The 57671-nt window shown below is 71.8% G+C and carries 46 protein-coding genes (2 of these 46 running past the window's edge); 34 read left to right on the top strand and 12 right to left on the bottom strand.

What is annotated here, in order from left to right:
* From ACIG36_RS09040 to ACIG36_RS09125, 18 genes are all read left to right on the top strand, one after another.
* Positions 1–104, top strand: the final stretch of a protein-coding gene (locus tag ACIG36_RS09040; protein ID WP_399924391.1) for an NAD(P)/FAD-dependent oxidoreductase. It extends 1231 nt beyond the left edge of the window; 104 of the gene's 1335 nt are visible here — the last part of the coding sequence; its start codon lies beyond the left edge, outside the window; its stop codon occupies positions 102–104.
* Positions 101–1162, top strand: coding sequence for an ester cyclase (locus tag ACIG36_RS09045; protein ID WP_399924394.1), 1062 nt, complete (start codon positions 101–103; stop codon positions 1160–1162). The genes ACIG36_RS09040 and ACIG36_RS09045 overlap by 4 nt, the downstream gene beginning before the upstream one ends.
* Before the next feature lie 105 nt (positions 1163–1267).
* Positions 1268–7465: a type I polyketide synthase gene (locus ACIG36_RS09050; protein ID WP_399925383.1), complete on the top strand. Its 6198-nt coding sequence runs from the start codon at positions 1268–1270 to the stop codon at positions 7463–7465.
* Complete coding sequence (locus tag ACIG36_RS09055; RefSeq protein ID WP_399924396.1) at positions 7462–8415, top strand: 3-oxoacyl-[acyl-carrier-protein] synthase III C-terminal domain-containing protein; 954 nt, start codon at positions 7462–7464, stop codon at positions 8413–8415. The genes ACIG36_RS09050 and ACIG36_RS09055 overlap by 4 nt, the downstream gene beginning before the upstream one ends.
* 49 nt (positions 8416–8464) lie before the next feature.
* Positions 8465–9424, top strand: a complete 960-nt coding sequence (locus ACIG36_RS09060; protein ID WP_399924399.1) for a 3-oxoacyl-ACP synthase III family protein — start codon at positions 8465–8467, stop codon at positions 9422–9424.
* Positions 9421–10692 carry a type III PLP-dependent enzyme gene (locus tag ACIG36_RS09065; RefSeq protein WP_399924401.1) on the top strand — a complete coding sequence of 424 codons (1272 nt, stop codon included), beginning with the start codon at positions 9421–9423 and terminating at the stop codon, positions 10690–10692. The genes ACIG36_RS09060 and ACIG36_RS09065 overlap by 4 nt, the downstream gene beginning before the upstream one ends.
* Before the next feature lie 28 nt (positions 10693–10720).
* Positions 10721–11017, top strand: coding sequence for an acyl carrier protein (locus tag ACIG36_RS09070; RefSeq protein WP_399924404.1), 297 nt, complete (start codon positions 10721–10723; stop codon positions 11015–11017).
* Between the two features lie 2 nt (positions 11018–11019).
* Positions 11020–11856, top strand: coding sequence for a hypothetical protein (locus tag ACIG36_RS09075; protein WP_399924406.1), 837 nt, complete (start codon positions 11020–11022; stop codon positions 11854–11856).
* Between the two features lie 22 nt (positions 11857–11878).
* Entirely contained in the window at positions 11879–12394 is a 516-nt protein-coding gene (locus tag ACIG36_RS09080) for a holo-ACP synthase (RefSeq protein WP_399924409.1), read from the top strand.
* The gene (locus tag ACIG36_RS09085) at positions 12387–12827 is read left to right on the top strand and encodes a 3-aminobutyryl-CoA ammonia lyase (RefSeq protein ID WP_399924412.1); all 441 of its coding nucleotides are present in this window, start codon (positions 12387–12389) and stop codon (positions 12825–12827) included. Before ACIG36_RS09080 ends, ACIG36_RS09085 begins: the two co-directional genes overlap by 8 nt.
* Positions 12828–12835: 8 nt before the next feature.
* A complete protein-coding gene (locus ACIG36_RS09090) occupies positions 12836–14074 on the top strand; it encodes an MFS transporter (protein WP_399924415.1) in 1239 nt (412 codons plus the stop codon).
* A 16-nt stretch (positions 14075–14090) separates the two neighbouring features.
* Positions 14091–14567, top strand: a complete 477-nt coding sequence (locus ACIG36_RS09095; RefSeq protein WP_399924417.1) for an ester cyclase — start codon at positions 14091–14093, stop codon at positions 14565–14567.
* A gap of 205 nt (positions 14568–14772) precedes the next feature.
* Entirely contained in the window at positions 14773–16293 is a 1521-nt protein-coding gene (locus ACIG36_RS09100) for a class I adenylate-forming enzyme family protein (RefSeq protein ID WP_399924420.1), read from the top strand.
* Between the two features lie 131 nt (positions 16294–16424).
* Positions 16425–17831 carry a dihydrolipoyl dehydrogenase gene (lpdA, locus tag ACIG36_RS09105; protein ID WP_399924423.1) on the top strand — a complete coding sequence of 469 codons (1407 nt, stop codon included), beginning with the start codon at positions 16425–16427 and terminating at the stop codon, positions 17829–17831.
* A 126-nt stretch (positions 17832–17957) separates the two neighbouring features.
* Complete coding sequence (locus ACIG36_RS09110) at positions 17958–18365, top strand: cell division protein SepF (protein ID WP_399924426.1); 408 nt, start codon at positions 17958–17960, stop codon at positions 18363–18365.
* 24 nt (positions 18366–18389) lie between these two features.
* A complete protein-coding gene (locus ACIG36_RS09115) occupies positions 18390–19538 on the top strand; it encodes an AAA family ATPase (protein ID WP_399924429.1) in 1149 nt (382 codons plus the stop codon).
* Between the two features lie 47 nt (positions 19539–19585).
* Positions 19586–19972 (top strand): nucleotide pyrophosphohydrolase, encoded by a 387-nt coding sequence (locus ACIG36_RS09120; protein WP_399925385.1) that lies wholly within the window; start codon positions 19586–19588, stop codon positions 19970–19972.
* 118 nt (positions 19973–20090) lie between these two features.
* On the top strand, positions 20091–20558 hold the full coding sequence (locus ACIG36_RS09125; RefSeq protein WP_399924432.1) for a DUF6099 family protein: 468 nt from the start codon (positions 20091–20093) through the stop codon (positions 20556–20558).
* A gap of 26 nt (positions 20559–20584) precedes the next feature.
* Here the strand turns inward: ACIG36_RS09125 and ACIG36_RS09130 are convergent, their stop codons facing one another.
* The gene (locus ACIG36_RS09130; protein ID WP_399924435.1) at positions 20585–20791 is read right to left on the bottom strand and encodes a hypothetical protein; all 207 of its coding nucleotides are present in this window, start codon (positions 20789–20791) and stop codon (positions 20585–20587) included.
* 283 nt (positions 20792–21074) lie between these two features.
* Between ACIG36_RS09130 and mmuM the strand changes: the two genes are divergently transcribed.
* A complete protein-coding gene (gene mmuM / locus ACIG36_RS09135) occupies positions 21075–21977 on the top strand; it encodes a homocysteine S-methyltransferase (RefSeq protein WP_399924438.1) in 903 nt (300 codons plus the stop codon).
* Positions 21978–22003: 26 nt separating this feature from the next.
* Here mmuM and ACIG36_RS09140 read toward each other — a convergent pair whose 3' ends face one another.
* Complete coding sequence (locus ACIG36_RS09140; protein WP_399924441.1) at positions 22004–22282, bottom strand: hypothetical protein; 279 nt, start codon at positions 22280–22282, stop codon at positions 22004–22006.
* Between the two features lie 620 nt (positions 22283–22902).
* Between ACIG36_RS09140 and ACIG36_RS09145 the strand changes: the two genes are divergently transcribed.
* From ACIG36_RS09145 to ACIG36_RS09170, 6 genes are all read left to right on the top strand, one after another.
* Positions 22903–24420, top strand: coding sequence for a 3' terminal RNA ribose 2'-O-methyltransferase Hen1 (locus ACIG36_RS09145; RefSeq protein ID WP_399924445.1), 1518 nt, complete (start codon positions 22903–22905; stop codon positions 24418–24420).
* Positions 24417–27044 (top strand): polynucleotide kinase-phosphatase, encoded by a 2628-nt coding sequence (locus ACIG36_RS09150; RefSeq protein WP_399924448.1) that lies wholly within the window; start codon positions 24417–24419, stop codon positions 27042–27044. The genes ACIG36_RS09145 and ACIG36_RS09150 overlap by 4 nt, the downstream gene beginning before the upstream one ends.
* Before the next feature lie 101 nt (positions 27045–27145).
* Positions 27146–28384, top strand: a complete 1239-nt coding sequence (locus tag ACIG36_RS09155; protein WP_399924451.1) for an arginine deiminase — start codon at positions 27146–27148, stop codon at positions 28382–28384.
* 94 nt (positions 28385–28478) lie between these two features.
* Positions 28479–29489 carry an ornithine carbamoyltransferase gene (gene argF, locus ACIG36_RS09160; RefSeq protein ID WP_399924454.1) on the top strand — a complete coding sequence of 337 codons (1011 nt, stop codon included), beginning with the start codon at positions 28479–28481 and terminating at the stop codon, positions 29487–29489.
* Between the two features lie 184 nt (positions 29490–29673).
* On the top strand, positions 29674–30501 hold the full coding sequence (locus tag ACIG36_RS09165) for an enoyl-CoA hydratase family protein (protein WP_399924457.1): 828 nt from the start codon (positions 29674–29676) through the stop codon (positions 30499–30501).
* The gene (locus ACIG36_RS09170; RefSeq protein WP_399925387.1) at positions 30498–32762 is read left to right on the top strand and encodes a bifunctional salicylyl-CoA 5-hydroxylase/oxidoreductase; all 2265 of its coding nucleotides are present in this window, start codon (positions 30498–30500) and stop codon (positions 32760–32762) included. Before ACIG36_RS09165 ends, ACIG36_RS09170 begins: the two co-directional genes overlap by 4 nt.
* Before the next feature lie 92 nt (positions 32763–32854).
* Here the strand turns inward: ACIG36_RS09170 and ACIG36_RS09175 are convergent, their stop codons facing one another.
* On the bottom strand, positions 32855–33694 hold the full coding sequence (locus tag ACIG36_RS09175) for a PaaX family transcriptional regulator C-terminal domain-containing protein (protein ID WP_399924460.1): 840 nt from the start codon (positions 33692–33694) through the stop codon (positions 32855–32857).
* Positions 33687–35327 (bottom strand): AMP-binding protein, encoded by a 1641-nt coding sequence (locus ACIG36_RS09180; RefSeq protein ID WP_399924463.1) that lies wholly within the window; start codon positions 35325–35327, stop codon positions 33687–33689. The genes ACIG36_RS09175 and ACIG36_RS09180 overlap by 8 nt, the downstream gene beginning before the upstream one ends.
* Before the next feature lie 181 nt (positions 35328–35508).
* Between ACIG36_RS09180 and ACIG36_RS09185 the strand changes: the two genes are divergently transcribed.
* From ACIG36_RS09185 to ACIG36_RS09195, 3 genes are read left to right on the top strand one after another with little or no spacing between them, the layout of a single operon-like run.
* The gene (locus tag ACIG36_RS09185; RefSeq protein WP_399924466.1) at positions 35509–36636 is read left to right on the top strand and encodes an acyl-CoA dehydrogenase family protein; all 1128 of its coding nucleotides are present in this window, start codon (positions 35509–35511) and stop codon (positions 36634–36636) included.
* Positions 36633–37043, top strand: coding sequence for a RidA family protein (locus tag ACIG36_RS09190; RefSeq protein ID WP_399924469.1), 411 nt, complete (start codon positions 36633–36635; stop codon positions 37041–37043). Before ACIG36_RS09185 ends, ACIG36_RS09190 begins: the two co-directional genes overlap by 4 nt.
* 59 nt (positions 37044–37102) lie before the next feature.
* Positions 37103–37726 carry a TetR/AcrR family transcriptional regulator gene (locus ACIG36_RS09195; RefSeq protein WP_399924472.1) on the top strand — a complete coding sequence of 208 codons (624 nt, stop codon included), beginning with the start codon at positions 37103–37105 and terminating at the stop codon, positions 37724–37726.
* 25 nt (positions 37727–37751) lie between these two features.
* On the opposite strand, the gene ACIG36_RS09200 is transcribed toward ACIG36_RS09195, so the two are convergent.
* Together ACIG36_RS09200 and ACIG36_RS09205 are read right to left on the bottom strand one after the other, a co-directional pair.
* Positions 37752–38978, bottom strand: a complete 1227-nt coding sequence (locus tag ACIG36_RS09200) for an FAD-dependent oxidoreductase (protein ID WP_399924475.1) — start codon at positions 38976–38978, stop codon at positions 37752–37754.
* Positions 38979–39130: 152 nt separating this feature from the next.
* Positions 39131–40660 (bottom strand): helix-turn-helix domain-containing protein, encoded by a 1530-nt coding sequence (locus ACIG36_RS09205; RefSeq protein WP_399924477.1) that lies wholly within the window; start codon positions 40658–40660, stop codon positions 39131–39133.
* Positions 40661–40885: 225 nt separating this feature from the next.
* Here ACIG36_RS09205 and ACIG36_RS09210 point away from each other — a divergent pair, with 225 nt between their 5' ends.
* On the top strand, positions 40886–41785 hold the full coding sequence (locus ACIG36_RS09210; RefSeq protein ID WP_399924480.1) for an alpha/beta fold hydrolase: 900 nt from the start codon (positions 40886–40888) through the stop codon (positions 41783–41785).
* Positions 41786–41793: 8 nt separating this feature from the next.
* Here the strand turns inward: ACIG36_RS09210 and ACIG36_RS09215 are convergent, their stop codons facing one another.
* Positions 41794–42909, bottom strand: coding sequence for a PP2C family protein-serine/threonine phosphatase (locus ACIG36_RS09215; RefSeq protein ID WP_399924483.1), 1116 nt, complete (start codon positions 42907–42909; stop codon positions 41794–41796).
* A gap of 330 nt (positions 42910–43239) precedes the next feature.
* On the opposite strand from ACIG36_RS09215, the gene acnA reads away from it, so the two are divergent.
* A complete protein-coding gene (acnA, locus tag ACIG36_RS09220) occupies positions 43240–45954 on the top strand; it encodes an aconitate hydratase AcnA (protein ID WP_399924486.1) in 2715 nt (904 codons plus the stop codon).
* An 80-nt stretch (positions 45955–46034) separates the two neighbouring features.
* On the opposite strand, the gene ACIG36_RS09225 is transcribed toward acnA, so the two are convergent.
* A complete protein-coding gene (locus ACIG36_RS09225) occupies positions 46035–46499 on the bottom strand; it encodes a hypothetical protein (protein WP_399924488.1) in 465 nt (154 codons plus the stop codon).
* A gap of 631 nt (positions 46500–47130) precedes the next feature.
* On the opposite strand from ACIG36_RS09225, the gene ACIG36_RS09230 reads away from it, so the two are divergent.
* Together ACIG36_RS09230 and ACIG36_RS09235 are read left to right on the top strand one after the other, a co-directional pair.
* Positions 47131–47472 carry a hypothetical protein gene (locus ACIG36_RS09230; protein WP_399924490.1) on the top strand — a complete coding sequence of 114 codons (342 nt, stop codon included), beginning with the start codon at positions 47131–47133 and terminating at the stop codon, positions 47470–47472.
* Between the two features lie 87 nt (positions 47473–47559).
* Complete coding sequence (locus tag ACIG36_RS09235) at positions 47560–48828, top strand: hypothetical protein (RefSeq protein ID WP_399924493.1); 1269 nt, start codon at positions 47560–47562, stop codon at positions 48826–48828.
* Here ACIG36_RS09235 and ACIG36_RS09240 read toward each other — a convergent pair.
* Together ACIG36_RS09240 and ACIG36_RS09245 are read right to left on the bottom strand one after the other, a co-directional pair.
* Complete coding sequence (locus ACIG36_RS09240) at positions 48794–49018, bottom strand: DUF397 domain-containing protein (RefSeq protein ID WP_399924496.1); 225 nt, start codon at positions 49016–49018, stop codon at positions 48794–48796. The genes ACIG36_RS09235 and ACIG36_RS09240 overlap by 35 nt on opposite strands.
* Positions 49002–49847 (bottom strand): Scr1 family TA system antitoxin-like transcriptional regulator, encoded by an 846-nt coding sequence (locus tag ACIG36_RS09245; protein WP_399924499.1) that lies wholly within the window; start codon positions 49845–49847, stop codon positions 49002–49004. The genes ACIG36_RS09240 and ACIG36_RS09245 overlap by 17 nt, the downstream gene beginning before the upstream one ends.
* Before the next feature lie 81 nt (positions 49848–49928).
* Between ACIG36_RS09245 and ACIG36_RS09250 the strand changes: the two genes are divergently transcribed.
* Positions 49929–51101 carry a serine hydrolase domain-containing protein gene (locus tag ACIG36_RS09250; RefSeq protein WP_399924502.1) on the top strand — a complete coding sequence of 391 codons (1173 nt, stop codon included), beginning with the start codon at positions 49929–49931 and terminating at the stop codon, positions 51099–51101.
* 64 nt (positions 51102–51165) lie between these two features.
* Here ACIG36_RS09250 and ACIG36_RS09255 read toward each other — a convergent pair whose 3' ends face one another.
* Positions 51166–52173 (bottom strand): FG-GAP repeat domain-containing protein, encoded by a 1008-nt coding sequence (locus tag ACIG36_RS09255; protein ID WP_399924505.1) that lies wholly within the window; start codon positions 52171–52173, stop codon positions 51166–51168.
* Positions 52174–52296: 123 nt separating this feature from the next.
* The gene (locus ACIG36_RS09260; RefSeq protein ID WP_399924508.1) at positions 52297–56190 is read right to left on the bottom strand and encodes a GH92 family glycosyl hydrolase; all 3894 of its coding nucleotides are present in this window, start codon (positions 56188–56190) and stop codon (positions 52297–52299) included.
* 487 nt (positions 56191–56677) lie between these two features.
* Here ACIG36_RS09260 and ngcE point away from each other — a divergent pair, with 487 nt between their 5' ends.
* Positions 56678–57671: the 5' portion of an N-acetylglucosamine/diacetylchitobiose ABC transporter substrate-binding protein gene (gene ngcE / locus ACIG36_RS09265; protein ID WP_399924511.1), read on the top strand. Its footprint extends 440 nt past the window's final position; 994 of the gene's 1434 nt are visible here — the first part of the coding sequence; its start codon is at positions 56678–56680; the stop codon falls past the right edge of the window.

Raw genomic sequence — 57671 nt, forward strand, 5'->3', positions numbered from 1 at the left:
GGAGCCTGTCCGAAGAGGCCCTGCGGACCCTGGCCGAGGGAGCGCCCGGAACACCGGCGCAACAGCACGGCCACGACGACCTCCTCGAGGGAGCCGCCCGATGAACGCCTCTCCCTCCCCCCTCTCCCACCAGCAGCTCTGGGACGCCTGGTCGCGGCTGTGGAACGGCGATTACGCCATCGCCGACGACATCGTCTCCCGCACCATGCGGGTCAACATCCCCCGGCACGGCATGCCCGGCGCCGAGACCCTGACCGACGGGCCGCAGATCGCCGCATGGATCGCCGCGTTCCGGTCCTCCTTCGACGACAACGCCGCCATCACCGGCGAACTCGGCCCGTTCATCGTGGGCGACTACGCCATCGGCCGCTGGGTCTTCCGCGGCACCTGGCAGGGCGGCCGCCCCGCCACGGCCACCGCGCCGCCCGGCACCGAGGTCACCTTCCGGGGCGTGGACATCCTGCGCTTCGAGGACGGGCGCGTCGCCGAGTACTGGCTCTCCGACGACCAGCTCGACCTCTACGCCCAGCTCGGCGCCCTGGGCGCCACCCACGACGCGGCGACCGGAGGCGAAGGCCCGAACGAAGGGCCACAGGGCGCACTGCGCCTACAGCTCGCCGAACTTCCCGCCGACGCCGGCCGCAAGCTGCTCCTCGAGCGGGTGCTGGAACTGGCCGCCGAGGCGACGGAGTCCACCGACCTGCTCGCCGCCTCCGGCGACGAGAGCTTCCTGACGCTCGGCGTCGACTCGCTGGCCGCCGTGGCGCTCAGCGACCTCATCGGTGAGCTGACCGGGCTGACCCTGCCCTCCACCATGGTCTTCGACCAGCCGACGCCCCGGGCGCTCGCCGACCACCTGTGGACGAGCCTGTCCGCCGGCACCGCCGCTTCCGACGGCCCCGACGGTGCCTCCGTGTCCGTACGCGGCGCGCTGAGCCGCCTCGAGGAGGCCACCGCCGAGGTCACAAGCAGCGAGGGGGACGAAGCCGACGGCGAACTCCGCACCGAACTCGTCCAGCGGCTGACCACCATGCTCGACCTGCTCACCGCCGTCCCCGGGGCCCCGGCTGCCGGCAAGCCGCTCGACGCGGCGTCCCCGGACGAGTTGTTCGCCTATCTGGACACCAGGCTCCGGCCCCTCGACACCGACGGCCGACCGTAACCCCCACGACGGACGACCCCTCCACCCACCGCGCCTAGCGAAGAGAAGCCGAGCATGCCCAACTCCAGCCCTGGCCCCACCCACACCCCGTCCAACGAAGAGAAACTGCTCCAGTACCTCAAGCGCACCACCGCCGAGCTCGACCGCGCCGAGGCCCGTCTGAGGGAAGCGACCGAACGGGACACCGAACCCCTCGCGATCGTCGGCATGAGCTGCCGCTTCCCCGGCGGCGTGACCACTCCCGACGAACTGTGGCAGCTGGTGGACGAGGGCCGGGATGCCATCACCGGCTTCCCCACCGACCGCGGCTGGGACCTGGAGAACCTCTACGACCCCGACCCGGAGAGCGTGGGCAAGAGCTACGTCCGCGAGGGCGGCTTCCTGCACGACGCCGCCGACTTCGACCCCGCCTTCTTCGGCATCTCGCCCCGCGAGGCCATCACGGTCGACCCGCAGCAGCGACTGCTCCTGGAGACCACCTGGGAGGCGTTCGAGCAGGCCGGGATCGTCCCCGACACGCTGCGCGGCAGCGACACCGGCGTCTTCGTCGGCATCATGTTCGACGAGTACGGGCTGCGCTTCCTCAAGACGCCCATCGAGGGCTTCGACGGCTACCTCGGCGTCGGCAGCGCCGGAAGCGTCGCCTCCGGCCGGATCTCCTACTCGTTCGGCTTCGACGGGCCCGCCGTCACCGTCAACACGGCGTGCTCCTCCTCGCTGGTCGCCCTGCACCTGGCCGGGCAGTCGCTGCGCCGCGGCGAGTGCTCGCTCGCCGTCGTGGGCGGCGTGATGCTGATGGCCACCTCCTTCTCGTTCACCGAGTTCAGCCGGCAGCGGGGCCTGGCGCCGGACGGGCGGGCCAAGTCGTACGCCGAGGGCGCCGACGGCACCTCGTGGGCGGAGGGCGTGGGTTCCCTCGTCGTCGAGCGGCTCTCGGACGCGCGGCGCAACGGCCACCGCGTCCTCGCCGTGGTGCGCGGCTCTGCCGTCAACCAGGACGGGGCGAGCAACGGGCTGACCGCCCCGCACGGCCCGTCCCAGGAGAAGCTGATCCGCGAGGCCCTGGCCAGTGCCGGGCTCAAGGCGGGCGACGTGGACGCCGTCGAGGGCCACGGCACCGGCACCAAGCTCGGCGACCCGATCGAGGCGCGGGCCCTGCTGGCCACCTACGGACAGGGGCGCGGCGGGCGGCCGCTGTGGCTGGGCTCGCTGAAGTCCAACGTGGGCCACACCCAGTCCGCAGCCGGCATCGGCGGCATCATCAAGATGATCAAGGCGATGGAGCACGGCCGCCTGCCCAAGACCCTGCACGTCGACGCCCCGAGCTCGCACGTGGACTGGTCGAGCGGGGACGTGCGGCTGCTCACCGAGCCGGTGGACTGGCCCGCCCCCGGGCGGCCGCGCCGCGCCGGGATCTCCAGCTTCGGCATCAGCGGCACCAACGCCCACGTCATCCTCGAGGAACCGGCGGCCGACGACGTCGCGCCCCACGGCCGCGCGGCGGACACGGAGCCGCACCTTCCGGAGGGCTTCCCGATCCCCTGGACGCTGTCGGGCCGCAGCGCCGAGGCGCTGCGCGACCAGGCCGCCGGGCTCCTGGCCGCCCTGACCGACGAGCACCCCCTCGACGTCGGCTACTCCCTGGCCACCACCCGCACCGCGATGGAGCACCGCGCCGTGCTCCAGGGCAGCGACCGGGACGAACTGCTGCGCGCCCTCGAGGCCGTGGCCACCGGCGCCCCGGCGGGCGGGACGGTCGTCCAGGGCCGCACCCGCAACGCCGGGAAGACCGCGTTCCTCTTCACCGGCCAGGGCAGCCAGCGTCTCGGCATGGGACGCCGCCTGCACGCCACCCACCCCGCGTTCGCGGCCGCCTTCGACGCGGTGTGCGAGGCGCTGGACGAGCACCTCGCGCGGCCGCTGCGCGAGCTGGTCTTCGCCGACGAGGACCCCGAAGGCCTGCTCGACCGCACCGAGTTCACCCAGCCGGCCCTGTTCGCGATCGAGGTGGCGCTGTTCCGGCTGCTCGAGGGCTGGGGCCTGCGCCCCGACTTCGTCACCGGCCACTCCATCGGCGAGATCGCCGCCGCGCACGTCGCCGGAGTGCTCTCGCTGCCGGACGCCGCCCAGCTCGTCGCGGCCCGCGGCCGGCTGATGCAGAACCTGCCCGGCGGCGGCGCGATGATCGCGGTGCAGGCCACCGAGGAGGAGGCCCGCGCCGCCCTCGCCGGCCACGAGGACCGCGCCTCGATCGCCGCGATCAACGGCCCGTCCTCCCTGGTCCTGTCCGGCGACGACACGATCGTCTCCGACGCGGCCGCGCACTTCGAGCGCCAGGGCCGCAAGACCAAACGGCTCACCGTCAGCCACGCCTTCCACTCGCCCCACATGGACGGCATGCTGCGGGAGTTCGCCACGGTCGTGGAGAGCCTGTCGTTCGCCGCCCCCCGCATCCCCGTCGTCTCCGACGTCACCGGCCGGGTGGCCGGCGCCGACGAGCTCCGCCGCCCCGAGTACTGGGTCCGGCACGTGCGCGAGGCCGTCCGCTTCAGCGACGCCGTCGCCACGCTGCGCGCCGAGCGCGTCGGCACGTTCGTCGAACTCGGCCCCGACGGCACCCTCTCGGCCATGACCCGCGAGTGCCTGGGCGACGACCACGACGCCCTGGTCGTCCCGCTGCTGCGCCGCGACCGGCCCGAGCCGGCCACCCTCCTCGCCGCCCTCGCCGAGCTGCACGTGCGCGGCGTCCCCGCCGACTGGGAGGCGTACTTCGCGGGCCTGGGCGCACGCCGCGTCGACCTGCCCACCTACGCCTTCCAGCGGCAGCGCTACTGGCTCGACGAGCCCGCCGCCACCGGCGACGTCACCTCCGTCGGCCTCACCCCGGCCGGGCACCCGCTGCTCGGTGCCGTCGCCACTCTCGCCGCCGGTGACACGGCCGTCCTCACCGGCCGCCTCTCCCGGCAGACCCACCCCTGGCTCGCCGACCACGTCGTCTACGACACGGTGCTGGTGCCCGGCACCGCGCTGCTGGAACTGGCGACCAGGGCCGGCGCCCACCTCGGCTGCGAGACCGTGGAGGAACTGACCCTGCAGGAGCCGATGGTGCTCCCCGAACAGGGCGGCATCCAGGTCCAGGTCATCGTCGGCGCTCCCGAGCCGGACGGCCGCCGCCCGCTGAGCCTGCACTCGCGGGCCGACGGCAGCGGCGACGGCAGCGGCGACAGCGCCGACGAGGACGTCCCGTGGACCCTGCACGCCGCGGGCCGCCTCGCCCCCGCCGACGCGACGGCGCCGGAGACCGGACTGGCCGTCTGGCCGCCGCGGGGCGCGACCGAGGTCGACCTCGACGGCCTCTACGACCGGCTGGCCGACACCGGCTTCGCCTACGGCCCCGCCTTCCAGGCGCTCACCGCCGTGTGGCGCCTCGGCGACGAGCTCTACGCCCAGGTGGACCTCCCCGCCGAACAGCAGGCGGAGGCAGTGGAGTTCGGGCTGCACCCGGCCCTCCTCGACGCCGCCCTGCACGCCCTGGCATGGGAGGAGGTGCGCACCGGAACCGCCTCGGGGCGGCTGCCGTTCTCCTGGAACGGGGTGCGGCTGCACGCCGTCGGAGCCTCCTCGCTGCGGGTGCGCTTCACCTGGCAGGACGCCGGTTCGATCACGGTGACCGCCGCCGACCCGGACGGCAACGCCGTCGCCTCCGTGGAGTCGTTCGTCTCCCGCCCCACCTCCGGCGGCCAACTGGACGCGGCCCGCCGGACCGGCGACGACGCCCTGTTCCAGGTGGACTGGACGGCGCTCCCGTCCGCCACCGGCACCACGCCCCCGGCCCGCACCGCACGGCACTTCGCCTCCCCGGCCGCCGCGCTGGAGGCACTCGCCGCCGGAGAGGCCATGACCGGTGACACCGTCGTGCACTGCGCGTCCGACACCGCCGACTCCGCCGGCGGCGAGCTCACCTCCGCCGTACGACGGGCCACCGGACCGGTACTGGAGCTGCTGCGCACCTGGCTGGCCGACGGGCCCGAGGCCCCGGCCCGGCTCGTGCTGGCGACCCGCCGGGCGATCGCCGCCGGCCCGGACGAGGACGTCCTGGACCTGGCCACCGCGCCCGTCTGGGGCCTCGTCCGCTCCGCCCAGTCCGAGGCACCGGAGCGCTTCGTCCTCATCGACACCGACACCGACACCGACAGCGACACCGAAACCAAAACCGACACCGAAACCGACACGGACCTCGTCGCGGCCGCCCTGGCCTCCGGCGAGCCCCAACTCGCCCTGCGGGACGGCACGGTCCTCACCCCCCGGCTCGTCCGGGCCACGGCCCCCGACGGGTCCGCCGCCGACCCCGCCGCCTGGCAGGGCACCGTGCTGATCACCGGCGGCACCGGAGAGCTCGGCGCGCTGCTCGCCCGTCACCTGGTGACCGAGCACGGCACCCGCCGGCTGCTGCTCACCAGCCGCTCCGGGCACGCCGCCACCGGCGCGGCCGGGCTGGTGGCCGAGCTGGCGGAGCTGGGCGCCGACGCGACCGTCGCCGCCTGCGACGTCAGCGACCGCGACGCCCTGGCCGCGCTGCTCGAGTCGATTCCCGCCGACCGTCCGCTGACCGCCGTCGTCCACACCGCCGGCGTCCTCGACGACGGCATCATCACCTCCCTCACCCCGCAGCGGCTCGAGACCGTGCTGCGCCCCAAGGTGGACGCCGCCGTTCACCTGCACGAGCTCACGCGGGACGCCGGCATCAAGGCGTTCGTGCTGTTCTCGTCGGTCGCCGGCACGCTCGGCAGCCCGGGACAGGGCAGCTACGCGGCCGGCAACACCTTCCTGGACGCCCTCGCCCAGCACCGCGCCGCCCTCGGGCTTCCCGCGACCTCGCTGGCGTGGGGCATGTGGCAGCCCAGCGGCGGCATGGCCGGCACGCTGGGGAGCGCCGACCTCAAGCGGATGGAGCGCTACGGCGTCCTGCCGATCACCCCCGAGCGCGGCACCGCCCTCTTCGACGCGGCCCGCGCGAACGGACGGCCCGTCATGGTGCCGGTCCGCCTGGACCGCAAGGCCCTGCGCACCTCGGGACAGCCCCTGCCGCCGCTGCTGCGCGGCCTCGTACGGCCCGTCGCGCGGCGCGCCGGCGCCCCGGCCGCCGTCACGGGCGCCCCGGCCGCCACGACCCTGCGCGACCGGCTCGCCGGGCTCACCGGCGAGGACCGGATCAAGGCCGTCACCGAGGCGGTGTCGGCCACCGTCGCGGGCGTGCTCGGCCACGGCAGCTCCGACGCGATCGATCCCTCGACGCCCTTCCGGGACCTGGGCTTCGACTCGCTGACCTCGCTCGAGCTGCGCAACGCGGTGAACGGGGCCACCGGTCTGCGCATGCCCGCCACGGTCATCTTCGACCACCCGACCCCCGCCGAACTGGCCGCCTACGTGGACGGACAGCTGGGCGACATCGCCGCCGGCGCGGCGGGACCGGCGCAGGGGGACGCGGGCGACACCCTCGTCACCCTGTTCCGCGAAGCCCACGAGCGAGACCGGCTGGGCCACGCGGTCGAGCTGCTGGTCACGGCGGCGCGCCTGCGCCCCACGTTCGACGAGGACGTGCCGGCGGCCCCCTTCCCGAAGGCCGCCGGGCCCGAGGACGGTCCCCTGGTCGTCTGCTTCCCCTCGATGATCGCGATCTCGGGGCCGCAGGAGTACGCCGCGTTCACCTCGGCCCTGCCGGGCCACGCCGTCTCCGTCCCGCCGCTGCCCGGATTCGCCCGGGGCGAGTCGCTGCCCGAATCGCTGACGGCCCTGGTCGACACCCAGGCGCAGGCCGCGCTGGACCTCGCCGGCGGCCGGCCGCTGGTGCTGCTGGGCCGGTCCACCGGCGGCTGGATCGCGCACGCCGTCGCCCGGCGGCTGCTGGAGCGCGGCACGGCACCGGCCGCGGTGGTGCTGCTGGACACGCTGGCCAGTCCGCTGGACCTGGACGACCTGTCCATGGTGGCCGACCAGATGCTCGCCCCCGAGAGCAGCGTCTGGCTCGACGACCACCGGCTGATCGCCATGGGCGGCTACCTGCGCGTGTTCGACGGCTGGGAGCCGGAGCCCGTGGGCGTGCCCACGGTCGTGCTGCGCGCCCAGGAGCGTTCCGGTACGCACGACCGGCCGCGCTGGCCGCTGGCCGACAGCGTCGTGGACGTCCCCGGCGACCACTTCACGATGCTCACCGAGCACGTCGCGACGACGGCCGGCGCGGTCGCCGAATGGCTGCGCGGCCACGTCGCCGACGCGCCCGCGCGGGACGGGGACGGCGCATGAGCCGGCCCCTGGCGACGCTGGAGAGGGTCGAGTCCGCCCTGCCCGACCGCACGGTCGTCGTCGAGGCGACCGCGCAGCGGTTGGGCCTGAGCCGGGCGAAGCTCTCCCTCTTCCGCAAGGTGCACGGCCTGCACACGCTGCGGCTCGACCCCGCCCTGCCGCTGACCGACCTGGTGCTGTCGGCGGCCCGGCCGGTGGTCTCGGAGCTCGCCGACCCGCGGCGGGTGCGGTACGTGATCCACGCCCGTGCCATCCACCAGGTCGCCCCGGCGGCGGTCGACGTCGCCCGGGAGATCCGGGACGCGCTCGGCCTCGGCCACGCCGAGGCGCTGGCCCTGACCCAGCAGAACTGCGCGACCGGGATCGGCGCCCTCGAGGTCGCCGGCGCGCTGCTGCGCGGCGGCGATCCCGGGGACCGCGCGCTCGTGGTGACGGGGGAGAAGCCGTTCTCCCCGCTGGTGCAGCTGGTACCCAACACCGCGATCATGGGCGAGGCCGCCACGGCCTGCCTGGTCGCGGCCGACGGCGTCGGCGACCCCGTTCTGTCGCACGTCAGCCGCACGCTGGGCGAGTACGCGGACCTGATCTCGCTGCCGCCCGAGGCGGTCGCCCAGCTGGGCAAGGACTACGCGGCCACCTTCGCCGGAGTCATCCGGCGGGCGGCCGCCGAGGCCGGCCTCGAGCTGTCCGACATCGACCTGGTCATCCCGCACAACGTCAACCTCATGTCCTGGCGGCAGACCATCGCGGAGCTGGGCATCCCGGCCGAGCGCGTCTTCCTGGACAACATCGCCCGCTACAGCCACTGCTTCACCTCCGACGTCTTCGTCAACTACACGACGCTGCGCGACGCCGGACGGCTGACCGAGGGCCGCCACTACCTGATGGCCGGGTTCGGCGCCGGGGCCACCTTCGCCGCCGCGGTGTTCACCCACAGGAGGCCGCGATGACCGCCACCCGACAAGACCCGAAGGGTTCAACGATGAGCGGGGTTCAACGATGAGCACAGGCGTCACGACTCTGGAGGCGATCGAGTCCTTCGTCCCCGAACGCCGGGTAGCCGTCGAGGACCTGGCGGACCGCCTGGAGCTGCGCCCCACCAAGGTCCGGCTCTTCCGGCGGATGCACGGCCTCAAGGAGATCCGCTTCGACCCGGAACTGAGCCTGTTCGACGTGGTGCTGCCGGCCGCCCGCCGCATCGTCGCCGACCCGCGCACGGCCGACCGGATCCGCTACGTCCTCTACGCCCACACCACCCAGGCACTCACCCCGGCGCACCTGGAACCGGCGCGCGAGATCCGCGACCGGCTCGGCCTGCACCGGGCCGAGGCATTCGGGGTGAGCCACCAGAACTGCGCCAGCGGCATGGCCGCCGTCGACATCGCCGCCGAACTGCTGCGGGCGGAGGGCCGGCCGGGCGAGTGCGCCCTGGTGGTGACGGGCGAGCAGGCCTTCTCCCCGAAGGTCCAGCTCATCGAGGACGTCGCCATCATGGGCGACGCCGCCGCGGCGTGCCTGGTCACCCTGGACGGCGCGGGGGACGCGGTCCGCTCGTACGCCACCAGCACCCTGGGCGAGTTCTCGGCCGCCATGCTGCTCGACGAGGAGCGGTCGCTGCGCTTCACCAAGGTGTACGCGCCCGAGCTCGCCGCGGTCATGCGCCGCGCGGTCGACGAGGCCGGCCTGACCTTCGCCGACATCGACCTGGTCGTCCCGCACAACGTCAACCTGCAGTCCTGGCGCCAGACGATCAGCGAGCTGGGCATCCCGCGCGAGCAGGTGTTCCTGGAGAACGTCGAGCGCTTCAGCCACTGCTTCGCCTCGGACGTCTTCCTCAACTACACCACCTTGCGCGACGCGGACCGGCTGGCCCCGGGACGCCACTACCTGTTCGCCACGGTCGGCCTGGGCGCCACCTTCGCGGCGATGGTCGTCACGCACCGGAAGGGAGCGGCATGACCGCCAACGAATTTGCTGTACAGGGAATCCCGATTTCCGAGATCGCCGGTGAATTCGGCACCCCCTTGTACGTCTACGACGCGGAGGTCCTGCGGAACACCTACCGGGAACTGCGCGACCTGACGCATCCCGCCGTCGACATCTACCTCTCGCTCAAGGCCAATCCGAACATCAGCGTCTGCGGATATCTCGGCTCCCTCGGCGCGGGCGCGGAGGTCTCGTCGCTCGTCGAGCTGGAGACCGTGCGCCGGGCCGGCATCGCACCGGAGAACACCATTTTCCTCGGGCCCGGCAAGACGCGCGCCGAACTCGAGGCGTGCGTCGCGGCGGGGCTGCGTGCCGTCGTCTGCGAATCGCTGGAGGAACTGGAGGCGCTGGACGCGATCGCGGTCGAGAGCGGCCGCGCCGACCTGCCGGTGATGCTCCGCGTCAACCCGGACTTCCACACCAAGGGCTCGGGCCTGGCGATGGGCGGCAAGCCGCGGCAGTTCGGCATCGACGTCGCCGTGCTGCGGGAGGGCCGGGCGGTCGTCAAAGGGCTGCGCCGGGCCCGGGTCATCGGTTTCCATGCCTATATGGGAACGCGGTTCCTCAACCACGAGGATCTGATTCACAATACGCGCGAGATCCTGACCACGGCGGCCTCCCTCGCCACCGACCTGGGAATCGACCTGCGCGTGGTTGATTTCGGCGGAGGATTCGGGATACCGTACTTCAGCAACGAAACGGCCCTGAATACCGGGGAGTTGACCGCCGGAATCAACGATGCGGTCACCGGTTTCCTCGAGGATTACCCGGACTGCCGGCTCATCAATGAGCTCGGCCGTTACCTCACCGCCATGTGCGGCACGTATGTGACGAGGGCGCTGTACGTCAAGGAATCCATGGGCGAGCAGTTCGTGGTGGCCGACGGCGGCACCAACCACCACATGGCGGCCGTGGGCGTGGGCAGCTTCGTCAAGCGCAACTTCCCCATCCGTTCGCTGAGCCACTACGACGCCGAACCGGTACGGGAGTACACGCTCACCGGCCCGCTGTGCACCCCCAACGACGTCATCGGCAAGCGCGTCGCCCTCCCCGAGGTGCGCCCCGGGGACCTCATCGGCGTCGAGCGCTCGGGGGCGTACGGCCCCTCGGCCTCACCGGGGCTCTTCCTCAGCCACGGCTTCCCCGCCGAGGTCATGGTCCACGGCGGGAGGGCCCATCTGGTGCGGCGCCGCGACGCCGTCGAGGACCTGCTGGGCAAGCAGCGCCTCATCAGTTTCTGAACCTCAGGACCCTCAGGAGGGAATCCCCATGGAGAACACGGCAGTCGTGGCGTCGGTGGAGTCGGCGCTCACCGAGGTGCTCGAGCGCGAGGTCGGCGGACTGACCGCCGACGTCCGGCTCTTCGAGGACCTGCACCTGGACTCGACCTCGGTGATGGAGATGCTGATGGCCCTCGAGGACAGCATGGCCATCGTCATCGACCCCGAGACCCTGGACATGGACGACTTCAAGACCGTGGGCACGCTCACCGCCTATCTGCTGCGTGTGCGCGGCGAGTCGTCCGGCGCCGGGCAGATTCCGGTCGCGGCCGGCGCCGGGGAGTGACGATGCCCGTTCTGAGCGCGGCCGCCTCGGTCGCCGCCCCGCCGCCCGGGCAGTACCACGACGATCCGTCCATCGTCGGCTTCTTCCGGGACCTGGTGGAGCCCTTCGGCTCCACCGTCGACGAACGCCGCCTGCGCGGGGGGCCCAACGTCTCGCACCGCGACCTCGTGGACCGCATGGTCGGGCACGGCGACGGGGAAGGGGGCGTCGGCGGGACGGCCGACCTGGTCGTCGTCAGCCACGCGCTGCCCGACGTGCACCCGTTCACCGCGGTCGCCTCGCACCTGAACATGCTCCTGGGCGGCGACGCCAAGAGCTTCTGCGTCTCCGAGCAGGGGCTGGCGGCACCGTTCACGGCGCTGCGGATCATCTCCGCCTTCCAGAGCGCCGGCCGGGCGGGGCGCGCCGTGCTCGCGGTGCTCGAGCAGACCACCCTGCCCACCCCGCATCCGCTGGTGGACTCGGGGGAGTTGACGGACTCGGGCGTCCTGCTCGTCCTCGACGAGGGGGAGGGGCTGGGCGTGTCGTCCGTGGAGTCCTTCCCGTCGCCGGAGGCGACCACGGCCCGGATCGCCGAGCTCGCCACCGCCGACCCGGCGGGAACGCTGTTCGTGCTCGGGCCCCGGTCCGGTGTCGGAGCCTCCGCGCCGGCCGGGGCGCGGGTCCACCAGGCCGGCGCCGGGAGCTACTGCACCAGCGTGTGGCTCGAGCTGGCCCGCCACTGGCAGCAGTGGCAGCGGGAGTTCACCACCGTGGTGCTCTGCGACGTCGACCCGCTGGACCACCAGGGACAGCTGGCCGTCTTCCGTGCGGCCGCGGCGCCCCGGCCGGCGCGGTAGCGGGCCGGGGGCGGGGCGGCGGATGCGGATCGGGATCGACGTACTGGGACTGGGGGAGCTGGACCGCCTGCTGACCCGCCCCTGGTTCCGGCGGTACGTCTACGCCGAGGACGAGCTGGCCCTCGCGGACTCCTTCGGTCCGGACAGGGCCAGGGAGTTCCTGGCCGGCCGGTTCGCCGCCAAGGAGGCGGTGCTCAAGGCGCTGGGCACCGGGTGCGGCGGCAGCAGCGGGCTGACTCCCCGGCAGATCCGGGTGGTCCGCGACGCCGCCTCCGCGCCCTTGGTGCGACTCGAGGGCGCGGCCGCGTGGCGCGCGGCCGGCATCGGGGTGTCGAAGGTGGCGGTCTCCATCGCGCACAAGGGGGAGTTGGTGATCGCCGTCGCCCTCGGACACGAGGGTGACGGCCCGGCGGCGAGCGGGACGGAAGTCACAGCAGACGCGGAAGACGCGGACGCCGACAGGGTCGCGCAAACGGTCCTGGCGGAACTCACCGCGATACGAGTCGGAACGGGCAAAGCGAGGAACAGGGATGACTGAGACGGTCACCGCGACGCTGCGTGTACGCATCGGGCAGAAAGATGCCCATTATGGCGGAAATCTGGTGGACGGTGCGTGCATTCTGCGGCTGTTCGGGGATGTCGTGACCGAGATCACCATCCAAACGGATGGGGACGAGGGCCTGCTCACCGGATACAGTGAGGTCGAATTCACGGCACCCGTATACGCAGGCGATTACATCGAGGTCACCGGGCGTCTGGTGGGCCGGAGCCGACTCCGCCGCACTGTGGAATTCACGGCGCGGAAATGCATCGCTGCCCGGTACGACCTCGGCGCCACGCGCGCCGAGGTGCTCGACGAACCGGTGCTGGTCTGCCGGGCGGTGGGCACCGCCGTGATCCCGCGAGCGGCGGCCCGACGCCGGTCCGCGGGCTCCGGGGCCCCGCATGTGGGTCTGCCCGGAGAAGAATGAGAAGAGATATGACCTCGCCCACCCCCAGCACATTACGTCCCAACCGGGTGCTGCTGGTCGCGGTATGCAGTGCCTTTCTTGTCGGTCTTGACTCGATGATTACCGTTCCGCTTGTCCCCGCTATTGCCGAGGACACCGGTACCGCGCCCCGGCTCGGTGGTCTGTTCGTCAGTGCGTATGCGCTGCTGTTCGCCCTTTCTGCACCCCTGTGCGGCGCCATGTCCGACCGTGTCGGGCGCCGAAGAATTCTCACCACCGGCCTTATCGCTTTCGCTCTGGGCAATTTTCTGACCGGCGTCACGTCGGAATTCTCGCTGCTGCTCGTCTGCCGCGCGGTGGCCGGCCTGGGCGCCGCGATGATCATGCCGAGCGTCTACGCGATGATCGCGGAGACCTTCCCGTTCGAGCGCCGCGGCAAGGTCATGGGCATCGTGGTGGCGGGCCTGCTCAGCTCCACCGTGCTCGGTGTGCCGCTGGGCTCCTACCTCGCCTATCTGGCGGGCTGGCGGGCCGCGTTCTTCGCCGTCGGCGCGGTGTCCGTCCTCGTCCACCTGCTGGTGCTCGCGATGATTCCGGTGACGCCGCCGCCCGCGGTGGAACAGCGCAACAGCAGCAGCCCGCTGGCGCTCTACCTGGGCATGGTCCGCCGGGCCGTCAGCACTCCGGCCGTGCTCTGCGTGCTGGGCTGCACCCTGCTGTGGGCCTTCGCGCTGTACGGCATGTTCTCCAACATCGGCGTCTTCTACGCCGAGCGCTTCGACTTCAACGAGGCGCAGACCGGCCTGGCCATCATGGGCTCGGGCGCCGGCAGCATGACCGGTGCCCTGGTGGGCGGCCGGATCGCCGACCGGCTCGGCAAGCGCAAGGTGCTGGTGGTGGCCGCCCTGGTCGCGGCCTGCGGCGTGACCGCTGTGCCCCTCATCGGGGATCACCTCGTCGCCGTCCTGGTCGTCTTCATCACCTGGGGCACGGCCGTGGGCGTCGGCCAGCCGGCGCTGAACGCCCTGGTGAGCGAGTTGCGACCGGAGATGCGCGGCACCGCGCTGGCCCTCAACGGCTCCGCCCAGTACGGCGGAATGATGCTGGCCACCAGCATCGCCGCCGTTCTGCTGGACAACGGCGTCTCGTTCAACGTGATCGGCGCGATCTGCGGCGTGTGCGCGCTCGCGGTCCTGCCCCTGCTCGTCGGAGTGCGCGTGGCCGGCCAGGCCGCCGCTCCTGCGGCGGAAATGGAGGCCAAGGCATGACGAAGGGAGACCGGGCATGACGGACGTCCGCCCCGGGGCACCGGGTACCGAGCACGGCAAGGTGCTCTTCGAACGGTTCGTCGATCTGTGGAACGGGGAGGTGGACTTCGCCGACACCCCGGAGTTCATCGCCGACGACTTCACCGTGCACAGCGCCGAACTCGCCCGCTACCTCGGCTTCCCCGACTCGCGGCAGATCACCACGAGGGAGGGCCTGCTGGGCTGGGTGACCTCCGTGCGCACCCTCCTGCACGACGTGCGCTTCACCACCGACCCCGGCCCCATCGGGGAGGGCGACCTCGTCGCCGGGGGATACATCGTGACCGGCACCTACGCGGGCGGCGCCCCCACCGCGACGGTCGCGCCGGGCACGAAGGTCCGTTACGCGGGCATGTCCATCGTCCGCATCGAGAACGACAGGATCGCCGAGTACTGGGTGCTGTCCGACGCCCTCGGACTGCTGTCCCAGCTAGGGGCCGTGGCCAGGCCCTGACCGACACCCGGTCGCGCACCCCCCTCGCCGGGAGCGCGCCGGCGGGGCGCCGGGACGGCCGTACGCCGTCCCGGCGCCCCGCCACCGGGTCACCGGCCACTGGGCCGCGGGTCACCGGGTCACCGGCCCTGGGCCGCCGGCCACCGGGCGATCGAGCCATTCGACATGGCGACGGGGGAACGTCGCCTGAAGGGAACCGAGCAAGTTGTCCGAGATCACGCTCCTGCACCAACTGCTGGACACCGCCGCCGAGTCATGGCCGGACCGTCCCGCCGTCACCCGGCAGCAGTCGACCACGACCTTCGCGGGGCTCCGCGACGCCGCGCACCGCCTGGCCCACTGGCTGCACGACCAGGGCATCGGACGCGGCCGCCGCGTGGTCGTCGCCGTGCCCTCCGGCCCCCTCGTCCCCGCCCTCGTCTTCGCCGCCTCGCGCGTCGGCGCCCCGTTCTCCCTCCTGCACGAGCAGGTCCGCGGCGTACCGCTGGAGCATGTGCTGGACGACTGCGAACCGAGCCTGCTGATCGCCGAGGACCCCGCCTCGCGGGCCGCGGCCCGGCAGCGCGGCATCCCCGCCGTGGACCCGGCCGAACTGCTCGCCGTGGCCTTCCCCGCGCCCGGCACGGCGGCCCCCGCGGGCCCCGTCCCGGCACCCGAGCCGCTGGCCGTCGACCCGGTCTGCCTCATCTACACCTCCGGCACCACCTCGCTGCCCAAGGCCGTGGTGAGCACCCACCAGCAGGCCGTCTTCGCCGTCCACGCCATCCAGCAGGTCCTGAAGTACCGGCCGGACGACGTCGTCTACTGCCCGCTGCCGCTCTCCTTCGACTACGGCCTCTACCAGGTCTTCCTCGGCGCGCTGAGCGGCGCGCACACCGTCCTGGGCAGCGCCGCCGAGGCCGGTCCCGCCCTGCTGCGCAACCTGCTGGAGAGCGGGGCCACCGTCCTGCCCGCCGTGCCGTCCGTCGCCGAGTCGCTGGTGTGGCTGCTCAAGCGGGCCACCGCCCGGCGCCCCGCCCTGCGGCTCGTCACCAACACCGGCGCCGCGCTGTCGACCGAGACCGTGGGCGCCCTGCGCGAGGCGATACCCGGGCTGCGGGCCCAGGTGATGTACGGCCTGACGGAGTGCAAGCGCGCCGTCATCATGCCGCCGGACGGCGACCTCGACCGGCCGGGCTCCTGCGGCCTGCCGCTGCCGGGCACGGAGATCGTCATCCTGGACGACGAGGGCGAGCCGGTGCCGCCCGGCACCATCGGCGAGATCGCGGTCCGGGGCCCCAACGTGATGGCCGGCTACTGGCGGCGGCCCGAGCTGAACGCCCAGCGCTTCCCGCTGCGCGACGGACTCTTCCCCGAGCTGCGCACCGGTGACTACGGCCGGCTGGACGAGGACGGCTACCTCTACTTCTCCGGCCGCCGCGACGACCTCTACAAGGAGCGCGGCTTCCGGGTGTCCGGCACCGAGGTGGAGGCCGCCGCCCACCGCGTACCCGGGGTCGTCTCCGCGGCCGTCCTGCCGCCGGCCGGCCGCAGGCCCGCGATCCTCGCGGTCGTCGCGGAAGCCGGCGCCGAGCAGGTCCTCGAGCTGATGCGCGAGCAGATCGAGGAGTTCAAGGTCCCCCGGCGCTGTGTGGTCCTGGAGGAACTGCCGCTCAGCCGCAACGGCAAGGTCGACCGCACGGCGCTCGCCGCCCTGCTCGAGGACCGCGCCCGCGTCGCCGGCTGAGCACGCGCGCGTGGCGGGCACGCGCGGGGCGGCGGCCGCCGCGAACGACCGGACCCGGCCGTCCCCGGCCCGCCTGGTGTTCTAAGGTCGCGGTAGCAGCACGTAGATCACTTCCACGGGAGAACCGGATCATGAGCACACACTTCGACGTTGTCGTCCTCGGTGCGGGCCCTGGTGGCTACACCGCGGCGGTACGCTCCGCCCAACTGGGCCTGCGCACGGCCGTCATCGAGGAGAAGTACTGGGGCGGGGTGTGCCTCAACGTCGGATGCATCCCCTCCAAGGCGCTGTTGCGCAACGCCGAACTGGCGCACACGGTCCTCCGCGAGGCCAAGACCTACGGCATCAAGGTCGAGGGCAGCATCAGCTTCGACTACGCCGAGGCGTTCAAGCGCAGCCGCAAGGTCGCCGACGGCCGCGTCAACGGCGTGCACTACCTGATGAAGAAGAACGGCATCACCGAGTACGACGGCCGGGGCACCTTCACCGACGACCGCACGCTCCAGGTGGCGCTGACGGCCGGCGGCACGGAGACGGTGACCTTCGACCACTGTGTCATCGCGGTCGGCGCGACGACCCGCCTGCTGCCGGGCACGTCGCTCAGCGAGCGCGTGGTCACCTACGAGGAGCAGATCCTCACCGACCAGCTGCCCGAGAGCATCATCATCGCCGGTGCCGGCGCGATCGGCGTCGAGTTCGCCTACGTCCTGCACAACTACGGCGTGAAGGTGACGATCGTCGAGTTCCTCGACCGGCTCGTGCCGCTGGAGGACGCCGACGTCTCGGCCGAACTGGCCAAGCAGTACCGCAAGCTGGGCATCGAGGTCCTCACCTCCACCCGGGTGGACGCGATCGACGACAGCGACCCGGCGGCGAAGGTCCGCGTCACCGTCACCCGTCAGGGCCGCCAGGAGGTGCTGGAGGCCGACAAGGTCCTCCAGGCCATCGGCTTCGCGCCCCGCGTGACCGGCTACGGGCTCGAGAACACCGGAGTGCGGCTGACCGAGCGCGGCGCGATCGACGTGGACGCGCGCGGCCGCACGAGCGTTCCGCACATCTTCGCCATCGGCGATGTGACGGCGAAGCTGATGCTGGCGCACGCCGCCGAGGCGATGGCGATGGTGGCCGCGGAGACCATCGCGGACGCGGAGACGATGGAGCTCGACTTCACCATGATCCCGCGCGCCACCTACTGCCAGCCGCAGATCGCCAGCTTCGGCTGGACCGAGGCGCAGGCGCGGGAGCAGGGCTTCGACGTGCAGGTCGTGAAGTTCCCCTTCACGGCCAACGGCAAGGCGCACGGCATGGGCCACCCCACCGGCTTCGTGAAGGTGATCAGCGACGGCCGGCACGGCGAGCTGCTGGGCGCGCACCTGATCGGCCCGGAGGTCACCGAGCTGTTGCCCGAGCTGACGCTCGCCCAGCAGTGGGACCTGACGGTGCACGAGGTCGGCCGCAACGTCCACGCGCACCCCACGCTGGGCGAGGCGGTCAAGGAGGCCGTGCACGGCCTCGCCGGACACATGATCAATATGTGACGCCCCTCCCGGCCGCCCGTCCGCGGCGTTGGGCCGGATGGCGCGTGTCATTCGGCCCGGCGGGGGTGTTTGTCCCTAGAATCGTGGGATGTACATAGCCAGCGCGTTCCCCGGAGGGGTGATCCGGTGAACAGGTCCGAGGCCACCGACGAGCAGTGGCAGGGACTGGCCGAGGTCGTCCCGCTGCGGGGTCACCAGTCATGGCCGTCCTGGCCCGATCACCGGGCCCTGCCCGAGGAGGAGCCCAAGGAGAGCCAGCGACGGATGGTCGTGCTGCGCGTGCAGGTCTTCGCCGACGCGCGTGAGGTCGCCGAGTACCTGATCGCGCGGGTGCCGGTGCTGCTGGACCTCACCAGTGCCGACACCGACGTCGCCAAGCGGATCCTGGACTTCTCCAGCGGTGTCGTCTTCGGGCTGGGCAGCGGTATGCACCGAGTCGACACCAATGTCTTCCTGCTCGCGCCCGAAGGGACGGAGGTGGCCGCCGGGTACCCCGATCGTAGGAAGAGCGATCAGCTGAAACGGTTCGGTTGAGCGGGTGCCGCATACGGTCCCGCCATGGACGCCGCCAACGCACTCCAGCGCCCCGCCGTGACCGAACTGCGGCTCTCCGCCTTCAAATCCCACCGGAACGCCGTCTTCCCGCTCGGCCCCCTGACCCTCTTCCGGGGCGCGAGCGGCAGCGGCAAGTCCAGCGCCCTCCAGGCGTACGAAGCCCTCGCCCGGCTCGCGGGCGGCGACAGCCTCGACGAGGCCCTCGCCCCCGTGGCCGGCGGGGCCGGTGCCTGCGTACCGCACAACGCCAGACCCGACGCTCAGGGGCGGCGCGGCTTCCGGATCGGCTGCACCGTCGAGGGGCCGGTGGGCCCGGTCCGGCTGGACGTCGCCGTGCAGGCCGAGCCCGAACTGCGGGTCGTCGGCGAGCGCCTGACGGGCTCCGGGCGCACCCTCCTGTCCACCGCGCTGCGCGACCCGGGACTGCCCAGGGTCGAGGCGTCCTGGCACACGGCCGGTTCCGTACCCGTCACCCGTGCGCCGCTGCCCGACGACCGGCTGGGCACCGCGCTGCTGCCGCTGCGGGTCGCGGGCAAGACGGCGGGGCAGCGCCTGGTCCTCGACGCCGCCGAACAGGTCGTCGTCGCGCTGCGTTCGGTCTTCGCGTGCGACCCGCGCCCGGAACTGATGCGCACTCCGGTGGCCGCGCGCGACGGGCGGCTGCGCGGCGCGTGTGACAACGTTGCCGCGGTCCTGGGCCGTACCGGCAGCGAGTGCGTCACCCGGCACGCGCTGCTGGTCACGGCGGCGGAGGCCGGGTGCCGCGCCGAGGTCGAGGGGCTGGCGGTGCAGGGCCTGGAAGGGGGCCTGGTGCGGGCCGTGCTGGCCGGGAAGGCGGGCACGACGACGCCGCTGGAGCGGCTGGGCGACGGGGAACTGCGGTATCTGGCGCTGTGCCTGGTGCTGCTGACGGGGCCGGGGGTGCTCGCGGTGGACCCGGCGGCCGAGGTGCTGCCGGCCCGGCAGGTGCTGACGGTCCTGGCGGACGGGTTCGACCGCTGCCTCGACCCCCGGCAGGCGCGGGAACTGCTGGGGCTGGCGGCGCGGATGTGCGAACGGGGGCACATCAGACTGGTGGGAACGGTGCGGGGCGAGGTGGGGGAGACGGCGCACGAGGTGGCGGGGGCGTCGATGGTAGACCTGGGGGCGTGAGCGATCATTCCGAACCCCTGCGTTCCGAACCTCTGCGTTCCGAACCCCTGCCGGATGCCGAGGGCGGGCCCGGCCTCGAGGACCTGCGGCGCCGGCTGGCGGCCTTCGCGGCGGCGCGCGACTGGCAGCCCTTCCACACGCCGAAGAACCTGGCCTCCGCGCTCAGCGTGGAGGCGTCCGAACTGGTCGAGATCTTCCAGTGGCTGACGCCCGAGCAGTCGGCGCGGGTGATGGACGAACCGGAGACGGCCGGACGGGTCGAGGACGAGGTCGCGGACGTCCTGGCGTACCTGCTGCAGTTCTGCGACGTGCTGGGGATCGACGTGCTGGCGGCGCTGTCGGCGAAGATCGACCGGAATGAGCGGCGATTCCCGGTACCGGGGGAGACGGGGCGCGGAGTCGTGGAGCAGGATGATCGTCACTCTCCGGAGTGATTGAGTTATCCACACCGCATCTGGTATCCACAGATTTCTGAATTCCCCTGGCGTTTCCGGCGGTTAGTCATCACTCTGGGTAGTGAGAGTGGGCGGACGGAAAACATGGGGGACGGTCATGGACGCAGCGGGGCTGATCGCGGCCACGAGGCACGCGCTGGCGCGGGCCAGAGAGATGCCCGACATCGTCGCCGAGGCGCGTCAGGCGCAGGCGCTCGCGGAGGCGGTCGGCAGCCGGCTCGCGCTGCAGGGGCCCTTCGAGGCGCGGGCGGCGGCGCGGGTGCTGAGCGAGTCGGGTGGACGGGCCTCCGGCGCGCTGCGCCGGATCGCGCTGTGCGCCGGAGGCTCCGGAGACTTACGGGCGGGGCGGCTGACCGAGCTGCGCGACCCCTGGATGGTGCTGACGGACCTCGGCGAACTCCTCGGCGAGGTCGGCATAGCCCTGGTGGGCGTCGCCTGCGCCTGCGAGGAGGACGCCGTGTACTGGATGTGCATAGAGGCGATCGACGCCGCCGACGAGACGAGCGACCGGATCGGCGGGCTCCTCAGACGGCTCGCCCTGCGGGAGCGGGGCGGTGCCGCGTGAGGGCCCCGGGTGTGTCGGTGCCTGCGTCAGTCCGTGCCGGTGCCGCCCTGGGCCGGGGGCCGCTCGGCGGGCTGCCGGCCCGGCGACTGAAGGTCGGCGTCGAGCTGGGTCAGGTCGGCGTTGAGCGCCGCCATCAGCTCCTCCATCTGCTGCAGCAGGCCCTTGGGTGGGCTCTGCTGCTGGGAAGCGGCCTGGCTGGGCACTGCCTCTTCGGGCGCGGCTTCCTGAGTCATGGTGGCCTCCTCGGCCCTCGCCCTCCCGATGCGGGCGGGCGGCTATGCGATCGTCGCCTCCGGCAGCGAACACCGGTGCGCGGGCCGGGCGGTCCGGCTCCGCCCGAGCCAACGATCACCGGGCGCGCCGGACACTGCCATCTACTGCGCCGGCCCGGCGGGCCGGGGGAATTTCACCCGGCCGGAGTGAGTCGGGGTGGGCGGAGGGCCATGGGTTGACGTGTGTTCGACGAGGCAGGATGGGGGGTGGTCAGGAGGCCGGAGAGCCAGAGGAGCGCCCGTGATGTCCGTGCCCACCACCCCGCTCGCCACCGCGCTCGCGCGCGGGCCGCTCGTCCTGGACGGCGGGCTGTCCAACCAGCTGGCGGCCCAGGGCTGCGACCTGTCCGACGAGCTGTGGTCGGCCAGGCTGCTCGCCGACGCCCCGGAACAGATCGAGGCGGCCCACGCGGCCTATGTCCGGGCCGGCGCCCAGGTGCTCATCACCTCCAGCTACCAGGCGACCTTCGAGGGGTTCGCCCGCCGCGGCCTGGGGCGGGAGGAGGCGGCGGCGCTGTTGCGGCGCAGCGTGGAGCTGGCGCGCCGAGCGGCGGCGCGGGGTGAGCGGGAGGTCTGGGTCGCCGCGTCCGTCGGGCCGTACGGGGCGATGCTCGCGGACGGCAGCGAGTACCGGGGCCGTTACGGCCTGAGCGTGACGGAGTTGGAGCGCTTCCACCGCCCGCGCGTCGAGGAACTGGCCGCGGCCGGGCCGGACGTGCTCGCCCTGGAGACCGTGCCCGACGCGGACGAGGCACGGGCCCTGCTCCGGGCGGTACGCGGCTGCGGGCTGCCGGTGTGGCTGTCGTTCAGCGCGACGGGCGAGCACACCCGGGCGGGCCGGCCGCTGACGGAGGCCTTCGCCCTGGCCGAGGGCAACGACCAGGTCATCGCGGTGGGCGTCAACTGCTGCGAGCCCGCCGACGCGGACCGCGCGGTGGAACTGGCGGCCCGCGTCACCGGCAAGCCGGTCGTGGTCTACCCGAACAGCGGCGAGGGCTGGGACGCCCGGGAACGGGACTGGCGGGGGCGCCCCACGTTCGACCCGTCACGGGTCGGCGTCTGGCAGGCCGCGGGCGCCCGGCTCATCGGCGGCTGCTGCCGCGTGGGCCCGGACCGCATCGCGGAGCTGGCGGGGCTCCTGGGCTAGGGGGTGTCCGACCCATCGGACACCCCCTAGGCGGCCCGCCAGCGGTTGCGCCCGTCGGAGCCCGGACCGCAGATCATGGGCGTGCCCTTGGCGGTGACGCCGGTGGCGCCCTGAGGCGAGCAGAACGAGCCGGGGCGGACGACTCCGGCACCGCCGCCTGCGCCGCCCGAGGTGGAGGTGCCGCCCCCGGAGGTGGTGCCGCCGGTCGAACCGTCCCCGGTCGAGCCACCGTTGCTCGACCCGTTGTCCGGGTCCGGACCGGGCTCGTTGGTGGGGTCGGGGTGCAGGTCGGTGCGCTTGGGCACGTCGGGCGTCGGCGGGGCGGGGGTCGGAGTGGGGCTCGGGGTGGGGGAATGCGAGGGAGAAGGGGAGGAGGACGGCGAAAGGGAGGGGGAGGGTGAAGGGGAAGGAGACTCGGAGGCCGGCGACGGCGTCGGAGATGCCGATTGCGATTGCGCGGGGCGGGGCTGCTTCCCGGTTTCGTCATTCGCGTCCGAGGGGCTGGACGTAATGATCAGCAGGAACCACAGTCCGGAGATCACGCTGGCGATGATCTTTTTGCGTGTCGTCCAACGGCCCAGCCACACCAGCAGAATGCCCGCCGGCGCAAAAACCACTAACAGGGTGATGACGAGGGCCGGGTGCTGCCACCACGGGCGCGGCCCGGAGGGGGCCGGAGCGTAGGGGTGTGCTGGGTCGTACGGGGACGCGGGCATACGGGGCTCCGGGAAACAGGGCGGGACGGACGGGGGTCTGGGCGCTGCACTGTAGCCCGCTGGGCGCACCGTTGATCAGTAGATCGCGCAATTGGTTGCCCGCCTGGTTCTCCGCCGCTTCCCGTTCTGTCGGCCGGTCATTTCGGAAGGTGCCGGTGACCACGGAAAACAGTTCGTCGTGGCGGGGCGGTCGGGGGAGAATCGGGCGTGTGTTCCTGACGATCAGTACCTCAGGCGCCGTCGAGCGCCCCGCGACCGAGCTCGGTTTTCTGCTGCACAAGCATCCTGACAAGGCGCAGCAGTTCTCCACCTCCCATGGCACCGCGCACGTCCTCTACCCCGAGGCGGGCGTGGAGCGTTGCACCATGGCGCTGCTGCTCGAGGTCGATCCCGTGGCGCTGGTCAGGCGGGGCAAGGACAAGGGGCGGGGCGGGGCGCCGGATTCGGCGCTGGCGCAGTACGTCAACGACCGGCCCTATGCCGCCTCCTCGCTGCTGGCCGTCGCGATCGCCGGCGTGTTCTCCAGCGCCGTCAAGGGGCAGTGCGCCGCCCGGCCGGAGCTGCCGGGGCAGTCGCGGCCGCTGCGGATAGAGGTGCCGGTGCTGCCCGCGCGAGGCGGTGCCGCGCTCGTTGAGCGGCTGTTCGAGCCGCTGGGCTGGACGGTGACGGCCCGTCCGGTGGCGCTGGACGAGCGGTTCCCCGAATGGGGCGACTCGCGGTACGTCTCGCTGGTGCTCGAGGGCGAGCACCGGCTGATGGACGCCCTGCGGCATCTGTACGTGCTGCTGCCGGTGCTCGACGACGCCAAGCATTACTGGGTCACTCCCGACGAGGTGGAGAAGCTGCTGCGCGCCGGCGAGGGCTGGCTCGAGGGTCACCCCGAGCAGCGTCTGATCACCAACCGCTACCTGGCCCGCCGCTGGAGCCTGACCCGCGACGCGCTCGACCGCCTCGCCCTCGCCCGCCTCGCCGAGGCCGACGACACCGAGGCCGAGGAGCTCGACAACGCCGTCGACGAACAGGAGGACACCGCCGAGCGGCCCCTGCCGCTGGCCGTGCAGCGGCGCCAGGCGATCCTCGGCGTCCTGCGCCGGTCCGGCGCGGCGCGCGTGCTCGACCTGGGCTGCGGCCAGGGCCAGCTGGTCGGCGAGCTGCTCAAGGACCCGCGTTTCACCGAGATCGTCGGCGTCGACGTGTCCGTGCGCGCTCTGAAGGAGGCCTCGCGACGGCTGCGCCTGGACCGCATGACCGAGCGGCAGGCGGCCCGGGTCGCACTGCTGCAGGGCTCGCTCGCCTACACCGACCGCCGGCTCGCCGGGTACGACGCGGCGGTCCTCAGCGAGGTCATCGAGCACCTCGACCTGCCGCGGCTGCCGGCCCTGGAGTACGCGGTGTTCGGCGCCGCGCGCCCCACGACGGTGGTGGTGACCACCCCCAACGTGGAGTACAACGTCCGCTGGGAGACCCTGCCCGCCGGGCACGTCCGCCACGGCGACCACCGCTTCGAGTGGACCCGGGAGGAGTTCCGCGCCTGGGCCGGGCAGGTCGCCGAGCGGCACGGCTACGACGTGGACTTCGCGCCTGTCGGCCCCGACGACCCCGAGGTGGGGCCGCCGACCCAGATGGCCGTCTTCCACAAGAACGAAAAGTACGACCAGAGCGACAAGAACCACCGGAACAACCAGAACCACCCCGACGAGACCACGAAGGAGGCGAAGGCCGCATGACCGCCACCACCGGCACCCCTACGCCCCTCGCCGTGCCCGACCTGTCCCTCGTGGTCCTCGTCGGCGCCACCGGCTCCGGCAAGTCCACGTTCGCCGCACGGCACTTCAAGCCCACCGAGACCGTCTCCTCCGACTTCTGCCGGGGGCTGGTCAGTGACGACGAGAACGACCAGAGCGCCAGCAAGGACGCCTTCGACGTCCTGCACTACATCGTCGGCAAGCGCCTGGCCGCCGGCCGGCTGACGGTCGTCGACGCCACCAACGTCCAGTCCGAGGCCCGCAAGCAGCTCGTGGCGCTGGCGCGCGAGCACGACGTGCTGCCCGTGGCGATCGTCCTCGACGTGCCCGAGGACGTCTGCGCCGCGCGCAACGCCGCCCGCCCCGACCGGGCCGGCCTCGCCCGCCGCGTCATCCAGCGTCACCAGCGCGAACTGCGCCGTTCCCTCAAGCACCTGGAGCGCGAGGGCTTCCGCAAGGTGCACGTCCTGCGCGGCACCGGCCAGGTGGAGGCGGCCGGGATCGTGCGCGAGCGCCGGTTCAACGACCTGCGCCACCTCACCGGCCCGTTCGACATCATCGGCGACATCCACGGCTGCCGCTCGGAGCTGGAGAGCCTGCTCGGCGAGCTCGGCTATACCCTCGTCCGCGACGAGGCCGGCCGGCCCGTGGACGCCACGCACCCCGAGGGCCGCACCGTCGTCTTCGTCGGCGACCTCGTCGACCGCGGCCCCGACAGCCCCGGCGTGCTGCGCCTGGCCATGGGTATGGTCGCCGCCGGGCACGCCCTGTGCGTCCCCGGCAACCACGAGCAGAAGCTCGGCCGCTACCTGGGCGGCCGCCAGGTCAGGATCGCGCACGGCCTCGCCGAGACGATCGAACAGATGGAGCGCGAAGGAGAGCAGGACCCCAGCTTCCGGGAGAAGGCGCGGGCGTTCATCGACTCGCTCGTCAGCCACTACGTGCTCGACGACGGGCGGCTCGTCGTCTGCCACGCCGGCCTGCCCGAGAAGTACCACGGCCGCACCTCCGGCCGGGTCCGCTCGCACGCGCTGTACGGCGACACCACGGGGGAGACCGACGAGTTCGGCCTGCCCGTGCGCTACCCGTGGGCGGAGGACTACCGCGGCCGTGCCGCCGTGGTCTACGGCCACACGCCGACTCCGCAGGCCACCTGGCTCAACAACACCATCTGCCTGGACACCGGCGCCGTCTTCGGCGGCAAGCTGACCGCGCTGCGCTGGCCCGAGCGCGAGCTGGTGGACGTACCGGCCGAGCAGGTCTGGTACGAGCCGGTGAAGCCGCTGGCGTCCGAGGCGCCCGGCGGCGCCGACGGCCGCCCGCTCGACCTCGGCGACGTCACCGGCCGGCGGGTCGTGGAGACGCGGCACCTGGGCCGGGTGGCGGTGAAGGAGGAGAACGCGGCCGCGGCCCTGGAGGTCATGAGCCGCTTCGCCGCCGACCCGCAGCAGCTCGTCTACCTCCCGCCGACCATGGCCCCGTGCGCCACCTCCAAGGAGGAGGGCTACCTGGAGCACCCGGCGGAGGCCTTCGCCGCCTACCGGGCGGACGGCGTGCGCCAGGTGATCTGCGAGGAGAAGCACATGGGCTCCCGCGCGGTGGTCCTGGTCTGCCGGGACGCGGACGTGGCGCGCGAGCGCTTCGCCGTGCCCGGCGGCGTGCCCGGAGCGGTGTACACCCGCACCGGACGGCCGTTCTTCGACGACACCGCCCTGGCCGGGACCGTGCTGGAGCGGCTCGGCCGGTGCGTGGGCGAGGCCGGCCTGTGGGACGAGCTGGAGACGGACTGGCTGCTGCTGGACGCCGAGCTGATGCCCTGGTCGCTCAAGGCCACGGGCCTGCTGCGCAACCAGTACGCGGCGGTGGGCGCGGCCGCCCGTACGGTCTTCCCCGGCGCCCTCGCGGCGCTGGAGTCCGCGGCGGCCCGCGGCGTGGACGTCTCCGGCCTGCTGGCCCGCCAGCGCGAGCGCGCCGAGGACGCCGAGGCCTTCACCGAGGCCTACGGCCGGTACTGCTGGCCGGTCGGGGGCGAGGGTGCCGAGCCGGCGGACGGCATCCGGCTGGCTCCGTTCCAGATCCTGGCCGTCCAGGGCCGCAGCCTCGCCACGCTGCCGCACGACCAGCAGCTCGCCCTGATCGACCGGGTCGTCGCGGCGGACGGCGGCGGGGACGGTAGCGGCGTGGCCGGCGGCGGCCTGCTGGCGCCCACCCGGCGCCTGGTCGTCGACACCGAGGACGAGGAGTCCGTCACCGCCGGCACCCGGTGGTGGCTGGAGCTGACGGCCGCCGGTGGTGAGGGCATGGTCGTCAAGCCGCTCCAGGCGTACGCGCGGGACGCCGACGGCAGGCTCGTCCAGCCCGGCGTGAAGTGCCGCGGCCGGGAGTACCTGCGGATCATCTACGGTTCCGAGTACACCCGACCCGACAACCTCGCCCGGCTGCGGGTGCGCCACCTGGGCCACAAGCGCTCCCTCGCCCTGCGCGAGTACGCGCTCGGCCTGGAGGCGCTGGACCGGCTGGCGGAGGGCGAGCCGCTGTGGCGCGTCCACGAGGCGGTCTTCGCGGTCCTCGCTCTGGAGTCCGAGCCGGTGGACCCGCGCCTGTAGGCGCCCGCAGGCCGCTTGGGTGGTCCGGGTCGATGATCACTCGGCACGCGGTGCCGCCGCGCGCCGAGTGATCACGCCGCGTTGGGGTCAGGATGGGTGACATGGGATTCCATGTCGATTCCGAGGCCGGGCGGCTGCGCCGGGTCATCCTGCACCGCCCCGACCTGGAGCTGAAGCGGCTCACGCCGTCCAACAAGGACGCCCTGCTCTTCGACGACGTCCTGTGGGTGCGCCGCGCCCGCGCCGAGCACGACGGCTTCGCCGACGTGCTGCGCGAGCGCGGCGTGGAGGTGCACCTCTTCCAGGACCTGCTGGAGGAGAGCCTGCGGGTGCCGGCCGCGCGGGCGCTCGTCCTGGACCGGGTCTTCGACGAGAAGGAGTACGGTCCCCTGGCCACGGACCACATAAGGGCCGTGTTCGACGCGATGCCGGTGACCGAGCTGGCCTCCCTGCTGGTCGGCGGCATGACCAAGCGCGAGTTCCTCGAGGGCCACGCCGAGCCCGTCTCCGTCCGCTTCCATGTGATGGACCTCGACGACTTCCTGCTCAACCCGCTGCCCAACCACCTCTTCACCCGGGACACCTCCGCCTGGATCTACGACGGGGTGAGCATCAACGCGATGCGCTGGCCCGCCCGTTGGCACGAGACCGTGCACTACGAGGCCGTCTACCGTCACCACCCGATGTTCGCGCGAGGGGGCTTCCACATCTGGTGCGACGGCCAGGCCGCCTACCCCTCGACGATCGAGGGCGGCGACGTGCTCGTCATCGGCGAGGGCGCCGTGCTGATCGGGATGAGCGAACGGACCACCCCGCAGGCCGTGGAGATGCTGGCCCGCGGGCTGTTCGAGGCCGGTTCGGCCCGCACGATCGTGGCGCTGGACATGCCCAAGGGCCGGGCGTTCATGCACCTGGACACCGTGATGACCATGGTGGACGGCGACACCTTCACCCAGTACGCGGGCCTGGGATCGCTCCGCTCGTACACCATCGAGCCGGGCGTCGGCGAGCGAGACCTCAAGGTCACCGACCATCCGCCGGAGCACATGCACCGCGCCATCGCCGCCGCGCTCGGCCTGGACTCCATCCGGGTGCTGACCGCCCGGCAGGACGTGCACGCCGCCGAGCGCGAGCAGTGGGACGACGGCTGCAACGTGCTGGCGATAGAACCGGGCGTGGTGGTCGCCTACGAACGCAACGCGACGACGAATACTTTTCTGCGCAAGCACGGAATCGAGGTCATCACCATTCCGGGCAGTGAGCTGGGGCGCGGCAGGGGTGGGCCGCGCTGCATGAGCTGTCCGGTCGAGCGCGACCCGGTACCGGGTGCCCGGCCGTGACGGACAGGACACCGAGGACTTGCATAGAAATGCGGTTGATCGTATACAGTTCCAATTTTACCGTGTAGTGTCGAAGACCTAGGAGCCACACCCCATGGCGACAGACCTCAAGGGCCGTCACTTCCTCAAGGAGACGGACCTCACCGCCGAGGAGTTCCACGGCCTGATCGAGCTGGCCGCGGAGCTGAAGGCCGCCAAGCGTGCGGGCACAGAGGAGCCCCGGCTCCAGGGGCGCCACATCGCGCTCGTCTTCGAGAAGACCTCCACCCGCACCCGCTGCGCCTTCGAGGTCGCCGCAGCGGACCAGGGTGCCCGTACCACCTACCTCGACCCGAACGGCTCGCAGATCGGCCACAAGGAGTCGGTCCGGGATACCGCCCGGGTGCTCGGGCGGATGTTCGACGCGATTCAGTACCGCGGGCACGGCCAGCACATCGTCGAGGAGCTCGCCGCCTACGCCGACGTCCCCGTCTACAACGGCCTCACCGACGAGTGGCACCCCACCCAGATGCTCGCCGACGTGCTCACCATGACCGAGCACACCGCCAAGCCGCTCGAGCACGTCGCGTACGCCTACCTGGGCGACGCCCGCTACAACATGGGCAACTCCTACCTGATCACCGGTGCCCTCCTCGGCATGGACGTGCGCATCGTGGCACCGGAGACCCTGTGGCCGGACCCGGAGGTCATCGCCCGCGCCCAGCGGCTGGCGGAGACCAGTGGCGCGCGGATCACCCTCACCGAGGACGTCGAGGAGGGTGTGCGCGGCGCGGACTTCGTCGCCACCGACGTCTGGGTCTCGATGGGCGAGCCCAAGGAGGTCTGGGACGCCCGCATCGCCCTGCTCGCCCCCTACGCCGTGACCATGGACGTGCTGCGCGCGACCGGCAACCCGGCCGTGAAGTTCCTGCACTGCCTGCCCGCCTTCCACGACCTGGGCACCACGGTCGGCCGGGAGATCTACGAGCGCCACGGACTGACCTCGCTGGAGGTCACCGACGAGGTCTTCGAGTCGGTCCACTCGGTCGTCTTCGACGAGGCCGAGAACCGGCTGCACACCATCAAGGCCGTGCTGGTGGCGACGCTGGCCGGCTGGGGGCGGTAGCTGGGACGGGGCCGTAGGGGCGGCGGGCGCTGTCGCCCGCCGCCCCTTTTTCGTGCTCTCCCGCAGCCTTCTCGCGGCCCTTTTCCGGGAGTTGGTGTATCGCGTACTCGTGACGACAGTCACAGAACGGTGATACGTTCAGCGGGCAGGCACCAGCCCCGCCCGGCTGAAGGAGGCCGTGCTCATGAGTCCGTTCACCGGCTCCGCGTCCCGCACCGAGGAATGGCGGCACCTGCGCCTGACCCTCGACGACGGGGTCGCCACCGTCACCCTCGCCCGCCCCGACCGCCTCAACGCCCTCACCTTCGGCGCCTACGCCGACCTGCGCGACCTCCTGCCCGAGCTCGCCCGCGACGGCTCCGTCCGGGCCCTCGTGCTCGGTGGCGAAGGCCGGAGCTTCTGCTCCGGCGGCGACGTGGACGAGATCATCGGCGCCACCCTGGCCATGGACACCGGACGGCTCCTGGACTTCAACCGCATGACCGGGCAGGTGGTCCGCGCCGTGCGGGAGTGCCCGTTCCCCGTGATCGCCGCCGTGCACGGGGTCGCCGCAGGCGCCGGCGCCGTCCTGGCGCTCGCCGCCGACTTCCGTGTCGCCGACGCCACCGCCCGCTTCGCCTTCCTCTTCACCAAGGTGGGCCTCTCCGGCGGCGACATGGGCGCCGCCTATCTCCTGCCGCGCGTCGTCGGGCTCGGCCACGCCACGCGGCTGCTGATGCTCGGCGAGCCCGTCCGCGCCCCCGAGGCCGAACGCATCGGCCTCATCAGCACCTTGACCGAGGAAGGCGGGGTTCCGGAGGCGGCGCAGGCCCTCGCCCGTCGGCTCGCCGAGGGCCCCGCCCTCGCCCAGGCCCAGACCAAGGCCCTGCTGACCGCCGAACTCGACATGCCGCTCGCCGCCGCGGTCGAACTCGACGCCGCCACCCAGGCCCTGCTGATGAACAGCGCCGACTACGCCGAATTCCACGCGGCCTTCACCGAGAAGCGGTCCCCCGAGTGGCAGGGCCGATGACCACCGCCGCGACGAAGGCCCGGCGGGTCGCCGTCATCGGCGGCGGCCCCGGCGGCCTCTACGCCGCCGCCCTGCTCAAACGCCTCGCCCCCGAACGCGAGATCACCCTCTGGGAACGCAACGCCCCCGACGACACCTTCGGCTTCGGCGTCGTCCTCTCCGACGAGACCCTCGGCGGCATCGAGAGCGCCGACCCCGAGGTGTACGCGGCACTGGGCCGTGAACTGGTGCGCTGGGACGACATCGACGTGGTCCACCGGGGCAGAACCCTGCGCTCCGGCGGCCACGGCTTCGCCGCCCTCGGCCGCCACCGGCTCCTGGAACTCCTCCACGAGCGCTGCCGCGCCCTCGGCGTCGACCTCCGCTTCCGCACCGCCGCACCGCCCGCCGCCGAGCTGGCAGGCTCGTACGACCTGGTCGTGGCCGCCGACGGCATCCACAGCCGCACCCGCGACAGCCACCGCGACGCCTTCCGCACCGGCATCGCCACGCACCGCTGCCGCTACATCTGGCTCGCCGCCGACCTCGCCCTCGACGCCTTCCGCTTCGAGATCGCCGAGACCGAGCACGGCATCATGCAGCTGCACGCCTACCCCTTCGGCCCCCGCACGGCGACCGTCATCGTCGAGATGCGCGAGGAGGTGTGGCGGCGCGCCGGGTTCGACCGCCACGACGAGAGAACGTCGATCGAACAGTGCGGCAAGTACTTCGGCGACCTGCTCCGGGGCAGCACCCTGCGCTCCAACCACTCCGCGTGGACCGCCTTCCGCACCGTCGTCAACGAGCACTGGTCGCACGGCAACACGGTCCTGATCGGTGACGCCGCCCACACCGCCCACTTCTCCATCGGCTCCGGCACCAAGCTCGCCGTCGAGGACGCCCTGGCCCTGGCCGGCCACCTCGAGGGCGCCCGCGACCTGGCCGGCGCCCTGCGGGCGTACGAGGAGGAGCGGCGGCCGGCGGTGGAGTCCACGCAGCGGGCCGCCCGCGCCAGCCTGGAGTGGTTCGAGGACCTCGCCGGCCACGTCGACCGCACGCCGCATCGTTTCGCCTTCGACCTGCTGACCCGCAGCCGCCGCGTCACCCACGACAACCTGCGCCTGCGCGACGCCGGCTTCGTCGCCGCCGTCGAGGACGAGGCGGGCATACCGCCCGGCACGCCGCCGATGTTCACCCCGTTCCGGCTGCGCGGGCTGACCCTGCGCAACCGCGTCGTCGTCTCCCCGATGGACATGTACTCGGCCACCGACGGCACCCCCGGCGACTTCCACCTCGTCCACCTCGGCGCCCGCGCCCTCGGCGGCGCGGGACTGGTGATGACGGAGATGGTCTGCGTCAGTGCGCAGGGCAGGATCACCCCCGGCTGCGCGGGCCTGTACGCGCCGGAGCACGAGGAGGCCTGGCGGCGGATCACCGGCTTCGTGCACGAGCGGGCCCCGGGGACGGCCATCGGCGTCCAGCTCGGCCACTCCGGCCGCAAGGGCTCCACCCGGCTCATGTGGGACGGCATCGACCAGCCACTGCCCGACGGCAACTGGCCGCTGGTCGCGGCCTCCCCGCTGCCCTACCGTCCCGGCGTCAGCCAGACGCCGCACGCCCTGACCGCCGGCGAACTGGCGGGGACACGCGAGCAGTTCGTACGGTCCGCCGAGGCCGCCGACCGGGCCGGGTTCGACCTGCTCGAGCTGCACTGCGCGCACGGCTACCTGCTCTCCGGCTTCCTCTCGCCGCTGACCAACCACCGCGACGACGCCTACGGCGGCGACCTCGCGGGACGGCTGCGCTACCCCCTCGAGGTCTTCGACGCCGTACGGGCCGTCTGGCCCGCCCACAAGCCGATGACCGTCCGCATCTCCGCCACCGACTGGGCGCCGGGCGGCACCACCGGCGACGACGCGGTCGTCATCGCGGGGGCCTTCGCCGAGCACGGCGCCGATGCCGTCGACGTCTCGGCCGGTCAGGTCGTCCCCGACGAGCGGCCCGCGTACGGGCGCTCGTACCAGGCGCCGTTCGCCGACCGGATCCGGCAGGAGGCGGGGGTGCCGGTGATCGCGGTGGGGGCCATCTCGTCGTGGGACGACGTCAACTCGCTGATCCTGGCGGGCCGCACCGACCTGTGCGCGCTGGCGCGGCCACATCTTTACGACCCGAACTGGACGCTGCACGCCGCCGCCGAGCAGGGCTATGAGGGGCCCGGCGCGCTCTGGCCGGTGCCGTACCGGGCCGGGAGCCGGAGGCCGCCGACGGGGCGGGGGACCTGACCGCGCTGCGCGCGGTGTCCTCAAACGCCGGACGGGCTGAAATCAGCCCGTCCGGCGTTTGAGGACCGGGGTCCGGGGCGGAGCCCCGGTTGCTACGCCAGTGTCGGCCGCACGAAGTGCTCCCCGGCGTCGCGCAGCCGCTGGTGGAGGGCCGTGAAGACGCGGGCCGCGCGGCCGCCGGGCCAGTCCGGTGGGAGCAGGGCCGCCGGCAGGCCGGGGTCGGCGTAGGGGAGCCGGCGCCAGGAGTCCAGTGCGAGGAGGTAGTCGCGGTAGGCGGCCTCCGGCGGTACGGGCCTGCGCCGCGACCAGCGGTGCAGGACGGGCTCGTGGGTGTCGAGGAACGCCCGGTGCTGTCGGGCCAGGGCCTCCAGGTCCCACCAGCGCGCCACCGCCTCGGCGGTCGGCTCGAAGCCCAGGTGACAGCCCTTGAACAGGTCGACGTAGGAGACCAGCCCCAGCCGCTCGAGCGTGTGGCGCGTCTCCTCGTGCACATGGGCCGGGGCGATCCACACGCCGGGCGCCGCCGTGCCGAAGCCCAGCCGGGCCAGCCGGGAGCGCAGCAGGTGCCGCTTGTGCCGTTCCTGCTCGGGCACCGAGAAGACGGCCAGCAGCCAGCCCTGGCCCGGTCGTGCCGAGGAGGGGCGGCCGTAGATGCGCCGGTCGCCGTCGTCCAGCAGCTGCCGGGCGGCGTCCGACAGCCCGTATCCCGCCGCTCCCCCGGCCGTGCGGCCGGCCACGAGCAGTCCGCGCCGCTTGAGCCGGGAGACGGCCGACCGTACCGAGGGCGAGTCCACGCCCACCGCGCCCAGCAGCCGGATCAGGGCCGCGATCGGCACCGGGCCGGCCGGGGCGTCGACGCTACCGCGTCCGTAGGCGCCGTAGAAGGTGACGATGAGGGACCGGGGGGTGTGAAGCGGTTGCTGGTCAGTCACGGGGAAACTGTAAAGCGCCCGCGCGCAGCCGGAATCGCTGCAACTTGCCGGTGGGCGTGCGCGGAAGGGCGTCCAGGAACTCGATCTCGCGAGGGCACTTGTACGGAACGATCTCCTTTTTGGTGAACTCCCGCAGCTCCGCGACGGTTTCCGGGGTGCGGGGCACGCCGGGCCGCAGCACGACGTGGGCGACGACGATCTGTCCGCGCCGCTCGTCGGGGCGGCCGGTGACGGCGGCCTCGAGGACGTCGGGGTGGCGCAGCAGGGCCTCCTCGACCTCGGTGCCCGCGATGTTGTAGCCGGCCGAGATGATCATGTCGTCGGCGCGGGCCACGTAGCGGAAGTAGCCGTCGGGTTCGCGGACGTAGGTGTCGCCGGTGAGGTTCCAGCCGTCGCGCACGTACTGCTTCTGGCGCTCGTCCGACAGGTAGCGGCAGCCGGTGGGGCCGCGCACGGCCAGCATGCCCGGTGTGCCGTCGGGCACGGACTCGCCGCCGGGGCCCACGACGCGGGCTTCGTAGCCGGGCACGGGGAGTCCGGTGGTGCCGGGGCGTATGAGGTCGTCGGCGGCGGAGATGAAGATGTGCAGCATCTCGGTGGCGCCGATGCCGTTGATGACGCGCAGTCCGGTGGCCCGGTGCCAGTCGTGCCAGAGGGCGGCGGGCAGGTGCTCGCCCGCCGAGACGCATCTGCGCAGCGAGGAGACGTCGTACGACGCGAGCCGGCCGAGCATGGCGCGGTAGGCGGTCGGGGCGGTGAACAGCACCGAGACGCGGTGGCGTTGGACGTCGGCGAGCAGCCGCTCGGGGCCGCCCCAGTCGGTGAGCAGGGTCTGCGCGCCCGCGCGCAGGGGGAAGACGACGAGGCCGCCCAGGCCGAAGGTGAAGCCGAGCGGGGGGCTGCCCGCGAAGACGTCGTCCGGCCGCGGGCGCAGCACGTGGGCCGAGAAGGTGTCGGCGATGGCGAGGACGTCGCGGTGGAAGTGGACGCAGCCCTTGGGGCGTCCGGTGGTGCCGGAGGTGAAGGCGATCAGCGCGACGTCGTCGGCGGAAGTGTCGCAGGCCACATAGGATGTCGGTTTATTTGCCGAGCGCCGCAGAAGGTCGTCCGGAGCGTCGCCGCCGAACAACGTAATCCGTAAGTGTGGCACCGCCGCCCCGGCCAGGTCGTCGGCCGATCGGGTGTCGCACAGCGCGTGCCGGACGTGCGCCAGCCGGCAGATCGTCGCGAGCTCGTGGGGGCGCTGGGCGGCCAGGACGGTCACGGCCACCGCGCCCGCCTTCATCACCGCGAGCCAGCAGGCGGCGAGCCACGGCGTGGTGGGGCCGCGCAGCAGCACGCGGTTGCCGGGGACCACGCCCAGGTCGTCGGTGAGGGTGTGGGCGATCCGGTCGGCGTGCGCGCGGAGTTCGCCGTACGACCAGACGAGCCCGCCCTCGCCCCGCACCGCCGGCCGGTCCGGGCCCAGCCGGGCGATCGTCGCGTCCAGCAGCTCCGCACCGCAGTTGAGACGGTCCGGGTAGGCGAGGGCCGGTGGTCCGGCGAGGTCGAAACGGAGGTCCGGCCACTGCCCGGCGGGCGGGAGACGGTCACGCGCAAAGGTGTCGACATGGGCCGACGGACTCAGCTCCATCGTGGGATGCGCCCCCTCGCGCCGAGAAGAAGTTGGAGGTGAACCGGGGTCTTGCCAGCGCTACGGATCCACTGTCAGCGTAGCGAGTCGGTGACGGTAGTCAACAGAGCGCGATAACTCCCGCACCTCCCTCTCAAGGCTGCACGGCCCTCTCGGGGCCGCAAGGGAAAGGGTGGACCCGGTGACCACACCGTTCACACTGGACAGGGAGCAACGCGAGTGGTGCGCCGAGCTGCGCGCGCTGGCCGCGCGGCGACTGCGCCCCCTGGCCCGCGAGGGCGACCCCGGCCGCGTCAACCGCCCTCTGGTCGCCGCCCTCGGCGAACTCGGCCTGCTGGCGCGCGTGTTGCCGGAGGGGGGTGTCGCCAGTGCCATGGACCTGTGCCTGCTGCGTGAATCGCTCGCCCAGGAGTGCACGGAGGCCGAGACGGCACTCGCCCTGCAGGGCCTCGGCGCCCACCCCGTTCTGCGCTCCGGCAGCAAGGAACAGCGCGAACGCTGGCTGCCCGGCGTCGTCGCGGGCCGGACGGTCACCGCCTTCGCCCTCAGCGAGCCCGAGGCCGGCTCCGACGCCGCCGCGCTGCGACTGCGCGCGGACCCGGCACCCGGTGGTGGCTGGCGGCTGACGGGGGAGAAGTACTGGATCTCCAACGCACCCGAGGCCGACCTCTACACCGTCTTCGCCCGCACCGGCCCGGAACCCGGCGCCACCGGCATCACCGCCTTCCTCGTCCCCGGCGACCGGCCCGGCCTCACCGGCACTCCCCTCGACATGCTGAGCCCGCATCCCATCGGCGCCCTCGCCTTCGATGCCGTACCGGTCGGCCCGGAGGACGTCATCGGGGAGGTGGGCGGCGGCTTCAAGGTCGCCATGCGCACCCTCGACCTCTTCCGCCCCAGCGTCGGCGCCTTCGCCGTCGGCATGGCGCGCGCCGCCCTCGCCGCCGCCCTGGCCCACGCCGGCGAACGCCGGGCTTTCGGCGGACCGTTGAAGGACCTGCAGGCCGTCTCCCACCAGCTGGCCGAAATGGCCACCCGCACCGAGGCCGCCGCCCTGCTCGTCCTCGCGGCCGCGGCCGCCCACGACGCGGGCGAGCCCGGCATCGCGCGGCGCTCGGCCATGGCCAAGCTCTTCGCCACCGAGACCGCCCAGTACGTCGTCGACGCCGCCACGCAGATCCACGGTGCCCGCGCCCTGCGGCGCGGGCACCTCCTCGAGCACCTCTACCGCGAGGTGCGCGCCCCGCGCATCTACGAGGGCGCCACCGAGGTCCAGCGCACGATCATCGCCAAGGAGCTCTACCGATGACCACCACCAACGGCCTCCACCGCCTCAACCCCGCCGAGCTCTCCCCGCCCACCGGCTTCTCCCACGCGGTCACGGCCACCGGCGGCCGGCTGGTCTTCCTCGCGGGCCAGACCGCGCTCGACGCCGACGGCAAGGTCGTACCGGGCGGCCTGCCCGAGCAGTTCGAGAGGGCCCTGGCCAATTTGCTGGCCGCCCTGCGCGCCGCCGGCGGCCGGCCCGCCGACCTGGCACGCGTGACCGTCTACGCCACGGACGTCGGCGCGTACCGCGCGCACGCCCGCGCGCTCGGCGAGGTCTGGCGCCGCCTCGCGGGCCGCGACTACCCGGCGATGGCCGTCATCGGCACCACCCGGCTCTGGGACGAGCAGGCGCTGGTGGAGCTGGACGGGGTGGCCGTGCTGCCCTGAGCCGGAGCGGGGTACGGTGTGACGCCGTTGGTGGTCCCAAGTGAGAGGGTGGGCGTTCGATGACGTCTCGTCGGAGTGCCGAACCCGGTGGCCTGACCTTCACCGAACGCGCCCGGCGGCAGCAGATCGTCGAGTGCACGATCGACCTGATCGCCGAGCGGGGCCAGCCAGGCACGTCCCTGTCGGCGATCGCCGAGCGGGCCGGCATCTCCAAGGGCGCGGTCCTCTACCACTTCACGTCGAAGGACAACCTCACCCAGAGCACGCTCGAGCATGTGCTGGAGCGGTTCCTGGCCCATGTGACGGAGCGCGTGGAGCGGGAGAGCGAGCCGCGCGCGGCCGTCGTCGCCTATGTCCGCGCCATGATCGGCTACCAGCAGGCCAACCGCCGGCACGTCCGCGTGATCACCGAGATGCTGCTCGACGACAAGGGCGGCACCCGGCTGAGGACACCGGGCTCCCACGACACGTACGACCGCTGGCAGGAGCTCGCCCGCCTGCTGGCGGCGGGCCAGGAGGCGGGTTCCTTCCGCCCGTTCGACACCCGGACCATGGCCCTGGCCATCGGCGGGGCGATCGACAACGTGATCTCCTACTGGCTGGTCCACCCGGAGTACGACCTCGACGCGGCGGCCGACGAGTTGGTCACCTTCACTCTGAACGCGGTCGAGCGCCGGGGCTGACCCCCGTCCGGCCCCGGCGCTTCCGTCACCCGCGCGCGAAGGTCGGTGCCCGCTCGGGCCGTATCCCGACCCCGCCGAGGTAGCCGGTCAGCGTGCGCAGCGGTCGTATGTGCCGCAGCAGCCGGAAGGGCACCGGCATCCGGTCCGGGTCGAGGGTGCCGTCGAGGGCGGGCCGCAGCAGTGCCTCGTGCTCGCTCACCTGGGACTTCTGTATGAAGGCCGTCGGCAGGAGGCGGCGCTTCTGCACTCGGGCGAGGCCGTCCACGCCCACGGTGCCGCGCCGCAGCGGAGCCGCGAGGATGCGGGCGGCCGCGACGGCGTCCTGCACGGCCAGGTTGACGCCGACGCCGCCCGTCGGCGACATGATGTGCGCCGAGTCGCCGATGCACAGCAGGCCCGGCCGGTACCAGCGCCGCAGCCTGCCCATCGTCACCTCCAGCAGCTTGACGTCGTCCCAGGAACGGACGGCCTCCGTCACCTCGGGGCCCCAGCCGAAGAGTTCGCCGAGCCGGCCGCGGAACCACTCGATGCCGTGGGCGCGCAGCCGCTCGTCGGCCCCCTTCTTGATCAGGTAGGAGGTCTGGTAGTACGCGCCACGGTCCACGGTGACCGCGAACTGGTCCTCGCGGGTGCGCATGAAGACGCGGCCGTGCTTGGCCCGGTCGCCCGGGGAGGGCACCCGGACGTTCCACACGTCCATGGGCACGTCGAAGTAGTCCGGCCGCAGCCCGGCCGCCGCGCGCACCGCCGAATCACGCCCGTCGCAGGCGACGGTGAGGTCGGCGGCGATCTCGCCGGCGGTGCCGTCCGGGCCCGTGTACCGCACGCCGGTCACCCGGCCGGCGCCGTCGGTGCGCAGCCCGGTGAACGCGGTGCTCATGCGCAGGGTGAAGGACGGCTCCTCGGCGGCGGCGCCCGCGAGCAGGTCGAGGAAGTCCCACTGCGGAACCATGGCGATGTACTTGTGCCGCCCGGGTATGCGCCGCAGGTCGGACAGCGTGATGACGTCGTCGCCGATGTGCATGCGCACTTCGTCGAGCCGGTGCGCGGGGAGCGCGGCGAACCGTTCGCCGAGCCCGAGTTCGTCCAGCAGCCGCAGCGTGGAGGGGTGCACGGTGTCCCCCCGGAAGTCGCGCAGGAAGTCGCGATGCTTCTCCAGGACGGTGACCTCGACCCCGGCTCTGGCCAGCAGCAGCCCCAGCATCATCCCGGCGGGCCCGCCGCCGACGATGCAACAGGTGGTGCGTTCCATGTCATCCCCCTCTGTTCGACCGTATAGTCAGTAGTCTGACCGATCGGTCAGTGAGTCTACGCGCAGGCACCGGAACACGGCAACGGCCCCTCCGTCCAAGCCGTTTCGGCTGGACGGAGGGGCCGCGGGAGGGTGGAGGCGGCGCAGAAACGTTAAATGTCGCGGAACGTCTCGATCTGCGCGCCGATGGAGTTGAGGCGCTCGGCCAGGTCCTCGTAGCCGCGGTTGATGACGTAGACGTTGCGCAGCACGGAGGTGCCCTCGGCGGCCATCATGGCCAGCAGCACGACGACGGCGGGCCGGAGGGCCGGCGGGCACATCATCTCGGCGGAGCGCCAGCGGGTCGGGCCCTCGACCAGGACGCGGTGCGGGTCGAGCAGCTTGACGTCCGCGCCGAGGCGGTTGAGGTCGGTGAGGTAGATGGCGCGGTTGTCGTAGACCCAGTCGTGGATGAGGGTCTGGCCCTGGGCGAACGCCGCGATGGCCGCGAAGAAGGGCACGTTGTCGATGTTGAGGCCGGGGAACGGCATCGGGTGGATCTTGTCGATGGGCGCGCGCAGCTTGGAGGGGCGCACGGTCAGGTCGACCAGGCGGGTGCGGCCGTTGTCGGCGCGGTACTCGGGGCTGCGCTCGTTGTCCAGGCCCATCTCCTCCAGGACGGCGAGCTCGATCTCCATGAACTCCACCGGCACCCGGCGGATCGTCAGCTCCGACTCGGTGACGACGGCGGCGGCCAGCAGGCTCATGGCCTCCACCGGGTCCTCGGACGGCGCGTAGTCCACGTCGCGGTCGATGGTGGCCACGCCGTGCACGGTGAGCGTCGTGGTGCCCACGCCCTCGACCCGGACGCCGAGCTCCTCGAGGAAGAAGCACAGGTCCTGGACCATGTAGTTGGAGCTGGCGTTGCGGATGACGGTCACGCCGTCGTGGCGGGCGGCGGCCAGCAGGGCGTTCTCGGTGACGGTGTCCCCGCGCTCGGTCAGCACGATGGCCCGGGTGGGCGCGACGGAACGATCCACCTGGGCGTGGTACGTGCCGTCGGTGGCCGTGATCTCCAGACCGAAGTGGCGCAGGGCCGTCATGTGCGGCTGGACGGTCCGGGTGCCGAGGTCGCAGCCGCCGGCGTAGGGAATCTTGAAGTGGTCCATGCGGTGCAGCAGCGGACCGAGGAACATGATGACGCTACGGGTGCGGCGGGCCGCCTCGGTGTCCATCGAGCCCAGGTCCAGCTCGGCGGGCGGCACGATCTCCAGGTCGTTGCCGTCGTTGATCCACCGGTGCCGGACGCCGATGCTGGCCAGCACCTCGAGGATCCGGTAGACCTCCTCGATCCGCGCGACGCGACGCAGCGTCGTGCGGCCGGCGTTGAGCAGCGTGGCGCACAGCAGGGCGACGCACGCGTTCTTGCTCGTCTTGACGTCGATGGAACCGGAGAGCCGACGCCCGCCGACGACGCGCAGGTGCATGGGCCCGGCGTAGCCGAGGGAGACGATCTCGCTGTCGAGCGCCTCCCCAATGCGGGCGATCATATCAAGACTGATGTTCTGATTTCCCCGCTCAATGCGGTTGACCGCGCTCTGGCTGGTCCCGAGAGCGTCCGCGAGCTGGGACTGAGTCCAGCCACGGTGCTGGCGGGCATCGCGGATGAGCTTGCCGATGCGGCCGAGGTAGGCGTCTGTCATGAGTCAGACGGTATCTCAGATATGAGATTCACGCTTCGCGCGCCATGGCTCCTGCACAGGTTCTGTCCCTCTGCGGCGGTCAGAAGCCGGAGGTGTCGAGCTCGAGGTCGAAGGGGGCGGGAAGGTGGAGGGGGTGAACCACCCCGCCCGTCCCCCGCAACAGCCCACCTGGGAGGATCGGACCAACGGGGGCGGCCGTAGGGGCCGCTGTGGGGAGGTCACCTCATGGGTGCTCAGGTCAGTTCCTTCGCCGGTGACGAAGCACGCGCGCGTGTCCTCGCCGCCTACGACCGTGCCATGGCCCACTGGCCGCAGCCGCGCGAGGAGCGCGACGTCGAGACGGCGTTCGGTACCACGCGCGTGCATGCCTACAACACGGACGCCGACGGCATACCCGTCGTGTTGCTCCACGGTCAGAGCGCCGGGCCCGTCGAGTGGGCGCCGCACGTCGCGGCGTTCGCCGAGGGGCGTGCCGTCTTCGCCGTCGACCGGGTGGGCGAACCGGGGTACAGCACGCAGACCGCGCCGATACGCACGCCCGACGACACGGCGGCCTGGCTCGAGGAGGTCCTCGCCGCGCTCGGACTGGAGCGGGTGCACCTGGTGGGGCACTCGTACGGCGGATGGGTGGCGCTCAATCACGCCGTACGCGCCCCCGGCCGCATCGCCTCCGTCGCCGTCTACGACCCGCCGAGCGCCCTCGCCCCACTGCGGCCCGGATTCGTCTTCAGGGCCATCGCCCTGACGGTCGGAAAGTCGGACGCCTCCCGGCGCCGCCACTACGACCGGATCATCGGCGGTACGGGTGCGCCCGCCGAGGAGACCGAGGCACAGGCGCGGTTCTTCCTGGAGGCGCTGCGCGGCTTCCGCGTGCGGCTGCTGCCTCCCACCCGCCTGAGCGACGACGACCTCCGCTCCATCGCCGTGCCCGCGCTCGTCCTGCTGGGCGGGGACACCGGCGTCCTCGACGCCCACCGCGCCGAGGAGCGCGCCCGCGCCCTCATCCCCGGCGTACGCACCCAGATCGCGCCCGGCGCCCGCCACGGCATGCCGGTGGAACTGCTCAACAGCCGCGTGCCGCAGTTCCTGCGGGACGTGGAGAAGGACCTCGCGCCCCAGGCCTGAACGGCCCCCTACCGGCCCCGCGTCACCGCCAGCAGCACCATGTCGTCGCTGATGCGACCACCGGCGTGCCGGCCGACGTCGGCGAGCAGGGCGTCCAGCAGCGCGTCCGGTGCCGGGAAGGCGCGCCCGGTCAGTGCCACGACGGGGTCGTAGAAGACCCCGGCGCGGTCGCGCGCCTCCGTGAGGCCGTCCGTGTACAGCAGGAGGGTCGCGCCGGGCGGGAACACCACCGTGTCGGTCCGGCCCTCCTCCGCGCCCGGCTCCGCCAGGCACAGGGGCAGGGCCGGCTCGGACGGTTCCAGGCAGTGCACCGCCCCCTCGTGCAGCAGCAGCGGCGCCGGATGCCCGCGGTTCACCAGCCGCAGCCCGTCCCCGGACACCCTGTCCCCGGAGTACGGGATCTCGGCGAGTACGCCCGTGACGAACCCCTCGATCCGCTCTATCCCCGCCCGCCGCTCCGCCTCCCGCACCAGCGCCCGTTCCAGCCGGGCCGCCACCGTGACCAGCGAGGGCTCCTCCTCGGCCGCCTCCCGGAACGCCCCCAGCGCCACGTCCACGGCCTTGACCGCCTCCATGCCCTTGCCCCGCACGTCGCCCACCACGCAGCGCACCCCGTACGGCGTCGCCTGCACGCCGTACAGGTCGCCGCCGATCTGCGCGTCCTTCGCGGCCGACCGGTACCGCACGGCGATCCGCAGCGGCCCGATCGCGGCCGGCGGCTCCGGCAGCACGGCGCGCTGCACGGCGAGGGCGACCGCCCGCGCGGACTGCAGCCGCACGTCGCTGTAGTACATGAGGCGGTTGACGATCACGGCGAGAGCCGAGACGGTCGCCACCGCCGCCAGCTCACTGCGCCCGCCCGAATCGTCGAGGAAGCCGAAGTGGGCGAGCAGCGCGGCGTCGACTGCGCAGGCGCCGACGCCCGCCAGGACCGTCGCGCGCAGCGACAGCAGCGCGGCGGCCGTCATCGGCGCGGCCGTGTAGAAGGCCTCGGCGCTGAAGTGCGGAGACGTGTTGTAGTCGAGCACGGCGCCGCCGGCGAGCAGGAGGACGGGCAGGAACACCGTCAGCAGCCGCGGGCGGCCGCGCTCCGCGGTCGTGCGCCCCGCGCTCGGTGCCCTCACGTACCCGCTCCTGCTCTCGCGTGCCGTACGACACGGACACGCTCCAGCATCCTCGGGGCGCATCGCGGCTGCCAGTCAGGGCACGTCCGGGCACGGCCGGCGGGGGTACGTGCCTTATCTGCGCATTCGCCGGTCCCGGACGGCCCATCCGGGCATGACCGGGCGGCCGCCATGTATTAGTGTTATCTCGACATCGAGATATCTGCCGAGAGGCGTACCGCTGACGCGCCAGTAAGGCGTACCTAACTTAGGCACACCTTAGCGGATGCGCGCGCCATCGGGGCGGCAGGATGGCCGCAGTACGCGAATTCATGCATGAAGGAGACTGTCGTGTCGGCGAACAGCTTCGACGCCCGCAGCACGCTGCAGGTGGGCGACGAGTCGTACGAGATCTTCCGGCTGGACAAGGTCGAGGGCTCCGCGCGCCTTCCCTACAGCCTGAAGGTGCTGCTGGAGAACCTGCTCCGCACGGAGGACGGCGCGAACATCACCGCCGACCACATCCGCGCGCTGGGCAACTGGGACTCGCAGGCCCAGCCCAGCCAGGAGATCCAGTTCACGCCGGCCCGCGTGATCATGCAGGACTTCACCGGTGTGCCCTGTGTCGTCGACCTCGCCACCATGCGTGAGGCCGTCAAGGAGCTCGGCGGCGACCCGGCGAAGATCAACCCGCTGGCCCCGGCCGAGCTGGTCATCGACCACTCCGTCATCGCCGACAAGTTCGGCACCAAGGACGCCTTCGGCCAGAACGTCGAGCTCGAGTACGGCCGCAACAAGGAGCGCTACCAGTTCCTGCGCTGGGGCCAGACCGCCTTCGACGAGTTCAAGGTCGTCCCCCCGGGCACCGGCATCGTCCACCAGGTGAACATCGAGCACCTGGCCCGCACCGTCATGGTCCGTAACGGCCAGGCCTACCCCGACACCCTCGTCGGCACCGACTCGCACACCACCATGGTCAACGGCCTCGGCGTGCTCGGCTGGGGCGTCGGCGGCATCGAGGCCGAGGCCGCGATGCTCGGCCAGCCGGTCTCCATGCTCATCCCGCGCGTCGTCGGCTTCAAGCTGACCGGTGAGCTCCCGGCCGGCACCACCGCCACCGACCTCGTCCTCACGATCACCGAGATGCTGCGCAAGCACGGCGTCGTCGGCAAGTTCGTCGAGTTCTACGGCGAGGGCGTCGCCGCCACCTCGCTGGCCAACCGCGCCACCATCGGCAACATGTCGCCGGAGTTCGGCTCCACCGCCGCGATCTTCCCGATCGACGGCGAGACCCTGAACTACCTCAAGCTCACCGGTCGCAGCGAGCAGCAGGTCGCGCTCGTCGAGGCCTACGCCAAGGAGCAGGGCCTCTGGCTCGACCCGGCCGCCGAGCCCGACTTCTCCGAGAAGCTCGAGCTCGACCTCTCCACGGTCGTCCCCTCCATCGCCGGCCCGAAGCGCCCGCAGGACCGCATCGTCCTGGCCGAGGCCGCCTCGCAGTTCGAGCGTGACGTCCTCAACTACGTCTCCACCGCCGACGAGGCGGGCGAGGAGTCCTTCCCGGCCTCCGACTCCCCGGCCGCGTCCGGTGGCGTGCCGACCAACCCGGTCACCGTCACCGCCCCCGACGGCAGCACGTACCAGATCGACCACGGCGCCGTCACCGTCGCCGCGATCACCTCCTGCACCAACACCTCGAACCCCTACGTGATGGTGGCCGCGGCCCTCGTCGCGAAGAAGGCGGTCGAGAAGGGCCTGACCCGCAAGCCGTGGGTCAAGACCACCCTCGCCCCGGGCTCGAAGGTCGTCACCGACTACTTCGACAAGGCGGGCCTGACCCCCTACCTCGACAAGGTCGGCTTCAACCTCGTCGGCTACGGCTGCACCACCTGCATCGGCAACTCCGGCCCGCTGCCGGAGGAGGTCTCCAAGGCCGTCAACGACCACGACCTGGCCGTCACCTCGGTGCTCTCCGGCAACCGTAACTTCGAGGGTCGCATCAACCCCGACGTCAAGATGAACTACCTGGCCTCCCCGCCGCTGGTCGTCGCGTACGCCCTCGCGGGCTCCATGAAGGTGGACATCACCAAGGACGCCCTGGGCATCGACACCGAGGGCAACCCGGTCTTCCTCAAGGACATCTGGCCCTCCGAGGCCGAGGTCAACGACGTCGTGGCCAACGCCATCGGCGAGGACATGTTCAACAAGTCCTACAGCGACGTCTTCGCGGGCGACGCCCAGTGGCAGGCGCTGCCGATCCCGACCGGCAACACCTTCGAGTGGGACACCGAGTCCACCTACGTCCGCAAGCCCCCGTACTTCGAGGGCATGCAGATGGAGCCGGCCCCGGTCACCGACATCACCGGTGCCCGCGTCCTGGCCAAGCTGGGCGACTCGGTCACCACCGACCACATCTCCCCGGCCGGTGCCATCAAGGCCGACACCCCGGCCGGCAAGTACCTCACCGAGCACGGTGTCGAGCGTCGTGACTTCAACTCCTACGGCTCCCGCCGAGGCAACCACGAGGTCATGATCCGCGGTACGTTCGCCAACATCCGCCTGCGCAACCAGATCGCGCCGGGCACCGAGGGCGGCTTCACCCGCGACTTCACCAAGGCCGACGCGCCGGTGTCGTTCATCTACGACGCCTCGCGCAACTACATCGAGCAGGGCATCCCCCTGGTCGTCCTGGCCGGCAAGGAGTACGGCTCCGGCTCGTCCCGCGACTGGGCCGCCAAGGGCACCGCGCTCCTCGGCGTCAAGGCCGTCATCGCCGAGTCCTACGAGCGCATCCACCGCTCGAACCTCATCGGCATGGGCGTCCTCCCGCTCCAGTTCCCCGAGGGCGCCTCGGCCGAGGCCCTGGGCCTGACCGGTGAGGAGACCTTCTCCTTCGCCGGCGTGACCGAGCTCAACGAGGGCCGCACGCCCAGCACGGTCAAGGTCACCACCGACACCGGTGTCGAGTTCGACGCGGTCGTCCGCATCGACACCCCCGGTGAGGCCGACTACTACCGCAACGGCGGCATCATGCAGTACGTGCTGCGCAACCTGATCCGCGGCTAGCGGTTCCGGTACGCAGGTCGTAAGGGCCGCACCCCGTTCCGTACGGGGTGCGGCCCTCGCGCGTTCGGGTGCCTACTCGCCTACTCGTCGATCGGGCGCAGGAAGTCCAGCGTCCAGACCTGGTGGAAGTCGGCCTTGTTGGGCGTGACGAGCTTGATCTGCTCGCCGAAGTGGCCGGCGCGCAGAGCGAGCTGGTCCTTCTCGTCGATGATCTGGAGGCCGCCGATGGCGTGCGCGAAGGTCCACTTCGTGAACTGGTCCCGGTTCACGGCGTTGGCCCAGAGCCTGTGGTCGGCGGCGACGAGCCCGGGGTGCCTCTCGTCACCGTCGGTGTCGAACGCGAGGGAGATCACGTACGGGGAGCCCGGAATGGGCTCGGCCGGCTGGATGATCCATTCCTGCAGGAGCGGCGGGTACAGCGGGCGGTCGGTGTTGACCGGGAGGCCGTGGTCGACGGCGTGCTCGCGAGCGGTGATGAGCGCCGGCGGGCCGATGATGTGGGCGTAGAACCGGTAGACGCCGGGCTTGATCGGAATCGGAGGCATCGTCGCTTCCTTTCCCTGAGCTCTGGGCGGCGGTCGGGTGACCGCCGGGGCGCTGTCCACGTTGACAGCCGCGACGAGACTGTAGAAAGGCCCGGAAGTCGCCAAGTCGAGTGAGGCGGGAAGCGTACGGGCGGACTTGACGCCGAGTGGCGCAGCCCGAACTGCCCGGTTCCGGGCGGGCGTTCGGCCCTGCACCCTCCCGGGGTATCCCCCAACACGACTGGGTGATCGGCGTGTTGAGGAAGTGTTGCCTATTCCTCCGCCGGTTAGGCTCCCCGCCGGGATGACGCGACATGTCGTCCCGAGAGGGAGGGATTTGGCGATGGGATCCGCCGTTACTTTCGGGGAACTCGGCCGTCTGTGCGGTGAGGAGCTTCCCCCGCGGATCGCGCTTTCGAGTGTGCTGCTGCCGGCAGGCACCGACCAACCGGTGTATCCGACGATGGTGAGAACCGAGCACGGAACAACGGTGGCCTACGCCTGTCATTACCGGCAGAACGCGGGCAGCCCCGGCCTTCTCGTCGCGCTGGGACTCGCTCCCAGCTCTCCCGGTTACAGCACCACGTGCATTCCTGCGGCCATTCACAGCCGCTGACGCCGCTTTTTCGAGAAGGGGTACGGACAAAACATCATGGGAAACGCCATCAGCTTCGAGGAGCTCGAGACCGTCGCGGGTGAGGTGCTGCCCGAGCGCACCGTCATGGGCGTCATCGCTACGCCGCTGAGCTTCGCCGACCCCGGCCCCGCCGGCTCGGGCGCGGGCGCCGGTGCCTCCAGCAGCAGCGCCGCCTCGGGCGGAGGTGTGGGAGGCGTGTTCGCGCCCCCGGCCGACCACCACGGCACCACGATGCTCGCGGCCTGCCAGGCCGTCGACCGGCAGGGCACGCCGGGCCTGTTCGGCTCGCTGGGCCTGCCGTCCACGAACCCGACCACCAGCATGACCTGCATGCCCACGGCCATCTCCAGCCACTGATCGCCTAGCGGCGCGCCGCACGCGTCCGGGGAAGGGCCGGGCCCCCCGGCCCTTCCCCGCCACTTTGCCACTTCACGGAGAACGCCCATGTCCCAGGAACCCACGCTGGTCGCCGGTATGGAACTGGTCGGCGAGTTCGAGGGCTCCGGCTACCGGGAGCCGCCGCAGCTGGTCTGCCGGCCCGACGGCCAGATCGTCAGGCTTCCGGGCCTGCTGTACCAGGTCGTACGGGCGCTGGACGGCATGCGCCGTTCCGAACGGGAACCGGTCATGGCCAAGGTGGCCGCCGAACTGAGCCGGGAGACCGGCCGGGACTTCACCGCCGAGCACGTCGCCTTCCTGCTCGACAAGAAGCTCGCCCCGCTCGGCGTCACCACCCACAGCGACGGTTCGCCGCCACCGCCCACGCCTCGGAAGGACCCGTTCCTCGCCTTCCGGTTCCGGCTGGCGGTGCTCCCGGAGAGCGTCACGTGGGTCCTTTCCGGCCTCTTCGCCTGGCTGTTCCGCCCGGTCGTCATGGTCCTGGCCCTGAGCGCCTTCGTGGCGGGCGAGATCTGGTTGTGGACGACCCAGGACACCGGCGCCGCGCTGTGGTCGGTGCTCTCGTCCCCGTCCAGCGTGCTCCTCGTCGTCTTCCTGGCCATCGCGTCGTGCGCGTTCCACGAAATGGGGCACGGCGCCGCTTGCCGCTACGGCGGCGTGCGCCCCGGCGCCATGGGCTGCGGCATCTACCTGGTGTGGCCCGCCTTCTACACCGACATCACAAACTCGTACCGGCTCGGCCGCGCCGGGCGCATCCGCGCCGACCTGGGCGGCGTCTACTTCAACGCGCTCTTCGGCCTGGGCCTGGTCGCGTTGTACGCGGCGACCGGCTTCCAGCCGCTGCTGGTGGCCATCCTGTCGGTACACCTCGAGATGATCCAGCAGTTGCTGCCGACGCTGCGGTTCGACGGCTACTACATCGTGTCCGACCTCGTCGGCATCCCCGACCTCTTCAAGTACGTCGGCCCGATTCTGCGGCGGGTCGTGCTGCGTCGCCCGGAGGACGAGCGGCTGAAGGCACTCAAGCGATGGCCGCAGGTGGTGGTGGCGGGCTGGGTCCTGTTCCTGATCCCGGCACTGTGCCTGCAACTGGGCTTCCTGCTGGTCAATCTGCCGCAGCTGCTACGGGCGGACTGGCAGAAGGCCGACCTGCTGCTTCAGGCCGCTGTCGCGGCCGACAACCCGGCCCTCGCCATGACGGCTGCCTGCCTGCAGATTCTGCTGCTTGCGTTGCCGATTGCCGGTCTGGGGCTGGTGCTCGGGCAGGCGGTGCGGGCGCTTATCCGCCGTGCGCGGCGTGAACGCCGCGCTTGACGGTTCGGATGAAGGTGGCCCAGGCGGGGGTGGGGAAGACGAGGGTGGTCCCCTGCGGGGCCGTCTTGGTGTCGCGGACGGGGATGATGCCGGGGAGGTTGTCGGCGACTTCGACGCAATTGCCGCCGTCTCCATTGGTATAGGACGACGTGCGCCACTTGGCGGTGCTTAAGTTAGTTGTGGTGCTCATGGGTAGCCCATTCCTTCGCCGCCGACTCGATCAGGCTCAATGAGGCCTCCGGCGACAGCGCCGTGGCCCTTGCCAGATCGTATGACGATTGAAACTGGGCGACCAGGGCTGGGTCTTCGATGAGTTGGCCGCTGTACGCGCTTTCGGTGTAGACGACAGGTGGCGCGTCGCTGAACTCCATCAACGAAACCATGGTGTTCATGAACGGATGCGGTCCAGCTGCGAATGGCAGCACTTGCAGTACGACGTTGGGGCGGCTCTGTACAGTCTCGACGAGATAGGCGAGCTGTTCGCGCATGATGGCAGCAGCGCCGACAGTTACGCGAAGTGCCGATTCGTGAATGATGGTCCAGTCCACGGGCGCGGTCGGGCCATCGAGTAGCTGTGCCCGCTCCAGTCGGGCGCTGACGAGCTGCTCCACCTCCTGTTGGCAGGCGAAACGCCGCGATGCCCGGGTCAGCGTTCGTGCGTATGCCTCTGTCTGCAGCAGGCCTGGGACGAACATTGGCGAACACTCACTGATCGTCCTCGCCTGCCGCTCGAGCTCCGCAGCATCCGCGAAGTAGTCCGCGACCTTCGCATTGCGTGCCAGGCGGCACAGTCGCTGGAGATGCATGCCGCTCCCCAGCACTTCGTCGAAGGTTGTCGACAACTCCAGTTGCGGTCGTCGCATCCCCGACTCGAAGTGCGCCACGTACGAGCCGGAGCAGAACGCTCGCTCTCCGAGCTGGTCCTGTGTGAGGCCGGCTTCCTCGCGCAGACGGCGGAGTTCCGAGCCGTAGAACGCTCGGGCATCGCTGTACGGGTCCGTGTTCCTGGGCTGAGTCACAGACGTCAGCGTAGCCCCGGGTGCGGCCGGATTCCGCCCATTCCCTTAGTATCGCGAACAGTCGAACTCATGGGGGAATACGTGAAATTGAGGCGTCGCACCGTCGTGGCACTGGCCGCACTCGCCATCGGACTGACCGTCCAACCCGCCACCGCGGCCCCGGCCCCGGCGCCGCCTATGGCCGACCTGGACGCCCGTACCCTCCAGTCCGCCCTCGACAAGCTCACCGCCGCCGGCGCCCCCGCCGCGCTGGCCGAGGTGCGAGTGGGGGACAGGACCTGGTCCGGGGCCAGTGGGGTGCGGGATACGCGGACGAAGCGTCCCGCCCGTCCCGGTGACCGCTACCGCATCGCCAGCGTGACCAAGTCGATGGTCGCTGCCGTCGTCATGCAACTCGTCGACGAGGGGCGGCTGAAGCTCGACGACCCCGTCTCGCGGCACCTTCCGGGGCTGCTGCCCTACACCGAACAGATCACGCTCCGTCAGCTGCTCAACCACACCAGCGGCGTGCCGAATTACTTCGACCAGCTGTATCCGGGGACGGGCGACAAGGAACTCGAAGAGCTGGAGCGGAACCGCTTCCGGTATTTTCCGCCGCGCGAGCTGATCAAGATGGCGGCGGCAAAGCCCCTGGTGTCCAGGCCGGGCGCGGAATTCCACTACTCGAACACCAATTACCTGATCCTTGGTCAGGTGGTGGAGAAGGTCACCGGCCGGTCCCTTTCAGCCGTCCTGGAGCAGCGGGTGTTCCGGCCGGCAGGCATGAAGGACACCTCGTACCCGACCGCTAACCCCCGCATCACCGGCCCGCATCTCAACGGTTACCACCAGGTCGGCTCGCGACCGCTGCGCGACCTCACCGTCTACACCCCGTCGGTATGGGGCGCGGCTGCGGGCGTCGTCTCGACCAACGCCGACCTGAACCGGTTCTACCGTGCGCTCTCCGACGGCACCCTGCTGCCGTCGGCGCGCTGGGCCGAGATGCGCGAGTTCACGGTGGCGCCGTACGCGCTGGGCGTGGTGCCCGGTGGCGATCTGTGCCCGGCGCGCCCCGGCGAGTACCTCTGGGGCAACACCGGCAACGGCTTCGGCTACCGGACGATGTCGTTCAGCTCGCCCGACGGCCGGCGTCAGCTGAGCTTCAGCTGGACGTTGTCGGTGTCCGAGGTGGACGGCCCGCCCGAGGTGAGCAAGGCGGTCAACGAGCTGGTGATGGCGGCCGTCGGCGCGACCTGCCCGAAGCCGCAGAAGTAGGCGAGGGGAAGTCACCACAGGCGAAAGGGCCGCACCCCACCGGGGTGCGGCCCTCGCGCAGGGATCAGAACATCCAGCTGTACTGGTTCCAGCCCGAGTTGCCGATCTTCTCGCGGGACTTGAAGGGCGCCGAGGCGTTGCCCGTGCCCTTGTAGAGCCACAGCGAGCCGTCGCTGTTGCGGGCGATCAGGTCGGCGCGGCCGTCGAGGTCGACGTCACCGGTGGCGACCAGCTCGTTGAACTGGTTCCAGCCGGGGCCGATCTTCGTGCGGGCCTCGAAGGGCTTGGTGGCGTCGCCGGTGCCCTTGTAGAGCCACAGGACGCCGTCGCGGTCGCGGGCGACGATGTCCGTCCTGCCGTCGCCCGTCAGGTCACCGCGGCCGGTGATCTCGGTGAACTGGCCCCAGCCCGGACCGACCTTCTTGCGGCCGGGCAGCGAGCCGTCGGCGTTGGCGGTGTAGAGGAACAGCACGCCGTCGCGGTCGCGGACGAGGATGTCCGACTGCTTCGAGCCGCCGAGGTCGCCGGGGGAGAAGAAGGAGTCGTACTGGCCCCAGTCGTCGGCGACGCGCTTGCCGGCGCCGCCGTCGGAGAACCAGACCTCCTCGGCCTTGCTCAGGACGTACGTGCCGTCGGCGACGCCGTTGCGGTCGTGGTCGACGTGAGCGGCCGCGCGGAGGCCGTCCCAGCCGGTGTCGACGAGTTCCTTCGAGGTCAGGCCGCCCTTGCCGTCGGGGCCGTAGAAGTAGAGCTCGCCCGAGGCGTTGACCGCGCCGAGCGGCATGACCGGCGCCTTGGCCGAGGGGGCCACGACGGCACGGTGGGCCGCCAGGCCCCGCGCGGGGGACTTGGCGCCGTCCTTCTGCGCCGGGGCGGCCTGCGCCGGCGCGGTGGCGATCTTGGAGAGGCCACGCGCGGCGTCGCGCGCGGCGTCGCGGGCGGCGGAGGAGCCGCTCGCCGGGGAGTCCGCCATGGCGGTTCCGGCAGTGGTACCGACCAGGGTTGCGGCTATCGCCGCGGTGACGAGACGCGACAGGGCGCGTCCGCGCGTACGGCCGGAGGAAAGAGCCACGTATTGCTCCATCGGTGAGGAGAAAGGTGAAGAGATCGGTGAAGTGACAACCCGCGGTGCGCTCCCGGACAAACCGGGGCGCACCGCAGGATCGGCAAGATCCTTTCACATCACCTTTACAAGTCAACCGGTTTGGGTGCGCCCCAACAGCTCAACCTCCGCCAGTACCGACTCGCCCCCTGCCGCCTCCAGTCGGTACCGGGAGTACGCGCCGGGCGAGCGGAGGCCGAACACTCTGGTCTGGCGGTCCCAGGCGAAGGCCTCGTCCGTCCGGCGGTCGATCTCCGTCCAGTTCTCGCCGTCCGCGGAGCCCTTGAGTACCCAGCCGCGCGGGGCCTTCGTCCGGTCGGACGAGGAGGTGAGGGTGTAGGAGGTGACCCGGGATCCCGGCGCCACCTTGAGGTCGGTGGCGGCCGTGAGGGGCGCCTCGGTGCGGGACGAGTCGTCCGTCAGGGCCGTGTCCCCGGGCACCGTCACGTCCGAGGCGGGGGCGGGCGTCGTGTCGTCGCGGGTGATGGACGTGGGGCCGGCGTCCTGGCCCGTGCCCCACTGCGACGGGCGGGGGCCCATGGCGAACTCCAGCGTCCCGCCGTTCGCGATCAGCGAGTGCGGCAGGGCGGTGGACTTCCACGTCTTGCCGTTGACCCGCACGTCCTGGACGTAGATGTTGCGGGAGCTGTTGCGGGGGGCCTTGACGACGAGCTTGCGGCCGTTCTCGAGGTGGACGGTCGCCTTGGTGAAGAGCGGCGAGCCGATCGCGTACTCGCCCTGACCCATCACCAGCGGATAGAAGCCGAGTGCGCTGAAGAGGTACCAGGCCGACATCTCGCCGTTGTCCTCGTCACCCGGGTAGCCCTGGCCGATCTCGCTGCCGAGGTAGAGCCGGGAGAGCACCTCGCGGACCTTCTCCTGGGTCTTCCACGGCTGCCCAGCGGCGTCGTACAGGTAGGCGATGTGGTGCGAGACCTGGTTGCTGTGCCCGTACATGCCCATGCGCACGTCGCGGGCCTCGGTCATCTCGTGGATGACGCCGCCGTAGGAGCCGGCGAACTCGGGGTCGCCTGTCTCGGGGGTGGCGAAGTAGGCGTCGAGCTTCTTGGCCAGGCCCGTGCGGCCGCCGTGCAGGGTGGCCAGGCCGCGGGTGTCCTGGGGGACGGCGAAGGCGAAGTTCCAGCCGTTGGTCTCGGTGTAGTCGTGGCCCCAGACGCGCGGGTCGTAGGCCTCCGGCGGGAGCCGCCAGGCGCCGCCGGCGTCCTTGCCCTGGAAGAAGCCGGTGCGGTGGTCGAAGAGCCTGACGTAGTTGCGGGCCCGGTTGAGGAAGTACTCCGACTCCTCCAGATAGCGGGCCTTGCGGGTCTTCTCGTAGAGCTTTCGGCCCATTTTCGCCAGGCCGAAGTCGTTGAGGTAGCCCTCCAGTGCCCAGGAGACGCCCTCGCGGGTGGAGGTGCTGGTCCAGCCGAGGAAGACCGAGATGTCCATGCCCTTCCGCCCGGTGCCGGGGCTGTCCGGGGCCACGGTCGCGTTCTTCAGCGCGGCCTCGTAGGCCGCCTCGGCGTCGAAGGGGACGCCCTTGACGTGGGCGTCGGCGAAGGCGACGTCCGAGCTGGTGCCGGTCATCAGGTCGGCGTAGCCGGGGGAGGACCAGCGGGAGATCCAGCCGCCGTCCTTGTACTGCTGCACGAAGCCGTCGACGAGCCGGCCGGCCCGTCTGGGGGTGAGCAGGGCGTAGGCGGGCCAGGTGGTGCGGTAGGTGTCCCAGAAGCCGTTGTTGACGTACACCTCGCCGTCGACGATCTTCGCGCCGGTGGTGGTGGGGGTGTTCGCGCCGGTGGGCGGGGAGAAGGGGCTGGCGTAGCGCGGGCGTGGACGGACGTTCGAGCCGGTGTTCTCGAATCCGGAGTTCGGATACAGGTAGAGCCGGTAGAGGCTGGAGTAGAGGGTGGTGAGCTGGTCGCGGGCGGCGCCCTCGACCTCGACGCGGCCCAGGACGGCGTCCCACGCGGCGCGGGCCCGGTCGTGGACGCGGCCGAAGGAGGCGTGCGCCGGGATCTCCTGCTCCAGGTTGGCCCTGGCCTGGTCGGTGCCGATGAGGGAGGTGGCCAGGCGCAGGGTGACCGTGCGGTCCCGTCCGGGGTCGAAGCGCAGATAGCCGGTGACGCCCTCGCCGTCCCCGCGTCCGTCGCCCTTGAGCTTGCCGCTCGCGGTGACCGGCCGGTCGAAGACGCCGTGGACGAAGAGCCGGCCCGCGCCCGTGGACAGCCCGCTCCTGACGTCCGACCAGGCCGTGAAGGACCGGCGCTCGGGATCGAGCGTCAGCCCGCCCAGGTTCTTGACGTTGTCGAGGAGGACGGCGGCGTCGTCCCCCGGGAAGGTGAAGCGCATCATCGCCGCGTGGTCGGTGGGCGCGATCTCCGTCTTGAGGCCGTTCTCGAACGTGACGCCGTAGTAGTGGGGCCTGGCCCGCTCGCGCTCGTGCCGGAAGGGCAGGGCGCGGGCCGCGCGCGAGGCGTCGGGGACGCCGGCCGCGGCGGAAGGCATGACCTGGAAGGTCTGCCGGTCACCCATCCAGGGGCTGGGCTGGTGGCTGGCGCTGAAGGCCTGGACGGTGGGGAGGTTGTCCGCGTTGTTGGCGGCGGCGTACTGGTAGAGCCAGTCGGTGGAACCGGCGTTGGTGACCGGCGTCCAGAAGTTGAAGCCGTGCGGGACGGCCGTCGCGGGGAAGGTGTTGCCGCGCGAGAAGTTCGAGCTGGAGTTCGTGCCGCGGGTGGTCACCGCCCAGTCGGCCGGATGGGCCGGGGGCCTGAGGCGGGGGGCCGGGGCGATCGAGATGTCGTCCACCCAGCCCCGGAACTTCGCCGGGCCCACGGGGGAGTCGTAGGCGACCAGGACCCGCTCGACGGTCTTCCCGGCGGCCACCGCCCCGATGTCCGCCTCCTTGTTGTTCCACTGGTTGACGTACAGCGTCTTCGAGGCCGCCTGCCCCTGCGGGGTCAGCGGCGCGCCGTGCTGGTCGACGGCGCCGAGCTCGCTGAGGTATGTGCCGTCGGTGAAGGCCAGGTCCAGCGAGACGTGGGTCGCGGGGTAGCGGGCGTCGCGTTCGGGCATGGCGGGGAAGACCTTGTACGACAGCTGCGTGCGCCGCGTGACGCGTGTGTTCACCGCGAAGACCTTGTTGTACGAGTAGCCGCGGCCCGTCGCCTGGTGCATGCCGCCGTAGCGCAGGGCACGGATGCCGGTGAAGCCGGCGCGGGCCTTGGCCGTGGGGGAGCCGGTCGGGCCGCGGTCGATGTGGCTGCGCATGTCGGCGGGCGGGGGAGTGCCGCCGGTCGCGGTCGCCAGCTGCACCTCGGCGAGCTGGAGGACGGGCTCGCCGCTGTTGCGGGTTATCTCCAGCCGGAACTGGCGGTAGGCGGTGCCGGACTCGAAGCCGAACTCCTTGGTCTGCAGCCGTCGTTCGAAGGTCTGCTCGTGGCGGGAGTCGAGGGTCGTCCAGTTCCTCCCGTCGTCGGAACCCTTGAGCGTCCAGTCACGCGGGTCGCGGCCGGGGGCGTCGTTGGCCGAGGTCAGCGCGTACCGTACGGCCTTGACGGGCGCGGACAGCTCGAATTCCAGCCAGGCGGCCCGCTCGAAGTCGAGCCATTTGGTCGCGCTCTCGCCGTCGATGAGGTTCTCCTTCACCTCACCGGCCTCGGTGTGCTCACCGCTGGCGCGAACGGCGGTCACCTTGTCGGTGACATTGCCCGGAATGCCGCTGGTGTCGTCGCCGTCCACCCCGGCCGACCGCCGCCGTCCGTCGCGGCCGGTCTCCACCTCATTGCGCCAATCGGGCTGCGGGTCGCCGGGCTCGAAGGAGGAGGCGAAGCGCTCGGACGCGGCACCCTTGGGCCCACCGGGTGACGCCGCCACGCCCCCCGCGCCCTGCGTGACCTGAGCGGTCGTCACCAGTACGGTGGCCGCGAGGAGTGCGGTGGGGCGGGCGAGCGTACGCCATCGGAGGTATCCGAGTCTGTGTCGCATCCCTTGCCTCTCCACGAAGCCGACAACGTTGTCACCCGAGTCGCGCAGTGTTAAGTAGGGCTCGGGACACCAGTGGTGTCAAGGGTCTCGGGGCTGGTGTCGCCGGCCGGACGCCGGCCGTTCGCCGGGCATGCGTACGAGGTCTCAACTCGGGAAAGACTGAGGGTCAAAGCCGCTTTCGATCTTGCCCAGTTGATCGAACTGGACTATACCTGTCGGCGTCCGGGGCGGGTCTTTCCGCCGCGCGGACCCGGGGGAGCGGCGGGGCGCACCACACCGCGGGAGTGCTCACCCCGGCGCACACGGGTACGGCCAGTTTCCGCACGTCCAGCACGTCGAGTTTCCGTACGTCCAGCACATTCAGCTTTCGCACGTCCAGCACATCCAGCTTCAAACGACCCGCGGTGACGGGCCCTTCGTCGACGGCGAACGCCCCAGGGGGAGACCGGTGCACCGCCTGAGTCCTGGAGAAGGCGAGGACTTGAGCATGGGATCCACCCCGGAATTCAGCAGGCGCGGCCTGATCAAGCGGGCGGCGGCGATCGGCCTGATCTCGGTGCCCACGGTCGGCGCGCTGAGCGCCTGCGCCAGTGGCGGTGACAGCGGTGGCGACAAGCAGGTCGACAAGGGGAAGAAGAGCGAGAAGAACCCGCTCGCGGTCAACGAGAAGGCCGCCCTGGACGTCGTCATCTTCGACGGAGGCTTCGGCCAGCAGTACGCGAAGGACGCCGAGGCCGAATACAAGAAGGCCTTTCCCGGCGCCCAGGTGAAGCACTCCGCCACCCAGGAGATCCAGACCCAGCTCCAGCCCCGGTTCAACGGCGGCACCCCGCCGGACCTCATCGACAACTCCGGTGCCAAGCAAATGGACATGGGCACCCTCGTCGGCAAACAGCAGCTCACCGACCTCAACGCCCTGCTGGACGCGCCCTCCTACGACGACCCGGCCAAGAAGGTACGCGACACCCTGCGCCCCGGCGTGGTGGAAATGGGCCAGTTCGAGGGCAAGGAGACCTGGATCCTGTACTACGCCTACACGGTCTACGGCGTCTGGTACTCGAAGACGAACCTCCGGAAACTCGACGCGCAGTACCCGGAGACCTGGGACGAGATGCTCAAGCTCTGCGAGGCCGCGAAGAAGAAGGGCATCGCCGGCTGGACGTACGCGGGCAAGTACCCCTACTACGTGCCGTTCAGCCTCTACCCCTTCATCGCCAAGATCGGCGGCGTCGAGGTGCTGAGGAGAATCGACAACCTGGAGCCGAACGCCTGGAAGGACCCGGCCGTCAAGGCCGCCTTCGAGGCCTATTACGAGCTCTACAAGAAGGGGTACATCCTGCAGGGCTCCCCGGGCCTGACGCACATCGACTCGCAGACCGCCTGGAACCAGGGCAAGGCACTGTTCGTCCCCAACGGGTCCTGGGTCGAGAACGAGGCGAAGAAGACCACCCCGAAGGACTTCGAGATGGCGGTCGGGGCGC

It is taken from the genome of Streptomyces sp. NPDC053048, assembly GCF_044547045.1.
In the GTDB taxonomy this organism is placed as follows: domain Bacteria; phylum Actinomycetota; class Actinomycetes; order Streptomycetales; family Streptomycetaceae; genus Streptomyces.

What these genes read in the sequence shown, in the direction of transcription:
- ACIG36_RS09045 (WP_399924394.1), top strand. Translation starts at nt 101, where the DNA reads ATGAACGCCTCTCCCTCCCCCCTCTCCCACCAGCAGCTCTGGGACGCC.
- ACIG36_RS09055 (WP_399924396.1), top strand. Translation starts at nt 7,462, where the DNA reads ATGAGCCGGCCCCTGGCGACGCTGGAGAGGGTCGAGTCCGCCCTGCCC.
- ACIG36_RS09060 (WP_399924399.1), top strand. Translation starts at nt 8,465, where the DNA reads ATGAGCACAGGCGTCACGACTCTGGAGGCGATCGAGTCCTTCGTCCCC.
- ACIG36_RS09065 (WP_399924401.1), top strand. Translation starts at nt 9,421, where the DNA reads ATGACCGCCAACGAATTTGCTGTACAGGGAATCCCGATTTCCGAGATC.
- ACIG36_RS09070 (WP_399924404.1), top strand. Translation starts at nt 10,721, where the DNA reads ATGGAGAACACGGCAGTCGTGGCGTCGGTGGAGTCGGCGCTCACCGAG.
- ACIG36_RS09075 (WP_399924406.1), top strand. Translation starts at nt 11,020, where the DNA reads ATGCCCGTTCTGAGCGCGGCCGCCTCGGTCGCCGCCCCGCCGCCCGGG.
- ACIG36_RS09080 (WP_399924409.1), top strand. Translation starts at nt 11,879, where the DNA reads ATGCGGATCGGGATCGACGTACTGGGACTGGGGGAGCTGGACCGCCTG.
- ACIG36_RS09085 (WP_399924412.1), top strand. Translation starts at nt 12,387, where the DNA reads ATGACTGAGACGGTCACCGCGACGCTGCGTGTACGCATCGGGCAGAAA.
- ACIG36_RS09090 (WP_399924415.1), top strand. Translation starts at nt 12,836, where the DNA reads ATGACCTCGCCCACCCCCAGCACATTACGTCCCAACCGGGTGCTGCTG.
- ACIG36_RS09095 (WP_399924417.1), top strand. Translation starts at nt 14,091, where the DNA reads ATGACGGACGTCCGCCCCGGGGCACCGGGTACCGAGCACGGCAAGGTG.
- lpdA (WP_399924423.1), top strand. Translation starts at nt 16,425, where the DNA reads ATGAGCACACACTTCGACGTTGTCGTCCTCGGTGCGGGCCCTGGTGGC.
- ACIG36_RS09115 (WP_399924429.1), top strand. Translation starts at nt 18,390, where the DNA reads ATGGACGCCGCCAACGCACTCCAGCGCCCCGCCGTGACCGAACTGCGG.
- ACIG36_RS09125 (WP_399924432.1), top strand. Translation starts at nt 20,091, where the DNA reads ATGGACGCAGCGGGGCTGATCGCGGCCACGAGGCACGCGCTGGCGCGG.
- ACIG36_RS09130 (WP_399924435.1), bottom strand. Translation starts at nt 20,791, where the DNA reads ATGACTCAGGAAGCCGCGCCCGAAGAGGCAGTGCCCAGCCAGGCCGCT.
- mmuM (WP_399924438.1), top strand. Translation starts at nt 21,075, where the DNA reads ATGTCCGTGCCCACCACCCCGCTCGCCACCGCGCTCGCGCGCGGGCCG.
- ACIG36_RS09150 (WP_399924448.1), top strand. Translation starts at nt 24,417, where the DNA reads ATGACCGCCACCACCGGCACCCCTACGCCCCTCGCCGTGCCCGACCTG.
- ACIG36_RS09155 (WP_399924451.1), top strand. Translation starts at nt 27,146, where the DNA reads ATGGGATTCCATGTCGATTCCGAGGCCGGGCGGCTGCGCCGGGTCATC.
- argF (WP_399924454.1), top strand. Translation starts at nt 28,479, where the DNA reads ATGGCGACAGACCTCAAGGGCCGTCACTTCCTCAAGGAGACGGACCTC.
- ACIG36_RS09165 (WP_399924457.1), top strand. Translation starts at nt 29,674, where the DNA reads ATGAGTCCGTTCACCGGCTCCGCGTCCCGCACCGAGGAATGGCGGCAC.
- ACIG36_RS09170 (WP_399925387.1), top strand. Translation starts at nt 30,498, where the DNA reads ATGACCACCGCCGCGACGAAGGCCCGGCGGGTCGCCGTCATCGGCGGC.
- ACIG36_RS09180 (WP_399924463.1), bottom strand. Translation starts at nt 35,327, where the DNA reads ATGGAGCTGAGTCCGTCGGCCCATGTCGACACCTTTGCGCGTGACCGT.
- ACIG36_RS09190 (WP_399924469.1), top strand. Translation starts at nt 36,633, where the DNA reads ATGACCACCACCAACGGCCTCCACCGCCTCAACCCCGCCGAGCTCTCC.
- ACIG36_RS09195 (WP_399924472.1), top strand. Translation starts at nt 37,103, where the DNA reads ATGACGTCTCGTCGGAGTGCCGAACCCGGTGGCCTGACCTTCACCGAA.
- ACIG36_RS09200 (WP_399924475.1), bottom strand. Translation starts at nt 38,978, where the DNA reads ATGGAACGCACCACCTGTTGCATCGTCGGCGGCGGGCCCGCCGGGATG.
- ACIG36_RS09205 (WP_399924477.1), bottom strand. Translation starts at nt 40,660, where the DNA reads ATGACAGACGCCTACCTCGGCCGCATCGGCAAGCTCATCCGCGATGCC.
- ACIG36_RS09210 (WP_399924480.1), top strand. Translation starts at nt 40,886, where the DNA reads ATGGGTGCTCAGGTCAGTTCCTTCGCCGGTGACGAAGCACGCGCGCGT.
- ACIG36_RS09225 (WP_399924488.1), bottom strand. Translation starts at nt 46,499, where the DNA reads ATGCCTCCGATTCCGATCAAGCCCGGCGTCTACCGGTTCTACGCCCAC.
- ACIG36_RS09230 (WP_399924490.1), top strand. Translation starts at nt 47,131, where the DNA reads ATGGGAAACGCCATCAGCTTCGAGGAGCTCGAGACCGTCGCGGGTGAG.
- ACIG36_RS09235 (WP_399924493.1), top strand. Translation starts at nt 47,560, where the DNA reads ATGTCCCAGGAACCCACGCTGGTCGCCGGTATGGAACTGGTCGGCGAG.
- ACIG36_RS09240 (WP_399924496.1), bottom strand. Translation starts at nt 49,018, where the DNA reads ATGAGCACCACAACTAACTTAAGCACCGCCAAGTGGCGCACGTCGTCC.
- ACIG36_RS09260 (WP_399924508.1), bottom strand. Translation starts at nt 56,190, where the DNA reads ATGCGACACAGACTCGGATACCTCCGATGGCGTACGCTCGCCCGCCCC.